This window comes from Parasaccharibacter apium (assembly GCF_002917995.1).
GTDB classification, from domain to species: Bacteria; Pseudomonadota; Alphaproteobacteria; order Acetobacterales; family Acetobacteraceae; genus Bombella; species Bombella apis.
Window position 1 is genome coordinate 1 of the sequence record NZ_LMYH01000003.1, and the last position, 57671, is coordinate 57671.

The following is a 57671-nucleotide window of genomic DNA, read 5'->3' on the forward strand; positions in this document are numbered from 1 at the left end:
ACTCAGCAGCGTCCCGCCTTGGTTGGAGAGCGTGCCTGCCGTCAGCGTCAGACCTTCGCTGGACTGGATCAGACCGTTGCTGTTGGAGATGTCACCGCCATGCAGCGTCAGGGACAGCGGACCATCGGCCGCGATCAGCTTCCCGCCATCATTCCTCAGCCCCGTCCCCTCAAGCGACACCGCCCCCTGTCGGCTCCCCAGCTCGCCGGAGTTCCGAACATCACTCCGTGCCTGTACGGTCAGGGGGCCAGCACTGGCCACGGCATGACCAGTGTTAGTGATGGTACCATCAGCTGCAAGCTGTATCTGACCGCCATACGCATACATGGTCCCGGCATTGGCAATGCCCTTGCCAGATGCCACACTCAGGGCCTGTCCTGCCTCCAGTACGCCCTGACTGGTAACCTGTACAGGACCGGCAGTATTTACGATCACCTGCCCCTGTGCCAACATGCGGCCGTTCAGAACCAGATTGCCCTGACTGTCCAAATGCATGTCCCCGGCATTGGAAGCCATCGTGCCATCCACCCGGACACCCGCCCCGGCCTCATTCACAATCAGATAGATGCTGTTGGCATACAGCCCGCCCATGGCGGCCGTATCCAGAGCCAGCTCGGGTTTCCGGCTTCCATCATCTACGAGAGGTTTAGCCTCATTTGTTCCATATACGACACGGTTTTTACCCAGTACGAGATTAGCCTTCTGCGCACCGACCGGACCAGCGATCCTGACATTTCGGGACAGAATGTCCAGTACCGGTACGGACGCAAAATCCGCCCCCTTCTCTCCAAACTGGACAGTCCCACCATGTATGGAGAAGGCCTGTACACCACCTCGTGCATTGAACTCCAGATGTCCGGTCGTCAGGGTGACACGTGATGTATTGATGAAACCGCAGCCATTACAGGTCAGACCATTGGGATTGGCGATGATGACGGCGGCCTGTTTTCCTGCAACTTCCGTATAACCAAGAATGTGACTGGGCAGTGGGCCCGTCACCTCGTTCAGGACCGTCTCGGCGGCCCGCCCGTGCAGGTTGGTGTTGCCCAGTATGACACCACCAATCTTTGTCTGGGCATTGCGTGTCGCATTGTTCAGGATCAGTCCTCGCTCCGAAACGTTGTAGCTCCGGAACATGTTATGAGAGACCCCTGCCCCGTTTGGTGACACGATGTTGATCTGATCTATGCCATTCTGGGTTCTGTCCAACTCGGGATGCAGACCATGCGCAGAATTGTCCACCACAATCTGGGGCGCAGCCTGCTGTGCCACAGCCTGTGTGATAGTGGAAGCCATCAGCAGGACCACGGCACAGAACAGGTTGACCATCTTCTGCACGAAAGAAAAAGTGAACTGCCTGTCGCACTGAATCACCGGCCGTTCCATACCACTCACATCCGTACCCCTGCATTGAAAAACGTGATCAGTCCCTCTGCTGGCAAAGCTCCCCGGGCAATGGCGTGTGTCAGGACCACATCCCAGAAAAGCAGGCCGTCCGTCTTGCGAACGCCCAACCCCACACCGGCCATCTCTCCCCCCTTCAGGACGGCTGGCGTGGCTCTGGACTGAAAACCGGCCCGGACCACGCCAAAATCCAGTGCGCCATAGATCTGCACACCTTTCAGAAGGCCCCTACACACGCCCGTATAGGCTCCACATTTCATGGCATTCGTCGGCGGTGACCAAGCGACATCATTACGCATATAGCCACCATTGTTACCGATGAACTCCTGCTCCAGAAAACCCCGGACGGTATAGGGGCCGCCTACCTGGAGCTCATTGGTCGGGTTCTGGTCATGGGAGCTGATTTCCGCATGCATGGTGGTGTGCCATAACCAGCGGGGCGCAAAAGGAACGTAGCCGTCGATATCCAGCGTGGGTTTTACGTAGGCCGTGTGTGGCTCATCCCGGGCAGGGTCAGGATAATAGTTCCATGTTCCCGCCCCATCAAGGCCGATTTTCACTCCACCCGTGATGTACCAGCTACTGGCCAGTATCTTGAGCGATTCACTTATGTTCGCATTCACATAAGCCTGCCGTCCGCTCTGACTGAATATGCTGGTATGATTGACCTGAGACCCGAACGTTTTCCGCTCGAACGAAACCTGTCCCGTTGTCACCCCCACGCTGTTGCGCCAGAGCGTACGGGAAAATCCGACCTGCCAGTCAGTCCGGGATCCATTCAGATGATAGAGTTCGGTCCCTGCCCGCAACGGATAGGCATCCTGCGACTGCCACCATGAACCAAACACCGTCCAGTATCCGAAGGGGACCGACCCATTGGCTGACAGGAAAGACGTGCCTCTGGCTCCATGATCCGGCCCACGCAGGGAATGGTCATATTCCACGGACCACATGTCGAGCAGTCCCAGCAGGTTTTCGGCTATCAGCAGAGCATGACCTACCGTGCGCCCCGTCACTTTCTGACCATTGTTATCTGCCCAGAACTGGCCATGCAGGATGCCTCTGGCCGGAGCGTTCACCACCACACGTGAGGCCCCGGCATCCGCACCGGGCGTGATTTTCATCTGGGCACCAAAATGCGGCAGACGATTCATCTGCTCCACGCCCTGCTCCAGATCCCTCAGGTTGAGGATGTGCCCCTTCAGTCCGGGGAAGGCCACGCCCGGCACCAGCCTGCGGCTGCGCCCCTGCATGTCCACACCCTCGAGCCTGCCTTCCACCACGACAACGGAAAGCTCACCGCTGCTCAGCTTCTGCTCTGGCAGATAGGCACGGGATGTGATGTAGCCCCTACTGACATATGCCTCGTTGATCCTGTTGATGAGGCCATTGAGGTCACTCACGCCAAGGCAGCGTCCCTCAAAATCGGATGCGACATGCCTCAGACTTCCAGCGGAAAGGTGCCTGGCTCCGGTAATGCTCACCCTGTGAATGAACATGCAGGCCCGTGACGCACCCTGTGGGGTCTCCTCGGGGTGCACCTTCACATTAGCGACAGGCGGTGGAAGAGAATCCAGCTGCTGCTGGTGCTGACGGAAACGCTGGAACTGGTCCTGCGAAGACCCTGGCCCCGCTCCTAGCCCCGGAATGATCGGAGGAGCTTCCGCCAGAGCCGGAGCGGCTCTCACGCTGCCCGCCTGCACTGCTCCCACGGCCAGCACCGCCCACAGACAGCCTGCCACAACCCAACGCCACGCCCTAGACACCTCGGGCATTAGCTCACACCACAGAAATCACGAGACCCGCCCACGACCAACCTGCTCCAATATCCGTTTTTCAGCGATAAAAAGGAGAATGTTGTATCCAGCCATCAATCTGCTGCATCGCCGCAGAAGCTCCATCCAGAGCGAAATTGATCGTCAGCGTCCCTTCTGAAACCTTGTCCACCATGATGTGGCCCGTCTGCCCTCTGGCAAACTGCTCCGCCTGCACTGCAGACAGGTCCGCCGAGGCCATGCAGCCTGTCGAGATGCAGGACTGCCACTGCAGACGGACGGGACTCTGCCCCTCCACGGCGATACGGGCATCCGTCTTCAAGGAAAGAGCAAGAGGAACCATGGCCGTTACACGCCACGGACGCCCTGCAATAGGCTTCCTGTCGACATCTTCAGTTGCCCGAGCCAGTATGACAGCCCCCAAGGGTTCTGCCTTGCCCCCATCTCCCCGCATCATGAGACTCTGCTGCATCAGACAGAACTGTGGCCCCTTGGCTGGACTGTTCGGCGGGAACACACAACGATAGCCCCACTCACCAACCGTTCCGGACATGACGACAGGTGACGGCTGTGCCGTATCAGCCGCACAGGCGACGGAAAGCCCTGCCACAGTCAACGCTGAAAGCACCATAATTTTCAATGACTGTTTCATTATCGACCCGACCACATCCATCCCCTGACTATTCTGCTCTTACATAGAATCCAAAATATCGCCGCCTTTATATACTGTTACTGTTGAAAAAAAATTAAGAAATATTTTTTTAACTTTTGCGACACTGCCTGCACATCGACGTGTCTCGGCATAACAGCAGCCTCTGCCCAGTCACTCCCATCCAGAATACGCTCCCGAAAGAACGGTACGATCTTTCCTCCCGACACACCCGGAGCAGAAACCCCTTGGCATGGTCTCCAGCAGGGCCTATATTATGCTCATAGTGAGTATAACCTTGGTAAGGACCTCTCCATGATGCAGGGCATTGCCCCCTCTCCGTCCCGCGCTGCGCTGTACAGCCCCGTGGCCTCCCTCATGGCCCGGCAGGACTGGGACCGGCTTTTTGCAGATGACATCGAGGCCATTCTCGAGCTGAAGCGCAAGCATAATGCCGTCATCCTCGCCCATAATTATCAGACGCCAGAAATCTTCCACTGCGTGTCCGACATCCGGGGGGACAGTCTGGCTCTGGCCCGTGAGGCCCAGAATCTGGAACAGGATGTCATCATCATGGCGGGCGTCCATTTCATGGCCGAAACGGTCAAGCTGCTGAACCCCACGAAGACCGTCCTCATCCCGGACGAACTGGCAGGCTGCTCCCTGGCCGAAGGTATCACGGCGGAAAATGTCCGCACCCTGCGGGAACGCCACCCCGGCGTGCCGGTCGTTACCTATGTGAACAGTTCCGCTGCCGTAAAGGCCGAGACAGACGTCTGCTGCACGTCCGGCAATGCACGCCGTGTCGTGGAAAGCCTTGGCGTACCGGAAGTCATCATGATCCCCGATGAATTCCTTGCCCGGAACATCGAGCGGGAAACCGGCATCAAGATGCACACATGGTCAGCCCGCTGCGAAGTCCATGAACGGTTCACCCCGCAGGAAATCCGCCAGTACCGGCGGATGCATGGCCCGCTCCATATCATTGCACATCCGGAATGTTCACCCGATGTCGTGGCGGAAGCCGACCATGCCGGGTCCACAGCCAGCATGATGGACTACATCGCCCAGCATAAACCTGAAAAGGTCATGCTCATCACCGAATGTTCCATGAGCGACAACCTCGCCGCCATGCACCCGCAGACCGACTTCATCCGTCCCTGCAATCTCTGCCCGCACATGAAGCGCATCACCCTGAAGAACATCCGTCAGGCTCTGGAAACCATGAGCACCGAAGTCACCATCCCGGCTGACCTTCAGGAACCGGCCCGCCGCTCCGTCGAGCGGATGCTGGCCATCAAGTGAAGGACCGTCCCATGCAGGGACATGCCCTTTCCCGCCACGCAGGCTGGCCAGTCATCATCGGGGCCGGGCTGGCTGGCCTCATGGCGGCTCTGGAGATGGACGGCCCCTGCGTGCTGCTTGCTCCCTCCTTCACAGGGGAAGGAACATCCAGCACCCTGGCCCAGGGCGGCATGGCAGCGGCGGTCGGTCCCGGGGACAGTCCGGCCAGCCACGCCGAGGATACACTCAGGGCCGGTGCCGGTCTGTGTGATCCGGCCATCGTGCAGCGCATCACCGAGGCAGGACCGGGTGCCGTGGAAACGCTCCTGCGGCTTGGCGTGCCCCTGGCCCATGATGGAAAGGGGCAGCTTTCCCTCCATCTGGAAGCTGCCCACAGCCATGAGCGGATTGTCTTTGCCGGTGGCGACCGGAGCGGGCAGGTCATCCTTCAGCATGTTCTCCAGCAGGCCCGGGAAAAGGACACCATCCACTGGCTACAGGCCACGCTGGAAGGGTTCCACGCCCCTGATGGGACAGTGCAGGGTGTATGGACATCCGCCGGGTTCATCCCCACACGGCACTGCATTCTGGCCAGCGGCGGCTGCGGCGGGCTGTATCAGCACACGACCAGCCCGCTCTCCAACCGGGGTACGACACTGGCTCTGGCCGCACGAGCAGGAGCCACTCTGCGGGACATGGAATTCACACAGTTTCACCCTACGGCCCTCGTCTCACCGGGCCAGACAGGCCGCCTCTCCCTCATCAGTGAGGCCGTGCGGGGAGCCGGAGCCGTACTGCGTCTGGATGACGGCCACCGTTTTACGGAAGAACTCGCCCCCCGTGATGTCGTCAGCCGGGCCATCGCTGCCCAGCTGCGGGAAGGACGCACCGTTTTTCTGGATGGACGCTCCCTGCCGGGTGCCCCCTTCAGCGCACGTTTCCCCGGCATCACGCAGGCCTGCCGAAAAGCCGGTCTTGATCCGGACACCCAGCTTCTCCCCGTCCAGCCCGCCATGCACTACCACATGGGCGGCCTGAAAGTGGACCAGACAGGCCGCACGACCCTGAAGGGATTGTGGGCCTGCGGAGAGGTCGCCTGTACCGGCCTTCATGGTGCCAACAGGCTGGCCAGCAACTCCCTGCTGGAGGCTCTGGTCTGCGGGCAATGGGCAGGGCGGGACGTCAACACCAGCCGGAACGATGGAACAGCTCCCCCTCCCGCCACGGTACCGGCACGCCCCACCTTCACGACGGACTGGCCTTTCCGGGCTGAAATGCAGCAGCATCTCGGCATTCTCCGCACCCGCACAGGACTGGAAAATTTTCTGGAACGTACCCTGCCACTGGCCCGCCAGAATCTCTGCGCCCTGACTGCCTCCTTCATCGGCTGGGCCGCCCTGAACCGCCCGGAACAGAGAGGGGCACACTGGCGGGAAGACACGCCCGGTCTTCAGCTGCCCCGTCACATCGACATGCAGCTGACCGACCTGCCCCTGTAACCTCCTTCCATCCAGCACCAGGAGACCTATCATCATGGCCCTTGAGACGCTTTTCCTGCCCGACCTGCTCTGGGAACCGGTCATCAGCAACGCCCTGCGGGAAGATTTCGGCACAGGTGGCGACGTCACCACGCAGGCTCTCATGCAGGGCCAGCCCACACTTCGGGCCTCCTTCGTCGCCCGGCAGGATGGACGGCTGGCCGGACTTCCCGGTGCCCGTCTGGCCTTCACGCTTCTGGATGGCCGGACCCGTTTCACACCCTTCAGACAGGAGGGCGACCGCATCACCCGTGGCGACGTTCTGGCCGAGGTGGAAGGCCCGGCCAGCGCCGTGCTGGGCGGGGAACGTGTGGCCCTCAACCTGCTGTCCCATCTCAGCGGAATCGCCACCACCACGGGCCAGATCGTGGATGCCGTGGAAGGTACGGGGGTCAGCATCTGCTGCACCCGCAAGACGCTCCCCGGCCTGCGTGCCCTACAGAAATATGCCGTCCGGGCTGGTGGTGGCAGCAATCACCGCCACAGGCTGGATGATGCCATCATGCTCAAGGACAATCATCTGGCTCTTTTCGGCAGCAACATCCCCGCCGCACTGGCCGCTGCCCGCCAGCGGGCCGGACACCTCATGAAGATCGAGCTGGAAGTGGACTCCCTCGCCCAGCTTGCCGAGGCGCTGGACTGCCCCGACGGGCCGGATGCCTACCTGCTGGACAACATGACCCCCGCCATGCTGCGTGAGGCCGTGAACATGATCGAAGGCCGGGCCATTGCCGAGGCCTCCGGCGGCATCACGCCCGACACGGCCCACAGCATTGCCGAAAGTGGCGTGGACATCCTCTCCCTCGGCTGGCTGACCCACAGCGTGAAAGCACTGGATATCGGGCTGGACATCCGCACGGCCTGACAACTCAGAACTGGTCTTTCTGCTTCCGCAGGCGGGCCAGTTCTTCCGGCGTCCGGGCCATGAGGAACGGGTTGGTCTGCCGCTCCACGCCCAGCGGAACAGGCACCGAGGGCCGCCCTTCCGCCCGGAGCTGCGCCACTTCTGCCCTGCGGGCCTCCAGCGCAGGGATGCTTCTGCCCAGTGAGGCAATGAATTTCAGGTTCCCCTGCGTGTATTCATGGCCGGGGCAGAGAAGTGTCCCGTCCGGCAGATCATCAAACTGGCGGAAGCTGGCAAAAAGCTGTTCCGCAGTCCCCTCGAACAGGCGGCCACTCCCACCACTGAACAGCGTATCCCCACTGAAGAGGGCCGGGGTTCCACCCTCCAGCGCATAGCAGAGGTGATCCAGCGTGTGACCCGGTGTGGCCATGACACGGAATGTCAGCCCGGCCACCTTCACCTCATCACCATCCTTCAGCGGGTGATCGACACCTGCCACATCCGCTGGACCATAAACCGGCACGTCGTGGCGCCGTGCCAGTTCTGCCGCCCCACCGACATGATCGCCATGATGATGGGTCAGCAGGATGGCAGCCGGAGCCTCTTCCCCCAGCACCGCCTCTGCTGGCCCGGCTTCACCGGGATCGATCACCACCCAGGGGTGCCCCTCCTTACGGACGAACCAGATGTAATTATCCTGAAAGGCGGGAACCGGCCTTATCTCCACACTCATGAAACCTCTCTCCAGACGAGGTTATCCCGCAGGAAACAGCGGGATAACGGAAGCCATGCCTCCAAGATGGCCCCTGCCACCTTTCCCTGCAAGCACACACCCAGCCCTGACCACGCCCTCCCCATCCCCGTCACGAAATACTTGACCCATCCAGCAGGTGACGTATGAGTAATCTCATGTCACTGATCAAATCTCTCAAACTCGTCCTTGCTCCGCCGCACCGTGCGGCAACACCCTTTCTGGGCATCGGCCTTCTGGCTGGTGTGTTCGGGCGGGCCACGCCATGGCGGCTGACACGGGCCCTGGGGACAGCAGGCTTTGCGTTCACAGGCTTCTGCCTCTATTTCTTCCGCAACCCACGGCGGACGTCTCCACAGGGTGAAGGGCTCGTCCTCGCCAGTGCGGATGGACGTGTGACAGGTGTTTCCATGGTCCCGCCGCCGGCTGCCCTGGAGATGGGCAGTGAGCCGGTCTGGCGTGTTTCGACCTTCCTCTCCGTACTGGATGTGCATGTAAACCGTATGCCCGTCAGTGGGACAGTCACGAAAATTGCCTATCATGCAGGCAAATTCCTCAATGCCAGCCTGGACAAGGCCTCCGAACATAATGAACGCAACGAACTGCGCGTAACTCTCCGGGATGGCCGCCAGGTGGCCGTCGTGCAGATCGCCGGGCTGGTCGCCCGCCGTATTCTCTGTGATGTGAAAGAAGGTGAACAGGTGCAGGCCGGGGAGCTGTTTGGCCTCATCCGCTTTGGCTCCCGCACGGACATCTACCTGCCACCGGGTATCACCCCCGATGTCCTGGAGGGACAGACGATGATCGGAGGCGAGACGGTCATAGCGAAGCTCTGAGGGCCAGACATATGCAGAAGCCATCTTCCGACACGGCCATGGTGCATAGATACCGGCGCAAGCGGCGCCGGGTCCGTGGGCTTTCCTTCAACCGGCTTGTCCCCAACATCCTGACGATGCTGGGCCTCTGTGCGGGGCTGAGCGCCATCAAATTTTCCATGACAGGCCATTTTACCCATGCAGCCGGGGCCCTGCTCATCGCTGCCTGCATGGATGGGCTGGACGGACGCATCGCCCGCCTGCTGAAGGGGACATCCCGTTTCGGAGCTGAATTTGACAGCCTGTCGGACTTTGTCTGCTTCGGCGTCGTGCCGCCCTTCATCCTCATGCTCTGGGCTCTGCCTGCCACGCAGCGGCTGGCCTTCATCCCGTTCATTCTTTTCACGGTCTGCATGGCCCTGCGGCTGGCCCGCTTCAACTCCGCACTGGACGACGATACGGCACCGGAATATGCCGCCAATTTCTTCTCCGGCGTGCCCGCACCGGCAGGGGCAGGGCTTGCACTGTTCCCGGTCTTTCTGGGGCTGGAAGCCAAGCGCAACAACCTGACAGGCATCGAGCATTTCGCCCACTCCCCATGGCTGGCCGCTGGCTGCCTGATCGTCACCGCCCTGCTGCTGGTCTCCACCCTGCCGATCTGGTCCTTCAAGAACTTCAAGGTGCCATCACGCTATATTCTGCCCATGCTGGTCGGCGTCGGTGCCTATGCCGCCATTCTGGTAACAGAACCATGGGGCGCTCTGGCCGCAGCTGGTGTCCTCTATCTCGTCATGATCCCGCTCTCCCGCCGGTCTTACTGGCGGCTGCGGCGTGAGGCAGAAGATGCGTGGGAGCCCGTGGGAGATGAACCACCCTCTGCCAGCTCCACCAACGCCTGAAGAATGGATGCGGGCGACGGCGGGCAGCCAGGAATGGACCCATAGACCCGGCTGAGCGCATGGAGGCCACCCAGCGTGGCGTATGTGTTCTTCCACAATCCACCATCATGGGCGCAGTCTCCCACAGCCACGAGGCTGCGTCCTGCGGGCATGGCCTCCCACGCACTGGCCAGATCGCCTGCGCAGGAGCGTGTCACAGAGCCGGTGACAAGGAGCCAGTCCGCATCCTCCGGATGCTGGACCCTCTGAAACCCGCTCCCTCCCAACGGGTAGGCGCTGCTTCCCAGAGACACCAGTTCCATCGCACAGCCTTCGCAGCTTCCCGCCTCAAGCGTGAACAGCCTGATGCGCCGCCCCTGCCGCCTCACGGAGCGGGGGCGCCATTTCTGTACATCCAGAAAAGCAAGCATCATGGTCAGGGGAGCTGACTGCATGGCAGATGTGATCCTCACAATGGGAACAAAACAGCAGAACCTGTAACAGAAGGTTCATGCCGGGCACTATATAGTGTCCCGGCCCAGAGTGAAGTACCCTCCCCCGCCATGCACCCACCATCCTCCTCACCGCACCCCCATCCCCGCAGAGCACTGCTCATCATCAACCCGACAGCGGGGCATCACTCTCCCCGGCGGCAGGCCGCCTTCGTGAAGCATCTGGAACAGGCCGGGCTGGACGTGCGTATCATGGAAACCCGCTACCGGGGCCATGCTGCGGAGATCGTGAAAATCCACCTGCCAGAAGCGGACCTCATCATTGCCGGTGGAGGGGATGGAACGATTGCCGAAATTGCCCACGCCATGCTGGGCCAGCCCTGCCCTCTGGCCCTCTGGCCCGTCGGATCAGCCAATGTGCTGGCATTGGAGCTGGGCGTCCCCTTCCATGACGCCCGCAACGCCACCCTGATCGCCAGCGGGCAGACCCGCACGCTCTGGCCGGGCTGGCTCACCACAGAAGGACAGGCCAGCCCAACCCTGTTCCTCCAGATGGTCGGGGTCGGCCCCGATGGCTGGGTGGTGCAGCAACTCTCCACGGCCCTCAAGAAACGGATCGGCCGGGCCGCCTATGCCGTCACCGCCCTGCGCCTGCTGTCCACCTATCCCTTCCCCGCATTCGAGACAGACGTGGATGGCCGATGCTACCAGTCCCGCCTCACCATCATCTCCAAAGGGCAGCTTTATGGCGGTCCGTTCCGGCTGTTCCGCCACAACCACCATGAAGAGGCCGCCTTCTCCGTCTTCATGCTGCACCGGCTGCACCCGCTCTGCCTGCTGAAGCAGGCATGGGCTTTCCTCTGCCGGAACGACTGCACCACCCCGGCCTTTTCCTTCATCCGGGGGCGGACCATCACCTGCCCCGGCAGCCAGCCCGTTCCTGCCCAGAGTGATGGGGACTTCAGAGGAACAACGCCGCTCCACATCACCAGCGCACCAGCTCCCCTGACGGTCATCTGCCCGGCTAGAAATCAGCCCCCATCTGGAGAAAGAAACTTCTTCCGGCAATGTAGCCTGAATATTGGGAAAAGGCGGTATTGAAGGCCCCATCCGGCACGAAGGGTGGCCGACGGTTGAACAGGTTGCTGATACCTCCCATCAGCTGGAACTGGTGCCACGTCCCTGACACCGTCACGTCATGCAGGATCGTTCCTCCCACGTGGGTTCGCCCGGATGTGGCCGGGTCAAGATCACGGTGCCCGTCATTCATCCTCATCCCGCTGATGAGGCGTGTCATCCAGATGAGGCTGACATGGTCATGCCGCCATGTCGTGCTGATGTAATGCTGCTCCCGTGGTCGGCCACTGCCATTCAGATAGAGCAGACGCCCCGTATAGTCCTGCCAGCTCCCGTTACGGGTCAGCTTCTGCCTGTAATTCAGAAGATACTGGGTGTTTTCATGAAGGCTCAGCTGGTCCCTGTCGCCCAGGGGCAAGCTGTAATGCAGGCTGAAATCCAGACCATCCGTCTTCAGGGCACCGACATTCTGCGGCAGGGCCTTGATGGCCGTGATCTGCCCGCTGCTGGAACGGGGCAGGATGGCACCACAGAAATCCGGCTCGCTGCCAGTGTAACATCCATCCAGAAGCGTCTGCGTGCTGAGGGTCGAGATCATGTCCCGCAGGCTGTAATGCCAGTAATCGACAGAGAGCCGCAACGCCCTGAGAGAGCGGGGCGTGATGTCCATACCGACCGTTGCCGTACGTCCATATTCCGGCCCCAGCCGAGGATTGCCACCGGAGAGGGTCGGCAGCTGCCCGACCAGTGAAGAGGTGAAGCTGGCCGGGTTGATTCCTTCCTTCTGGCACCGTGCCTGCACCGCTCCCGCACGGCTGCCATAGCTTCCCACATGGGCGCAGGGATCGGATGCAGAAGCATAGCTCAATGTCTGGCCGCCATAGACATCATACAGCCCCGGCTGCCGGAACGAGGTGCCCAGCGTCCCCCGGAAGGCCACATCCTGAACCGGTGCCCAGTGCAGGCCGGTCTTCCAGTTCAGCGGTGTTCCGTAATGACTGTATGAAGAGACACGGCCCTGAAGGTCAACCGTCAGGTCCCGGGCCAGTGGCGCACGCCGCAGCAGGGGAAGCTGGATTTCTCCATAACCCTCCGAAACGGTGAACCCACCGCCCGTATAGGCCCCCGCCGCCCCTGTGGACGCCCCCTGCGCCACGAGGGCATCAGGGTGATAGCTCAGCTGCTCCCCCCTATGTTCCATGCCTGCCGCCACCCCGACCGGCCCGCCATACATCCACGGCAGGGCAAAGAGATGCGGGTTCCGCAGGCGCAGCATCGTGTCCCGCAGCTGATAGGTGGCCCGGTCCTTCTGGGTGAACCGGACATGATCCTTCGCCTGCTGGCTGTAAGGCGCAAAAGGATTCTGCAGCACGCAGCCCTGCGCCGCCTGGCATATGCCCGGGTCATAGACCACGGGACTGCGGGAATCCATCACATCCAGCTGTCTCGTCCCTGTCGTTTCCAGCAGGTTGCGGTAATTGATCATGTCCTGCGTGTGAGAGGACAGATGGCTGCGCCCGTAGGTATAGGAGAGGTCATAATCCCACCCGGCTCCCAGCTGTCCTTTCAGGCCGGGCAGGAAGGTCCATGTATCAGTGTTGATGTGATTGCGCCGTGGCCCGACATCTTCCATCCGCTTGATGATGGACGCATCCCGCTCCCACGGATTGTACGGACTGGCCGCCGGCAGCAGCCATGAAGACGGCAGTGTGGATGGCGGGACACTCCCCTGCACCGGCGCTGGCGACTGGGTCCGTTCCACGAGCGTATGGCTGTATCGCATGGTGCCATAGAGCGTCACGAACCGGGAAAACCGCTCATGGGCATCAAGAGAGGCCGTGCCGTCATCATGGCGGTTCATGATCGTGGAATAGCGGGCAAAATTGTACAGATCGTCCCTGGTGAAGCGGCGGAAGCCGCCCTGCCCGTCCGGCACCATCTTCTGCCCCGTCTGCGGATTGATGAGCACGCCGGAAGGAATGATGGACGACCCGTAACTGGGGCTGCCCGTGGCCGGATTGTCATTCTGTGGCAGGGCTGACCAGCTGCGGTCCCGGTTATAGATGGGGCCGGTCGTGCTGTAGCTGCCCGCCAGCGTGACGTTGCCCCGCCCCTCATCAAAATTCATGCCGTGATAGGCGGAGACCTCGCCACCCCGGGCATCCCCGGCCTGCGCAATGCTCCCCCGCATGGTGATGTTGCTGCCCGTGAGGTCGTGCCGCAGATGGATGTTGATGACCCCCGCCACGGCATCCGCCCCATACAGGCCGGACCCGCCATCCTTGAGAATTTCCACCTTCTCGATCTGCTGCAACGGGATGGTGTTGAGGTCTACACATTCGGACCCGGCATTGAGGGTCGCCCTGTGCCCGTCAATCAGCACAAGCACCCGCCCCTGCCCCAGATTCCGAAGGTCCGTGCAGGATGCCCCCTTGCCCCCGTTGGTCAGGCTGTTCGGCGAACCGGATGAGCCGATGGAAGGCATCCTTTGCAGATAGTCCCCCAGAGACGTCACGGCACTGCGCTGTATCTCCTTCCCCGTGATGGTCTGCACGGGATTGGGGGATGTCTTCCGCCCACCCTGAAGGTAAGACCCTGTGACCGTCAACTGCTCGATTGACTGGAAACGGGCCTGTGCTGCCTGATGTGCTGGTCCGTTGCCCCTGTTTCGAGAATGTTCTGGTGCTGAGGGGGTTTTCACCGTCCCGGCCGTCTCAGGCTCCGCCACTGGCGGTTGGGCCTGCGCGGGCAGCACCGTCAGGACCGGGCAGACCAGCCCTCCACCCAGCATGAGGGCAACGCCCTGTCTGATAAACCGCACAGCCCCTCACACAACGCATGATGAATCTTAAATCATATTTTATATGTTATAATATAACATCATGACGGATGCCAGAGCTTTTCAGGCAGGCCATCTCACAAGGCAACTCCGGCGGGCGACAGGCCCAGAGATACCAGCGCAAGCCCCAGCTGTTCCGGCTCATGCCCTTCCAGCACGGAACCCAGCACGGCCAGAAGAGGCACAAGCGGATCCCGTATCTGCACACTGGCCAACCGTCCCTCCTTCAGCACGACATGGTACCAGACATCTCCTCGGGCTCCCTCGGCCACGCCCAACCCTTCATCAGTACGGGGCATGGCCTGGCGCTCACTCTCCGCACCATAATCGGCGACAATACACTCCATGATTTTCAGGGCTTCCTGACTTTCTGCCAGACGCTGCCGACTGCGTGCCCAGGCATCCCCTTCATGACGCCCAGCCCCACCCATCGCCCGCGTGCGGACACCCTCATCCATGTAGCGCATGTCCAGATACCGCCCACTGGCCCGGCCAATCACCCCACCCAGCGCATAATCCCACGCCAGTTCTGTCGGCACGGTGGCTATGGTCTTCAACCGTCCATCCGACAAACGGGCCAGCTGTCTGATCTGCTCCAGCCGTGGGGCCACCCCCTGCACCACGGCCTGAACAAACGGAATCATCGCATCAACGCCACTGCTTCCCTCCAGCCTGATGCTGTCTGTCAGACGGCGGGACAGACCATGCGCCGTACAGAGGCCCGCAAGATGCTCCCGGGCATGGTCGCACAGGCTCGCCATCAGGCCAGCACCAGCCTGATGGGCCGTCTGCGCCAGATCAAACAGATGCAGCCCCAGCCGCTCCACCTCCAGCAAAATGAGCCGTCTGTCCCGCTCCCGTGGGTCTATCTGGCGATTTTCTGCCTGCTCCAGCGCCCGGACGAACGCCAGAGGATGGGCCACAAACCCACCTGCTGAAATCCGGGCCACCAGCGGCATGGCCTCCTGCGGTGTCAACCCGACCAGACGGGACAGGACACCACGATGGCCAGCCGCAATCTGCACCTCCACCTGCTGCATCACACCGTCGGCCAGCACATAATCCACACCCAGCAGGCCCGGTATGGCCGTACGGAAGGGCGCAATCCTGCATCGTGGCAAAGGCTGCCCCGTCCCCTCGCTGACAGGCAGGGGACGGGCAGACAATGGCGCCGCAAGGGACCAGCTGCCATCATCCAAAGCCGGACTGTCATCCAACGCAGACCAGGCCTCCACACCCCAGAGGTCCCTGGCCATACGCTCCCCCCACTGGGCCGCCGGGAAATACTGCGAGGCTGCCTGATAACGCCCCTGCACCACCGCTGTACTGAGCAGCAAAGGCTGCTCACCCTGTAACAGGAACAGGGCCGTGGCCCATTCCTCATCCGCCCAGAAACCCAGCAGGGACATCAGCCGGACATTCTGCTGCAACAGATGCAGCCAGCCCTCCGCCGTCACACGGTAATGAAACAGCCCGACACGCTCCCCTTCGGGCAGGACGACTGATCCTTCCGTCATGTTCAATGTCCTTTCAGGTCAGGCAAGGGAGGAACCAGCATGCCTCCCCAGACCAGCAGCGCAACGGCCAGCAGGGCCAGAAGAACCAGCAGCAGAAGGAGCTCCCGCATCACCCAGCCACCACGCTGCCAAACGGCCAGAACACCCTGCGGCATGGTTTCCAGCTCCAGATGCCGGAATCCCAGCATCACACAGGCCAGCAGCCCAAGCAGGGCCGGCCAGCCCAGCAGCGGCGCCATGACAGCCAGTACGATCATGATGACGGGCAGGACCATCTGCACCGGCAGGGCAGCCACACCTCCCAGAAGCAGGCCATCACATCCCAGCCGCAGGGCCGTGGCGAGCAGGGCGCCCCCATAAAGCAGGAGAAGGCATGGCATCTGCCCTGTTCCCGCAGCCAGCACGCCCAAACCCGTCATCCATGAAAGAAGTGGAAAACTGCCCTGTCGCCCCAGAAACGTGCCTGCCAGAGCCAGCAGTCCAGCCACCACCATGAGGTGCCGCATGAAAGGGGTCACGGCCAGCAACGCCATAAGAAACAGCGGAACAAAACGCAGCCCCGCATCCAGCAGGACCAGCTCTGCCCGGCTGGACACGGCACTCCCCAACCCCGCCATCATGCACAACCCTGTCAGCGCCAGAACCTGCCCAACCTGGGCTGCACTCTCGCTGCTGGAAAACACACCCCCTCCCTGCATCACTGCAAAGCCAAGCCCCGCCAGTATCAGGCCACTCAGCCGCAGACGGACCACCTCCCAGGCAGGCATGGCCCGCCGGGTTGCCCGGCCATCCCACCAGGCCAGCAGGACAGTCCCGGCACCATCAAAAAACAGGGCTGCCAGAGGGGGGCGCAGCAGAAGCCCCATAAACACGCAACCTGTTACCAGAAAGGGCAGATAGACGCTCATCCCTTCCCTGAAGGACGCCGTCCCCGTGATCGGTTCAGTTCTGCCCCGCAGAACAAAGAGCAGCGCCGGTACACAGGCCTCCATGGCCAGACAGACCTCCTGTCCCCACGTCATGCCGGACGAACAGCCCAACAGGGCCAGGCCACTGAGACCCAATCCCAGCCGTGCCATGAAGCTGGCCTGATCGGGCCGGCGTGAAGCCCACAGGACCCAGACCACCAGAAACGGCCAGCACATCAGCCCGAACAGCACAGGAGACGCAAACAGTCCGGAAGAGAAAGACGCGGCAGCCAGCATCATCACCCTTCCTCCACCCGCAACCAGGCCAGCCGGGGCAGAAGCACAAGTGCCAGGAACACCATGACCGCCCAGAGTGCCACAGCCGTCACGAACAGCCCCCATGAAGGCAGGATGGCCGCCATCACCATGAGGCCATCCACAGCCATGATCAGCCCGCAGAACTGGGCCAGAGCCACACCACAGGCTGCTGCACACAAACCGGCCAGCACCAGACCGATGCCAAAAGTCGGCACCAGTCCGAGACCTGCCCCAAAGAAAGCCAGAACAACCTGAAGGAGCAATGTCATCACGACAGGCAGCAAACCCCGCCCACTGGCAAGGAGACGCCCTTGCTGGCCAACAGCAAAATGCCGCACGAGCCCCCACAGGATCAGATTGAAGACCGGCAGCAGCAGGGCACAGAGACCTGCCAGCCCTCCCGTACCGGATGTCCCCGCAATGATGGCGCAGAACCCGCCATAAAGCGGCAGCCAGCGACCATCCCGCCCCAGCCTCAGCAGAACGAATACCAGTGCGCAGGCAAACCCGGCCATCATACGGCAAACCTCCCGGCGAGCGCCATCAACCCGGCCAGCCCCAGCAGAAGGGCCACAAACCGTCCATGCCGTCTCATGCCTGTCATCTGCCCCAGAGCTACCAGAACACTCCCCCCCACGAACCTGACAGACAGCCCGAGAACTCCCCCCGGCCCCTCCAGACCAAACAGGACAGGCAGCAGAAGATCCCCCAGAAGCAGCGACCAGCCAGCATGATACACGCCCACGATCACCTGTCGCTGATCCCGTGCCAACCGGCCAACAGGCTGGCCCCTCGCCACCATGTCATCAGCCAGTGTCTGGCGATCCGGCAGGGAGGTCGTCAGGGCCAGCGCCACGGCACAGCAGAGGGCTGTCCCAGCCAGACTGGACCCCGGTGCCGCCAGCAAAAGCTGCTGCACACCCCGCAGGCCGGTCACACCCGGAGCCGCCAGCACGATGAAAGCTTCTGTCAGACAGAGGACCAGGCAGCAGCGTCCATGCATCCACCAGAGCGGCCCCGGGACAGCCCAGAAAGCGCCAGCCAGCAGAACACTCCCCATCAGCAACGGGTCCGCCAGCCATGCACCCATCACGGCACCGACATCCGGCATGACGATGGACAAACCGGCCAGACAGAGCAGCACCAGCAGCCCCAGAGCCAGCATCAGCCCATCCTCCAGCGGCAGGCCATGCCGCAGGGTCAGCCGCCAGAATGCAGCCATCCGGCCATATCTCTCCCGCAATGGTGCCACAGCCCTGCCAACCAGCAGGGCCGGAACATCCTCCCCCAGCCAGAACATTGCCGGCAGGAGAAGCAGGATCACGGCCAGCTGAAGGCTCAGCTCCAGCAGAACACGAAGGCCAGAAAGCAGAACCATGCCCATCATTGCGCCAGCCCCATGACAACCAGCACCCCCCCCAGAAAGACAAGCCAGAAAACTGCTTCCGGCTCCTGCACAGGGAGAAGGGACAGAATCTCCCTTGCGGAAAGACGAACACTGCGAACCTGCCGCTGCCCCCGCATCAACCACCGCCGCAGGCCCCGGGGACGGACAGGCTGTGCCTGCATGTAAGGCTGGAGACTACCCAGCATGGGGCTGCTCCCTCCATCCCGTTGCAGGCCAGCATCCGGCCCATCACGCCAGCGCCCACGGGACAGGCAGAACCAGAGAGGCAGCAGGCCCGCCCAGAACAGCGGCAGAGCCATCAGACTGCCATCACCACCGGACAGGCCATACAACCAGGCCGCCCAACCCGCACCATGGCCCGTCATCCAGCCTGCCACCATGCCACAGGCCGAAGGCAGCCCCATGGCCAGAAAGAGACCCCATATCCAGGACCGGCGGCGCTCCTCTGGCAGGACGGCCGCACCTTCACCCAGCAGCACCATGCCATCCCCACAGGCAAGCCCCATGATGGCCACCCCCAGCAAACAGCCCACCACGGTCCATCCTTCCGTACTGCTGCTCAACCCCAAAGCCGCATGAAGACCAACCCACCCTACGACAAATCCCGGCAACGGCGGAGCTGGCAACAGCAGCAGGGCCGCCCGGTGCCAGATCACAGCCAGAGACTGACAGACAAGGTCCAGCAGAAGCGCAAAAAGGGCACCCTCCACCCCAAGGTCCATGCCCTGTTGGCGTGAAATTTCCACAATGCCCAACAGAAGCACGGGCCGCACCAACCGACAGTGCCGATACAGGGAGAGCCGGTCCGGCCACGCCCCGGCCAGAAGACATACCCCCGCCAGACCGACAGCGGCCAGAACCCACCCCAGAGGATGCAGAGCAGCCAGCCCATGCCCCAGCCCCAGCAGCAGGAACAGGGCGACCAGACGGGCCGCCCCATCGCTGCCGGCCCGGCCCGCAGCCCAGAGACAGACGGCCATCAACCCCACGCCCCCTGCCCCATCAGGCAGCAGACCATACCCAACCAGCGCCGGAATCCCCCAGACGGGCTGAAAAACGGTCCCTCCTCCCATGAGGGTGAGCGACACGGCCACCAGACAGGCCGCCGCCCCCACATGGTGCGAGACTGCCAGCGCCAGCATGGCCACGACCATGCCTGCCATGTGGCAGCCGCCCCGCCGCCAGAGAGCCAGTGGCACGGAACGCCAGAGCCCGCTGACAAAAATGCGGACATGCCTCTCCCCACAGAGCAGCACGGCCATAAAAACCAGCAGACAGACCATGAAAGGGTCATGAAACGACATGTCCGGCTTTACCCTGCCCTTCTCCAACCTCTGGCGTCCTGCTGCCAGTATGTCAGGCGGTATCCGGCCTGTTTCATCTCTTTCCAGCGCAGACGGGCCTGCTGGACGGCGTCCCCGTCATGCCCGTTGAACAGGTCGAAAATCCTCCTGAACCCCGTCAGCGCCCCATCCCAGGCCCCATTCATGCGGAACAGGAAGGCGCCGCCATTGGGTAATTCATCACACGCTGTCAGCCAGACAGGCTGGCGGTCCGCATGGCCCATCGCACGGCTGCCATGTGGCAGCCAGACACCGGCAGGCGTGGCCCACAGGGCCTCGTCCAGCATCTTGACCTGCCCGGCATCCTGACAGCGGATCACGGCACGCTCGCCAGCCTCAAGCGTCCGGTTCAGCAGGGCAGGCAGGGCGGCTTCAAAAGACGTCCGTGTCAGATGATAGAACCCCACCTGCACGTCCTGCGGCGGATACACCCTGTGCGTGACCAGCCCATCAGACGGCTCCTGCATGTCATGCCTCTTTCATGAAAAGCCCTTGCCGGTTTCCTTTCCCACAGGGGGGAAACCAGCAAGGGCCAGCCCGGACATGCCCCCCTGCGGGGACTGCCCGTCTCTCCATCCCTCAGTGCCGGGACGTTCTCTCCTGATGCAACCGGACAAACCGGTCCAGCAGCCGTACACCAAACCCACTGGCACCTTTAGGGGTAATGGCAGAAGCCTGCTCTGCCCACGCTGTGCCGGCGATATCCAGATGAGCCCAGGGTGTATCCCCGACAAAACGCTTCAGGAATTCGGCTGCCAGAATGGAACTGCCCGGCCGTCCCCCGATGTTCTTCATGTCGGCAATATCGGAATCAATCCGGCGATTGTAAGAAGCCCCCATCGGCATGCGCCACAGGGTCTCACCGCTTTCCTCACCAGCCTGGGCCAACGCACTGGCAAGCTGGTCATCATTGCTGAACAGCCCAGCATGATCGCTGCCCAAAGCCACGACAATGGCCCCTGTCAGCGTGGCCAGATTGACCATCAGGGCCGGTTCAAAAGTCTGCCGTGTGTAGGACAGGAGATCCGCCAGAACGAGACGCCCTTCCGCATCAGTATTCAGCACCTCGATGGTCTGCCCGCTATGGCTTTTCACGATGTCACCCGGACGTTGGGCCGCCCCGGAAACCATGTTTTCCACAAGGCCGACAACCCCCACGGCATTGACCGGTGCCTTCCGGCGGGCCAGAGCGCTCATCACGCCCACAACAGCGGCAGCACCGCCCATGTCCATCTTCATTTCATCCATGCCAGCAGCGGGCTTGATGGAAATGCCACCGGAATCAAAGGTCACACCCTTGCCGATGAAGGCCAGCGGCGCACTGTCAGTCCCGGCAGCCCCCCTATGCCGCATGATGACGGTGAAAGGCGGCTTCTCGCTGCCCTGCGCCACGCCCAGCAGGGCCCCAAAGCCAAGCTCTTCCATCCGGGCACGGTCCAGCACCTCGACCTCCAGCCCCAGAGATTCCAGCTCTTTGATGCGCTGTGCAAATTCCTCCGGGAAAAGGACATTGGCGGGCTCGTTGACGAGGTCTCGCGTCAGGAAAACACTTCTGCCAAGCCCTTCCAGCTCCTTCCAGCCTGCCCGGGCCTCTGCCAGCTGTCCAGCATCAGGCAGGACCACATGCAGTGCCTGAAGGGCCGGTGTCCTGCTGCTTACCGTTCTGTAACGGTCAAACCGATAGCTGCCCAGCTGGGCACCCAGGGCGATTTCCGCCGCCAGCGGCGCCTGCCCGGCTTCCAGCAGCAAGGCAGCGTCCTGCGCCTCGACACCGCTGGCCTTCAGCAGTTTCACAGCCTCACCCCCGGCACTCCGGGCCGCCGTCCCAACACTCTGCGGCTCATCATCCGCCGGGGCGCAGCCCAGAAGGTGGAACTGCGCCACAGCCGCTGATGGAGCTGTCAGGCTGAGAGTCTGTCCGGCCTTGCCAGAGAAGTCCCGCAAGGAAACAGCACGGGACAGGGCACCGCCCAGGGCCTCATCATGCTGGCGGAACACGGCACCCTGTGCAAACTCCGCTCCATGACAGAGCAGAACAGCGGAAAGGCCATTACCATCTTCCGGGCGGGCTGCTGCTGTAAAAGAAATATCGATCATGATCATCCTGTTTCATTCTTCTGGCAGGCCCCACCTTCTGCAGGAACAGCATGGACCCTGCCCTCATCTGCAAAGAAAGCCACAGCCCCGGCCAGGACTGGCGGACCAGCCTCACATGAGCGTGACGGGATGGGACTTCCTCTTTTCAGTCCGCCCATCATAGCAGAGAAGAGGAGAAGTGACGAATGATCCATAATACGGTAACCTGTTGCCATGACTGTTTCCCCCGAGACCCTCCCACACGACCATGAGCTGCTGACGCTGGCTCTGGAAATTGCCACCGAAGCCGCCGGGATCGTAAGAGAGATCCGTGACCGTGGGTTCCAGACCGAGATCAAGGCCGATTCCTCGCCTGTCACGGAAGCAGACAAGGCATCGGAGCGCCACATCCTCGCCCGCCTGCGGGACGCCTGCCCGGCCATCCCCGCCATTGCGGAAGAGGAACATGCCGCGGGCATCCATGTCCCGGCGGGCAACAGCTACTGGCTGATTGATCCCCTTGATGGCACACGGGGGTTCGCCGCCGGAGGGGAAGATTTCACCATCAATATCGGGCTGATCCGCAACAACAGGCCCGTGCTGGGTGCCGTGGCCCTGCCCGCCAGACAGGGCGTGTATGGCGGGGGTATCGGGCAGGGAGCCTTCCAGCTGATCGGCACGCAGCGCCACCCCATCAGGACGACAGAGCCGGGACCGGATGGGCTGCGGGTTCTGACATCATCTCACCACACATCCGAGGCCCTGCTGAAAAAATGGCTGGCCGGGCGGCATGTCCAGTCCGTCACGCACATGGGGTCTGCCGCCAAGATCATCCTCATTGCCGAGGGCAAGGCTGATTTCTACCCCCGCTTCGGTCCGACCATGGAATGGGACACCGCTGCCCCGCAGGCCATCCTGGAAGCCGCAGGCGGGCACCTGCTGGACGATGCAGGCCAGACACTGCGCTACGGCAAAAAGGGCTGGCTCAACTCCCCCTTCTTCTGCACCGGCTATTCGCAGGACTGACCTTTCCCTCCCAACTCTCTCCCCCTCCCCGCTTCATCACCCGGTATCATCACCATGCCCCATACTGCCTCCTCCCATCACCGCACAGAACGGCTCGACCAGGACCATGATGGTATCCGGCGTGCAGCCCGGCTGCTCCGGCAGGGGGCTCTGGTCGCCTTCGGGACGGAAACGGTCTACGGGCTGGGAGGGCTGGCCACCTCACAGCGGACAGTGGAGCGTATCTTCAAGGCAAAGGGACGCCCATCCTTCAATCCCCTCATCAGTCATTTCGCTTCAGCTGATGCCGCCTTTGCCGAGGCCGACATGGCCATTCCCCTGCATGACATGGCCCGACGTCTGGCCCAGCGTTTCTGGCCCGGGCCGCTGACACTCATCCTGCCCCGCCATGCGAAGAGCCGTATTGCACAGGCGGTCACCGCAGGGTTGGAAACGCTGGCGGTCCGTGTTCCCAAAGGCCGTGCGGTGGAAGACCTGCTCCGCCTGGCCGGGGCTCCCATTGCGGCTCCTTCCGCCAATCGTTCCGGCAGGGTCAGCCCTTCCACCGCACGTCACGTTCTGGACGAGCTGGAAGGCCGGATTGATGCCGTGCTGGACACGGGGCCCTGTGCCGTCGGGCTGGAAAGCACCGTGCTGGACCTCTCCGGGTCCCACCCCATACTCCGCCGCCCTGGAGGCGTGACGCTGGAAGAGTTGCAGGAAATCTGCGGTCCCATCATTGTGGCCGACCATGCTGGCGCAGCTGATGGCACCAGCCACCCCAACGCCCCGGGGCAGCTGTCATCCCATTATGCACCGTCCCTGCCTGTCAGGCTGGATGCTACCCACGCCCAACCCGATGAGGCCTTCCTGACCTTTGGGGACACACAGGCTGAGACAGTTTCCTCCAGCCTCACCCTCAATCTCAGCCCCGATGGCAATGTGGAAGAAGCTGCCCGCCGCCTGTTTGCCAGCCTGCGCCAGCTGGACCAGTCTGCCAGCCGGCAGGGACTGGCCGGCATAGCCGTGGCTCCCCTGCCGGATGCCGGGCTGGGCCGTGCCCTGAAAGACAGGCTGAAACGGGCGGCCGCTCCCCGCCCGACGGATTCTGCCGCTCCCCCAACCTGACATGGCCCGGCTCCATGCAGGCAGGGGCGGGCGCCTCATAAAACCCGAAAGGCTCCTCCCCCTGCGGGAACGTTACATCCTCCAGCACCTGCTTCTGGGACTGGCCGCCCTGACGGGCGGAGCCACTGCCCTGATATGGCTGACCCAGTCGCTGCATTTCATCGGCATGATCGTCCAGCACGGTCTCTCCCTGCCAGCCTTCCTGCATCTGACCCTGCTGATGCTCCCCTCCTTCATCACCGTCATTCTGCCGGTGACCTGCTTCCTCGTCATTCTCTGGGTCTATCAGCGGCTGGACAGTGACCGGGAACTGACCATCCTCCAGGCTACCGGTCTGTCCCCTCTACGACTGGCCTGCCCCGGCCTGCTCTGCGCCGGTTTTGCCACTCTGACAGCTTATGGATTGAGCCTGTGGGGGGCACCTCTCGCCTATCATCACTTCCACCGGTATGAGCTGGAAATCCGCAACCGGGCGGCCGCCTTCCTGCTGGAAGAAGGGGTCTTCACCCCCATCTCGAAAGCCATGACCGTTTATGTCCGCGAACGCCGCAGCGATGACAGTTTTGGTGGTATCATGATTGAGGACAACCGGGTTCCGGCCAATCCCGTGACCATCCTTGCCGAGGATGGGCTGGCAGAGCCGCACGGCAATACGCTGCGCCTGATCCTGCATAACGGCTCCCGCCAGACACTCAACCGCCGGACCGGGGAACTGAGTACCCTGCTCTTCCAGCTTGAAACGCTGGATTTCGGCTCCCCACATGACCAGGCCCTCAGCCCGGACGTGGCGGAACTGACCATGTCCCAGCTTTTCCACCCACAGGGCGATCTGTCCCCCCATGCACGCAACAAGCTGCTCATCGAAGGCTGGACACGCCTGACCGGCCCGCTGGCCTGCCTGTCCTACGGCATGATCGGACTGCTCTGCGTGCTGCGGGGGCGTTTCAGCCGCCATGGCAACATCATCCGGCCAACAGTGGCCATCCTGAGCGTCGTGGGGCTGATGATCCTGTCCCTGATGCTCAAGAATCTGGCGGAAAGAGACCCATCACTCGTGCCCCTGCTATGGACGGAGGTTCTGCTGCCCATTACCCTCGGGGGAGGGCTTCTGCTGTGGGATGCCACCCGCCGTTACAGGCTGTCCGCCGCCCCTGTTCCCTCCCCGGCCTCCCGCTAGCCCGACACGACAGAGAGCGCTGCGCCCCCATGGTCCATTCCGGTTTCTCTTTCACTCTTGCCCGTTATGTCGGCCGCCGGTTCGTCATGACAACGTGCCTGACCCTATTGGCCCTGACCGGACTGATCTCCCTGTTTGACTTCATCGACCTCCTCCGTCGGGCTGCCGCCCATCCAGAGGCTGGCCTCATGCGCGTGCTGGAAATCACCGCCCTGCACGTGCCGTATTATGTGATCTATATCCTGCCCTTTGCCATATTGCTGGGGGGTGTGATCTGCTTCTCCCGTCTGGCCCGGTCTTCCGAACTTGTCGTAACACGGGCGGCGGGAATATCCGCCTGGCAGGTTCTCACCAGCCCTGCGCTCTGTGCCGCGCTGATGGGACTTGCCGTCAGTGCCGGGCTGTCGCCCCTTTCCTCCTTCAGCTACGGGCTGGCGGCCCAGCTGGACAAGACATGGCTGCGGGGCCAGCACGACCATGACGGAACCCGTTTTTCCGATCTATGGATACGGGACCCCGGCAATCCGGCTGCCCATGGTGATGTCATTTTTCATATCGGCACACTCCAGCAGCAGGGCCGGACCCTGCGCGGGCAGGCCATCACCATCTTCCGGCTGGGTCATGACATGACACTCCAGCAGCGGATGGAAGTCTCCGAAGGTCTGCTTGCGGATGGCTTGTGGAGACTCCATGGCGTTCTTGTCCTTTCGGATGGCCATCCCCCACAATGGAAAAATGACAGCCTGTTCCCCTCCGGAATCACTGCGGAAACCTTAAAACAGCGCACCCTTCCGGCTGATGCCCTGTCCCTCTGGGCATTGCCCGGAGTGATTAAACTGTTGCGTCATTCCGGTTTTTCCACGATACCTTATCGTCTCCACTTTCAAGGGCTACTGGCCCTTCCTATGCTGGCCGTCACCATGACGCTTGTTTCCGCCGGTTTTTCCATGCGCCCAGCCGGGCGGGGCGGGATCATGCGCATGCTGGGCGTTGGTGTCACCGCTGGCTTTGCCCTTTTTGCTGTCTCCAAAATAGCCGAGCAGCTGGGAAAGTCTGGAGCTCTACCCCCGTTCCCTGCTGCATGGGGTCCGGCGGGTGCCGGTTTGTGTCTTGCCGCAGCCCTGCTGCTGCACTTGGAGGATGGCTGATGCCACTGTCTGATGACTTTCCATTCCGCGCTGGAAAGCCCCGGTCACTGCTTAGCCAGGCCCTTGCAGGAACAGCCCTGGGGGCCCTGCTTCAGGTCATTCCTGCCTCTGCCCAGCCCGCCCCGCAGACCACTCCCGACAGCACGGCAGCCATGGCGGGCACAGCTCCCCGGGCAAAAGCCCCGAAGAATGCCCGCACTCTGCCCTCCAGCCCGACGACGGACAGTTCAGCAGATGGGCGTGTTTCCAGCTCAGACCCGGTGACGTATCTGGCCGACCATGAAAGCTACGATAAAACCGGGCTGCTCATTCTGGAGGGGAATGTCCGCCTCTGGCAGGGCGAGCAGACCCTCCGGGCTGATACGGTCACCTACGACCGGGCAGCAGGCATCATCAGGGCCATCCATCATGTAGCCCTGACACAGCCTGACGGGACCATCGCCTACGCTGACCATGTCGAGCTGGCCCACGGCATGAAAGATGCTGTCAGCTCCTCCATGTATGTCCGCATGCCAGATGAGGCCAAACTCTCCAGCAGCGGCATGCGCCGGAGCAACAGCCGCGTGACGGATTTCGCCAACCCCGTCTATACGGCCTGTCCCGTCTGTGCGGCTCACCCCGAGCGCTCACCCGTCTGGGACATCAAGGCCCATGGCATGACGCAGGACAAGGACAACCAGAACATAGAGTTCGACCGGGCCTGGCTGCATGTCCTTGGTGTGCCGGTCTTCTATTTTCCTTATCTGCCTGTCACGGATCCCAGCTCACAACGCCACAGTGGCCTGCTGAATTTCAATGTCAAACCCCATGACCATTATCTGGGTACGGTCTTCAGCCTGCCCTATTACTGGGTCATTGACGGACATCAGGACGCCACCTTCACACCGCTGGTCTCCACCAAATCCGGCCCGCAGCTTTCCACCATCTACCGCAACCGCCTGAACAACGGTTATATCCGTTTTGAGGGAGGGGTGGCTGATGACACCCTGCGGGGACGGCCCTTCTACAACGCCTTTGGTGAGCTCAGCAACGGCGGGAAAGAACACGGCGCACAGGCCTATATCGCCAGCCGTGGCGAGTTCAATCTCTCTCCGCACTGGCGGGTTGGCTTCAATGCCAATCGTGCCACCTCAGCCAACTACATGCGCGACTACAGCCTGCCAGGCTATGGCAACGACACGCTCAATTCCAACGCCTATCTGGAAGGCTTCGGGGTCGGCTCCTATCTCCGGCTGGATACGCAGGTCTATCAGGGGCTGAACCAGGGGCTCATCAACAACAGGGACCTGCCCTATTCCCTGCCCCGCTTCACCTATGAGTTCCAGGGAGAGCCGGACCGGCTCGGCGGGCGGCTGAGCATCCACACGACCGATTTCGTGGTCCTGCGCGAGCGTGGTGCCAACGACCAGCGTGGCGAGCTTGCCCTCCAATGGGATCGCCCATGGACCAACCGTTGGGGACAGCAATGGGTGCTGACCGCCCGTGTTGACTCCATGCTCTACCACGCCACCCGCATGCATGAGCAGCCGCTCTATGAAAATGCAGGCTCCCATGTCCGGGGGCAGGCCCAGCCGACGGTGGCTGTCAAGGTCAGCTGGCCCTTTCTCCGCTCCTTTGCCAAAGGGCATGGCACGCAGGTTCTTGAGCCCATCGTGCAGCTGATCGCCGCCCCCAATACCGGTAATGCCCTGCACAGACAGCTCCCCAATGAAGACAGCTTCGCCTACGAGTTCAACGATACGACGCTGTTCGCGCTGAACCGGTACATGGGCACCGACCGGCTTGATGGTGGCCTGCGGGCCAATGTCGGCCTGCATCAGAACTGGAGCTGGAATGGCCGCTCCATCGACATGCTGATCGGGGAGAGCTTCATCGAGCACCCCACCCGTGGTGGTCCGGCCTATCTTGCCTATTCTGGTGTCCAGCACACCTTCTCCGACCCTGTCGGACGGATCCAGATGACACCGTCGCGCTTTTTCGACCTGACAGCCCGCGGGCGCTTCAATCCCTACAGCCGGAGCTTCGATTACGGGGAAGGGCTCGTTTCTGCCGGGCTGCCTTTCCTGCGTGTGTCGGCCGGGTATGTCTATGAGCCGATAACATCATATTACTATTACTACACCCCGCATTTCAGACATCTGAACCCCACAATCCTGAACAATCCCTATCTCAGCAAGACAAGCGAGATCAGCGGGGGCGTCACGGGCCGGTGGAAACATGTCCATTTCGCCTACTACACACGGCGCAGTATTTCCCGTAAGGAATTTGTGGCGAATGGTGGGGTAATCGGCTACTCTAACGACTGTCTCACAACAAATTTCTATGTCTCCCGTCAGAACACCCGCATTGGGGGACGGCGCCCCAGACTGTCTGTCGGCTTCAGCATTTCACTCAGATCTCTCGGTACGTTCGGAAAATGATCTTGACCACGTCCTTCTGCTCCCGTCTCTCCCGCTCCACCCTTCTGCCCCTGACAGCCTGCGCCGCCCTGATGGTCGGCGGTGGCGCCGTGGCCGCCCGCCATGGGCAGGCCCCAACCCAGAAGCAGGGAGCTGCGCCCCCATCAGACCAGGCAGGTTCTCCCTCTGCCCTGACAGAAGACCAGATCATTGCGATCGTGAACGGGCAGATCCTCACACAGCGTGATGTGGAAGACCGGGCCCGGCTGTTTGCCGTTTCCACCGGGCTGCCCCTCACCCCCGAAATCATGGCACGGATGCGCAGCCAGCTCATCAACCAGCTGATTGATGAACGGCTGAAAATGCAGGAAATCCTTGGCCGGCACATCAATGTCGAGCCTGAGCAGATTGCCGAGGCCATCCACACCATTGAGGCCCGCAATGGCATGCCGGAAAATGCCTTGCGGAACCGCCTGAAAGCGGATGGCATCTCCCTGACGACCCTGATCGACCAGCTGCGTGTCCAGATCGGCTGGATGCAGGTTCTCCGGGAAGACCTCGGCGTTCGCAGCCGTGTGACCCCCCTCCAGATCACCCAGCGTGAGCAGGCCCTTCAAAATGAAGCAGGCCGCCCGCAATATTTCATCAGTGAAATCTTCATCCCTGTCATTGATCCCCGTCATGATGAGACGGAACTCTCCTTTGTGAAGACCATCATCACACAGCTGCGCAACGGAGCTCCCTTTCCCATCGTGGCAGCCCAGTTCTCACAGGACCAGTCCGCCCTTCAGGGGGGCTCCCGCGGATGGATGCAGGAAGACAACATCGAGCCGGAAGTGCTTTCCGTCATCAGAAAAATGCCGGAAAATGCCATCTCCAACCCCATCAAGGTTCCTGGCGGTTATGCCATTGTCACTGTTCATGCCCGCCGGACCATCGGCAAGCAGATGGGGACACTCCTCAGCATGAGACAGGCTTTCTTCCCCTTCAGCTCTGCCCTGAATCCAGCTGAACCGACAGACCAGCAGAAGCTCTCCCTCCAGAAAGCTCTTCATGCGTCCCAGACCATCAAAAGCTGCAATGAGATGGAGAGCCTGAACACCTCCCTGGGCAATACCCGCCCCAGCAATCCTGGCCTTCAGGTCATGGAGCGTCTTGCGCCGCAGATGCGGCAGGTCGTGGAGAAAATCCCCACGGGGCATGTCTCCCGCCCACTTGTGGCACCGGATGGAATTGCGCTCATCATGGTCTGCTCCCGTGAAGAACGCAATCTGGCACAGCAGACACCCGGCCAGATTGCCGACCAGCTGATGAATGAACGTGTTGAGCAGGCCTCCCAGCAGCTCCAGCGTTCCCTGCGCCGCCACGCCATCATCAAGCTCCGTCCGGCCGCCAAAACCGTATTGTCCCACGGATGACACCCGAGACTGCCCTGCCCCCCCTTCCTTCCCTGCGGGAGAGCATCCGGGCGCATGGGCTGGACGCCCTCAAGACACTCGGCCAGCACTTCCTGCTGGACCCCACGCTCTGCATGCGCATTGCCGCTCTGGGCGGCAATCTGACCGACAGTCACGTCGTGGAGATCGGTCCCGGGCCGGGGGGGCTGACCCGGGCCCTGCTGCAATCCAATGCCAGAAGCGTTCATGCTGTTGAAATTGACCGACGGGCCTGGCCTCTCCTTGAAGAGCTTCAGACCCATTATCCAGACCAGCTGCACATCGTCCGCCAGGATGCGCTGAAGCTGGATGCGGCCCAGCTCGCCCCCGCCCCCCGACAGATCATCGCCAATCTGCCCTATAATGTCGCCACCCCTCTTCTTGTAGGCTGGCTACGACAGGCCGACCAATGGTCCCGCATGGCTCTGATGTTCCAGAAAGAGGTGGCTGAACGGGTCTGCGCCGCCCCCGGCACCTCCGCTTACGGGCGGCTGGCCGTTCTTTCACAATGGTGCGCTGACTGCTCCATCGCCTTGACCCTGCCACCGGGGGCCTTCTCACCACCACCCAAGGTCCACTCAGCTGTGGCGCTCATCATCCCTCATGCTGAGCAGCCTTCTCCGGCCTTGTTCAAGGCCATGGAACAGGTCACGGCAGCCGCCTTCGGGCAGCGCCGCAAGATGCTGCGGGCTGCGCTAAAACCCATCAAGGGGGCCATACTGCTGGAAGAAACCGGCATCGACCCGACCAGACGGGCAGAGACGCTCTCCATTGCCGAATTTGACAGCCTCGCCCGCTGTCATCTCCAACAAAAGCAGAACGATACATAAACAGAAAGCCCCCCATCATTTATCTGGGGGGCTTTCTTCTTCACGGACCTATCGACAGGCTCAACCTCCCGTCTTCGCTCTGTCTTTTTCCCGCTGGGCATTTTCAGCCTCAAACATGTAATCACGAGTCAGCGGTACCGCTTCAATGCCCCGGGTGATCTGAAGCTGGAAGTTCATATGCCCCTGAATACGGAAGGCCAGCTCACTGGCCAGCAGATAAAGCTCGAACATCCGCACGAAACGGTCATCATACAGGGCCCGTATCTTTTCCCTGTTCCCATCAAAACGCTTCCGCCAGTGTGCCAGTGTCTTGGCGTAATGCAGGCGCCAGACCTCGCAATCCGTCAACCACAGACCTGTCTGCTCCAGTGCAGCCAGTGTCTCGCTCAGGGCCGGAGAATAACCGCCGGGGAAAATATATTTCGAAATCCACGGATTGGTCATGCCCGGCCCATCCATCCGCCCGATGGAATGAATGACCGCCACGCCATCCGGTTTCAGAAGCCGCTTGATGTGGTTGAAGAAGGTCTCATACTGCCGCACCCCGACATGCTCGAACATGCCGACAGACACGATACGGTCGAACTGCTTTTTCAGCGTCCGGTAATCCAGCAGCTCAAATGACACAAGATGATCCAGCTTCTCATCCTGTGCCCTCTTACGGGCCACCTGAAGCTGTTCAACGGACAGGGTAATACCCGTCACCTTTGCACCGTAATCCCGGGCAAGCGTCAGGGCCATGCCGCCCCAGCCACAACCAATATCCAGAACCTCCAGCCCCGGCTGATTCAGGTTCAGCTTGGCAGCAATGTGCCGCTTCTTGGCACGCTGAGCATCATCAAGCGACATGCCATCATGCTCGAAATAGGCGCAGGAATACTGTCTGTCCTTATCGAGAAACAGCTCATACAGGCTGCCATTGAGGTCATAATGATGAGCGACATTGCTGCGGGAACGCTTGAGCGAGTTCAGAGGGCGCAGCACACGGCTGACATAACGCAGCCTGCCGCTGATATCCTCACTCAACAGCCCCCCACGCTCCACATTGGGTATGATGACCCACAGGACGTCCTCCAGCGAACAGCCATCAGGCACGACCGTGCCGTTCATATATTCTTCACCAAAGGCAAGCGCCGGTTTGAGAGCCAGTGCCCTCTCCGCTGCGGCTGTAAGGATCCGGACAGCAGCCCTGCGCCCCGGCCTTTCTCCCTGATACTGTCGCACCGTGCCGTCGCTATAGGTCACGGACAGGCTACCAAAATAAATGAAGCGCTTCAGCAGAGCATCAAGAACCGATTTCATGCGTTATTCCATCCTGATTCGGAACGAAACAGGTCTGTTGCTACCAACCCCCTGCTTCAACTGCTTTTTCAGACTTTGGCATAGTCCAGCAATATGGCAAGCCCCCCAGCATACTGGAAAAACGTCATCAGCTGAAAGGCGTCACTTTCTTCCCGCCCCCAAAAAGAAAAAACCCGGCAGGCGCCTTGCCTGCCGGGTTCTTCTGGACGATGTCCGAAAGGAATGATCGAAGATCAGCCCTCGTGACCAGCGCCTTCAGCAACTTCGCCTTCAGCTGCCAGAGCAGCGGACTCAGCCGCAGCCTCTTCAGCAGCCTGCTCGGCATGAAGCTCACCGAGGATGTTGTCCTCTTCCTCTTCATGACCGACGGCCTCACCACGGGCCTGACGCTCGGCCTCTTCCTCAGAACGGGCCACATTGACCGTGATCTGGATGGAAACTTCCGGGTGCAGGATGATGCGGGCTTCCACAAGGCCAAGAACCTTGATCGGCTCATCCAGCACAACCTGCTGGCGGGCCACTGTCAGGCCAGCAGCCGTAGCGGCAGCAGCGATGTCACGCGGTGTCACGGAGCCATAGAGGCTGCCGCTGTCACCAGCCTGACGGATCAGCGTCACGCTCAGGCCATGCATACGCTCGGAAAGACGCTCAGCCTCTTCACGCTTGCGGATGTTCTGGGCTTCCAGCTGGGCGCGCTCGTTATCAAAACGGGCACGGTTTGCAGCCGTGGCACGCAGGGCCTTGCCCTTGGGCAGGAGGAAGTTGCGGGCATAACCCGGCTTCACACGGACGACGTCGCCCATCTGGCCGAGATTTTCCACACGCTGAAGCAGAATCAGTGATGTCTGGGACATGTCGTGCTCCTCAGTTTACAACGTAAGGGAGCAGGGCGAGGAAGCGGGCGCGCTTGATCGCCTGCGCCAGTTCACGCTGCTTTTTGGCCGACACTGCCGTGATGCGGCTGGGAACGATCTTGCCACGCTCGGACAGGAAACGGCTCAGAAGACGCACGTCCTTGTAGTCGATCTTCGGAGCGTTCGCACCGGAGAACGGGCAGGATTTCCGACGGCGGTAGAAGGGACGACGTGCCCCAACAGCCAGACGGCGGGAGGCAGGGTTGACTGCCGGTGTCGTATTTGTGTCTGACATGGTTTCTTACTCCGCTGCAGCCGCGTTGTGATCGCGCGTCTCTGAGGAATCGTTATGACGACGGCCACCACGACCGCTCTCATAACGCCCACCGCTGCGAGCCCCACCACGGGACCCACGGTCACCACGATCATCCTTGCGGGACAGGATCGGGGACGGTGTCTCATCGATCTCATCAACACGGAGTGTCAGCAGACGCAGGACATCGTCATGCAGGCCCATCTGACGGCTCATCTCGTTCATGGCCTCGACCGGGGCTTCAATCCCCAGCAGGACATAATGGCCCTTGCGGTTCTTCTTGATGCGGTAAGCAAGGGTACGCAGACCCCAGAACTCACGCTTGCGGATGGTCCCGCCGTGCTCGCCAAGAATACCGGAGATGTTCTCGACCAGGGTTTCAACCTGAGCCTGAGAGACATCGTTACGTGCAATCAGCACGGTCTCATAAAGTGGCATGAAAACTCCCTTCGGATAAGGTCAACCCGGACCAGCCCAGTGCTGGCCTGACCGCACTCCCCCAACGAAGGAATGCCGGGTATAGCCGTTGCGCCGCCATAGCGCACGGCAGGGAAAGCGGCCTTTAAGCACGAAAACGGCCCAAAGGCAAGGAAAACCGGCAGGGCCCGAGGCCCTTACCGGCAAACCGGATCAATCATCAAGGAAGGAGCGCAGCTTGCGGCTGCGGCTCGGATGCTTGAGCTTGCGGAGCGCCTTGGCCTCAATCTGGCGGATACGCTCACGGGTCACATTGAACTGCTGGCCCACTTCCTCCAGCGTGTGATCGGTGTTCATGCCGATACCAAAGCGCATACGCAGCACCCGCTCCTCACGAGGCGTCAGAGAGGCCAGAACACGGGTCGTTGCCTCACGCAGGTTCGTCTGGATGGCGGCATCCAGCGGAATGACGGCGGTCTTGTCCTCAATGAAGTCACCAAGGTGGCTGTCTTCCTCATCACCGATCGGTGTCTCAAGGGAAATCGGTTCCTTGGCGATCTTGAGGACCTTGCGGACTTTCTCCAGCGGCATACCCAGCTTTTCAGCAAGTTCTTCCGGGGCGGGCTCACGGCCAATTTCATGCAGCATCTGCCGGGATGTCCGCACCAGCTTGTTGATCGTCTCGATCATGTGCACGGGGATACGGATTGTCTTGGCCTGATCGGCAATGGAGCGGGTAATCGCCTGACGGATCCACCATGTCGCATAGGTGGAGAACTTGTAGCCACGGCGATATTCAAACTTGTCTACCGCCTTCATCAGGCCGATGTTCCCTTCCTGGATCAGGTCAAGGAACTGAAGGCCACGATTGGTGTATTTCTTGGCAATGGAGATCACCAGCCGCAGATTGGCCTCAATCATCTCCTTCTTTGCCCGGGTGGAATCACGTTCCCCACGGGAAATGGTCTGATAGACCAGACGGAACTCATCCACCGGCAGGCCAGTTTCCTTGGCCAGGGCAGCCACTTCGTCCCGCATTTTCTCAAGGGCGGGGAGGTGCTTGCTTGTCAGGGTCTTCCAGCCTTTGCCGGGAAGCTGGCAGATGCCTTCGATCCAGTCCGGCGCCAGCTCCTGATGACGATACCGGTCCATGAAATCTTCACGGGGAATCTTGCATGTTTCTGCCAGACGCAGCATCCGCCCCTCAACGGCATTCAGCTTCTGCACATGAGCCTTCAGGGACTGGACCAGCTCCTCAATACGATTGTTGTGCAGGCGCATCCGCTCCACAAGAGCGACAAGCTCCGTCCGCAGCTTGTTATATTTCTTCTCGTCCGTATCGGACGGGGACCGCCCTTCCAGCAGGACCTTGAGACGCTGGCTCTGCATCTTTATCAGCTTCTGATAAAGCGGCTCGAAGGCTTCAAACAGCAGCATGATGTCCGGGCGGAGTTTTTCCTCCAGCGCAGAGAGTGACAGGCCACTCCCCTCGCTGCCACTGCCATCCCCATCACTGTCCTCAGACTCGTCATCCGGTTCGTTCTCTTCCTCGGATGTCAGGTCTTCCATATCCTCTGGCGATTCAGGGTCGCTCTGGCTGGCCTCAAGATCGATCACCTCACGCAGGAGCAGCGTCTCGTTCTTGAGCTGCTCATACCAGCCCAGGATGGACTGGAAGGTCAGCGGGCTGCGGCACAGCCCTCCGATCATCTCTCCACGCCCGGCCTCAATACGCTTGGCAATGGCGATCTCACCCTCACGGGAAAGGAGCTCCACCGCTCCCATCTCACGGAGATACATGCGGACAGGGTCATCCGTCCGGCTGGCCGCAACAGCATCGACATTACCACCATTCGCCTCGTCATCCGAGGCGTCGTCATTGCCAGAACGGTCTTCGCTACTGCCCTCTTCTTCCTCCTTGTCCACGCTTTCGACCACCTGTATCCCCATTTCGGAGAGGGCAGCCATGACGTCCTCGATCTGCTCGGAAGACATCTTGTCCTGCGGGAGGATGGCATTCAGTTCATCAAACGTGATGTGACCGGCAGACCGCCCCTTGGCAATCAGCTTCTTGACGGCCGAGGACTGCACATCAAGCGGAGAACTGTCCTGCTCTGGTGCATTCCTGTCTGATCCAGAGGCTGATTTTGTGGCCATGCGTCTCTCCGTCAACTTTACTCGAAAGCCAGTAATGGGGCAGCTTGGAATTGGTTAATCCAGCCCTCCAAGTCAAGGACCGGGGCACCAGAAAGTTGCGATTGCGTGCTTTATCCCGGGCATCGGGCTCAACGTCCATCCGCTACTTCAGCCGTCTTCCGGCTCCAGCTGCGGGCTTTCTCCCCGGCGGAGGGCAAACAGCACGTTCTGCTTGGCCTGCATCGCCGCCAGTAATGTCCGCTTCGTTGCCTCATCCGATTCGGAGGAAGAATTCAGAAGCTGCTCCACTGTCCGGCGCACCTCTTCTTCCACTGTTTCCTGAAGTGTCCTGAGATTTTCCAGCGCATAGAAATGCCACCAGAGCTTCATGACCGCCTGCATGCGGTCCTCATCATCCTCCACCCGCACCTGCCGGGGCATGGAACTGCTGCACAGTGCTGCCACCACATCTGCCAGCCCCTGCCCGGCCATCCACTCCCGGCAGCTTTCCACCGTTAGGGCACCGGTACATTCATCAGCCCAGCTCAACAGGGCCGTACGGATGTCGGCGAGAGAGCCCGACAGGGCCAGCGCATTATACTCCCGGTCAATACCCGGCAATATGTCCGGATGCTGGAGCAGGATGGCCGTGAGAATGTTCAGCCGTTCACCACTGCCCTCCTCTACGGTGCGCTCCGCTGAGACCGGAATGACAGAGGCGGTCATGCTGTCCTGCTGCCCACGCCTCCCCCATCCCGGCTTCTGACGGCGATAGCGGGCGAAGAACATATCGTTCAACGTGCTGCGATATTCACCAGCCAGCACCTTGTCCGGAATCATCCGGGCCAGGGCATTGAGTTTCTCCCGCAAGGCCGCCCGCCGCTCGGGCGTCGGGTCACGCTCCTGCGCTGTCAGCAGGCCGAACAGCTCTTCTTCCATCGGGCGGGCAGCCGCAAGACGGCGCTCCATGCCCTGTACGCCCTCCCGCCGGAGAAGGGAATCAGGGTCATCTCCACCATCCAGACGACAGAACCGCAGGCTGCGCCCGACCTTCAGCAATGGCAGGGCAACCTCACAGGACCGCAGGGCCGCACGCTGCCCGGCGCCATCACCATCAAAACAGATGATGGGCGTGTCCGTCATCCGCCAGAGCAGTTCCAGCTGCTCATCGCCCAGAGCCGTACCCAATGGCGCCACAGCCCCGGCAAAACCTGCCTGAGCCATGGCAATGACATCCATGTACCCTTCCACCACCACGGCCTTTGCGCCCTTGTGGATGGCCTGCCGTGCCAGATCGATATTGAAGAGTGTCCGTCTTTTGGAAAAGATTTCTGTCTCTGGCCCATTCAGATATTTGGGCTGGCCATCCCCCAGAACACGCCCGCCGAAAGAGATGATCCGCCCCTTCCTGTCCCGGATCGGAAACATGACCCGGTTGAAGAACAGCTCGCCCTTGGGATGCCCATTTTCATCGGTCCGCATCAGCCCGACCTGAACCAGCGTCGCCGCTGTAATGTTTTTCCCTTCCAGCGCCTTCAGCAGGGAGCGCCCGTCACCAGACCAGCCGAGCCCGAAACGCTCCAGCGTCTCTTCACTCAGGCCACGCTTCTGCAGGTAATCCAGCCCGGCACGACCTTCCGGCTGGTAGAGCCTGCTGCGATAGATGGCCTGGACCTCATCCATGACATCATGCAGGGTCTGCCGGACACGGGCCTTCTCGACCTGCCGCGGGTCATCAGCCGGAACCTCCATCCCGGCTTCCGACGCCAACCGCTCGACAGCCTCACGGAACCCGGCCCCCTCACTCTGCATGATGTAGCTGATCGCATCACCATGTGCGCCACAGCCAAAGCAGTGATAGTGATCATCATAGATGTAAAGCGAAGGCGTCTTTTCCCCATGAAAGGGGCAGCAGACTTTCCAGTTCCGGCCGGACCGGACCAGCTTGTTCCGCCGGCCGAACAGGGATGTAAGGGATGTCCGCTGGCGCAGTTCATCAAGAAACGCAGTGTCTATGGCCATGCACACACTGTGACACTCTCCCCCCCAAAAAGGAAGATGCTCCCGATTCCCCCTTGACGAAAGAACCCCAAACTTCAACACACGACAGGTCACACCCTCCATTCCAGAGCAGAGAGCGGGCCTTTTCATGACACGTTCCACCTTCACCGGCATTGCCTGCGGCGCCGCAGCAGGAGCATTGTGGGGACTGTCCCTCCTCGCTCCGGAGCTGATCGGCCCCTTCGCACCATTGCAGCTCGCATCTGTCCGGTTCGTCACCTATGGGGTCATCGCCCTGCTGCTGCTCGCCCCGAAGCTGAAGACACTCCTTCCCCATCTGGGTGCTGCCGAATGGTGGGGCCTGCTGGGGCTCAGCCTGATGGGCAACATCATCTATTACAGCCTGCTCAGCACGGCCGTGCAGCTCTGTGGCGTAGCCATGCCCTCGCTGATCGTCGGTTTCATCCCTGTCACGGTGACCCTCGTGGGAGCACTGCGGCATGATTCCACCCTGCATGTCCGCCAGCTTGTCCCTTCCATGCTGCTCAGTGCAGGCGGCATTGTCTGCATCGCCTGGCAGAATTTTCACAATGCCTCTCCCCAGCATCAGGGCGGCCTCTGGGTCCAGCTGGCCGGGCTGCTCATGGCGGCCTGTGCCCTGCTCAGCTGGACAGGCTTTGTCGTCAAGAACGCCAACTGGCTGCGGCGGCTTGACCACATCACCCACAATGACTGGAACCTGCTGACGGGTCTCGTCACCGGGGCTCTCGCCCTGCTCATGCTGCCTCTGGCCTTCCTGCTGCCGCAGCATCTGCCCGCCACGGGCTGGGCGCATTTCCTCATGGTTGCCTGCGGGATGGGCCTGCTGGCCTCGGTCGTGGCCAATGCGTTCTGGAACAGCATGACACGCCTGCTGCCCCTGACGATGGTCGGGCAGATGATCCTGTTCGAGACGCTCTTCTCCCTGTTCTACGGCTTCCTCTGGGAGCAGCGTTTTCCCCGGCCTCTGGAGGCCTGCGCCATCGTTCTGGCCATCAGTGGGGTCATCTCCTGCGTCCGTGCCCACGGTCCGGCGAAGCACGGCTGAACATTCTTCCCTCTTGACGCAGGCACCATTACCTACAACACAGGCCCATATCGCATAATTAACAATTCAAGAATGAGCCTGCATGACACGTTCCATCCTCATGGGCACCGCTTATGGTGCCATGGCGGGAGCATTCTGGGGGATAACATTTCTCGCCCCGGAGCTTGTCGCCCCGTTCACGCCTTTTCAGCTGGCAACGCTGCGCTATCTGACCTTCGGGATCGTCTCCCTTCTCATCCTTCTCCCACGCCTGAAAACGCTGCTGCCACACCTTACCTTCAAGGCATTCCGGGCGCTCGTACTTCTCGCCATACTGGGCAGCGTGGGCTATTACAGCATGATGGGCGTGGCCATCCAGCTGAGCGGCGTAGCCATGCCATCCCTCATCATCGGCTTCATCCCCGTCACGGTGACACTGGCTGGCATCTGTCGCCATAATGCCGTTGTCACATTCCGCCAGCTCATCCCATCCATCCTGCTCAGCACGGCGGGCATCCTCTGCATCTCCTGGCAGAATTTCTTTGTCGGCTCCGCCCTGCATCATACCGGCCCGCTGCTACAGGCCGTCGGCCTGCTGATGGCCATCGGGTCCCTGCTGGGCTGGACACTGTTCAATGTCATCAACTCTGACTGGCTGAAAAAGCTGGATCACATCACGAGCGATGAATGGAACCTGCTGACGGGCGTCATGGCCGGTATCCTGTCGCTGGTCATTCTCCTGCCAGCCGCCTTCTTCTGGCCGGCGCACCTGCCCACGACCGGCTGGACACGCTTCATCCTCATTTCCTGCGGTGTGGGGCTGTTCTCCTCCACCATCGCCAATGCGTTCTGGAACCGCATGACCCATCTTCTGCCCCTGACGATGGTCGGGCAGATGATCCTGTTCGAAACGCTCTTCTCGCTGATCTACGGCTTCCTCTGGGAGCAGCGCCTGCCCACCATATGGGAAGCTGCTGCCTTCCTGCTCTCCGTCAGCGGCGTTCTGGCCTGTGTCCGGGCCCACAAGAACAACGAAGCCTCCCACTCCTACCACTGACACGAAAAACCCCGCCTGATGCAACAGGCGGGGTTTTCACACTCCGGTCCGCAAAGCGGAAAAACCGTCAGCCGAGATGGGCCTTGACGAGACCGCTGGCCCGTCCGGCATCCAGTGCCGCACCGAAGCGACCTTTCAGCACACCCATCACCTTGCCCATGTCCTTCATGCCCTCGGCACCTGTTTCCTTCACGGCCTCGGCAATGGCTTCTTTCAGGGCATCTTCGGACAGTTCCGCCGGGAGATAGTTGCGGATGGTCTCGATTTCCGCCTCTTCCTTGGCGGCCAGTTCGGGCCGGTTGCCCTGATGGTACATGGCCGCAGACTCCGTGCGTGTCTTGATCATGGAACGCAGGGCCAGAAGGATATCATCCTCACTCACCTCCCCACTCTTGGCCCGGGCAGCGACATCAAGGTCCTTGATCTTTGCGGAAATGGCACGGATCTGCGCCACACGGTCAGACTGACCGGCCTTCATGGCTGCCTTGAGATCATCCATGATACGGGTACGGAGTGACATGATGGTTCTCTCTCTTAATGATGAGTTTATAAGTTCCATAAAGGAGCGTAAGAGGTACCAGCCCTGCACTATCCTGTCGATATTGCAGGAGTCCACAGGGAGCAGTCACAGATGCGGGAAAAAACTTCCCACCATTGCTTGTATTCCGGCACCCTCCCTCCATATGGGAAAAAACTTCCCATCACGCTCTGGCTGCCCTATGAAGGGACAGGCCCATCCGGGTTCAGAACAGACAGGGCACGAGGCAGAGCAGCAGACAGATGAACGTCGATTCACTCATCAAGAAAGCAGGCGGTGCGGCTGAAATCGCCCAGCTTACCGGTGTCAGCACCGAGGCCGTGCGCAAGTGGCGGCAGGCTGGTATGATACCCACAAAACACTGGCCTGCCCTGCTTCATGTGCCGGGGATCACCCTGGCCGACCTGAACGAGACGTCAGAGGAGACATCCGCCATGACCCACCCTACCGATGACATGCCCCCCAGAGGCGCAACGGCCGTCCTCGTGCTGGCGGATGGCTCCCATTTCTGGGGCCGTGGTTTCGGGGCCTTCAATGACGGTGCCGCAGGCGAGCTCTGCTTCTCCACCGGCATGACGGGCTATCAGGAAACACTGACAGACCCTTCCTTCGCCGGACAGATCATCACCTTCACCTTCCCCCATATCGGCAATGTCGGCACCAACGGGGATGATGACGAGGCCCCCACCATGGCGGCCCTCGGCCTCGTGGTGAAAGAAGATGTCACCGCCCCGGCCAGCTGGCGGTCCATCCAGCCACTGCAGGACTGGCTGAAAGCCCACGGGCGGGCCGGCATCAGCGGTGTGGACACACGGGGCATCACCCGCCTGCTGCGGGACAAGGGGCCGCAGAACGCCCTGCTTTTCTACCCGAAAGATGGCCGCTTCGACCTCGCCGCCCTGCGCCAGAAGGCTGCAGAATGGCCCGGTCTGGAAGGGATGGACCTCGTGAAGGAGGTTGCCCAGCCCGCCCGCAGCTGGACGAAAACCACATGGCACAACACCCGCCCCGAGCGGGCCGTAAAACGCCGTGTCGTGGCTCTGGATTACGGAGCAAAAGACAACATCCTCCGCAGCCTCGTTGCCGCTGGCTGTGAGGTGCATGTCCTCCCCGGCACCGCCACGGGTGAGGAGATCCTCGCCCTGAAGCCGGAAGGCGTCTTCCTCTCCAACGGTCCGGCCGACCCCGCCGCCACGGCCGTCTATGCTGTCCCGGCCATCCAGGCCGTCATGGAGGCGGACATTCCGGTCTTCGGCATCTGCCTCGGCCACCAGCTTCTGGCCCGGGCACTGGGCGGCACAACCTACAAGCTGGACCGTGGCCACCGTGGGGCCAACCAGCCGGTGAAGGACCTCACGACGGGCCGGGTGGAAATCACCAGCCAGAATCACGGCTTCGCCGTGGATGAGAAGTCCCTGCCCGATACCGTCAGGGTGACGCATGTCAGCCTGTTTGACGGCTCGAACGAAGGACTGGCTTCCACCGTGAAGGAAGCCTTCTCCGTCCAGTACCATCCGGAAGCCAGCCCCGGCCCGACCGACAGTTTCTACCTCTTCGAGCGGTTTGTCGCCGTGATGGACCGCCGCGCCGCAGCCCGCACAACCAGCAAGGCAGGAGCCTGACCCATGCCCAAACGCACAGACATCCGCTCCATCCTCATCATCGGTGCTGGCCCCATCGTCATCGGGCAGGCCTGCGAGTTCGACTATTCCGGCGCACAGGCCTGCAAGGCCCTGAAGGAGGAAGGCTACCGTGTCATCCTCCTGAACTCCAACCCGGCCACCATCATGACCGACCCCGGTCTGGCTGATGCCACCTACATCGAGCCCATCACGCCGGAATTTGTCGAGCGCATCATCCTCAAGGAGAAGCCCGACGCCGTCCTGCCGACCATGGGTGGCCAGACGGCCCTGAATGCCGCCATGGCACTGGACAAGTCCGGCTTCCTCACCAGGCACGGCGTGGAGCTGATCGGCGCACGGGCTGACGTGATCGACCGTGCCGAGGACCGCCTGAAGTTCCGTGAGGCCATGGATGCCATCGGCGTGGAAAGCCCCCGCAGTGCCATCGCCCACACGCTGGACGAGGCCCGCACGGCCCTGGAGCATATCGGCCTGCCCGCCATCATCCGTCCGTCCTTCACCATGGGCGGCTCCGGCGGTGGTATCGCCTATAACCGGGAGGAATTCTCCCAGATCGTGGCCAGCGGGCTGGATGCCTCCCCCACCACCGAGGTGCTGATCGAAGAATCCGTCATCGGCTGGAAAGAGTACGAGATGGAAGTGGTCCGTGACGTGGCGGACAACTGCATCATCGTCTGCTCCATCGAGAACATCGACCCGATGGGCGTCCATACCGGGGATTCCATCACCGTGGCCCCGGCCATGACGCTGACGGACAAGGAATACCAGCGGATGCGTGATGTCTCCATCGCCTGCCTGCGGGCCATCGGCGTGGAGACGGGTGGTTCCAACGTGCAGTTCGGCGTGAATCCGAAGGATGGCCGCATGGTCGTCATCGAGATGAACCCCCGCGTGTCCCGCTCCTCCGCCCTGGCCTCCAAGGCTACCGGCTTCCCGATCGCCAAGATCGCCGCCAAGCTGGCCGTGGGCTACACTCTGGATGAGCTGACGAACGACATCACCGGCACCATCCCGGCCAGCTTCGAGCCGACAATCGACTATGTCGTCACGAAGATTCCCCGCTTCACCTTCGAGAAATTCCCCAGCACGCCGGCCCTGCTCTCCACCTCCATGAAATCCGTCGGTGAGGCGATGGCCGTGGGCCGCAGCTTCGCCGAATCCCTTCAGAAGGGCCTGCGCTCCATGGAGACGGGCCTGACAGGTCTGGACCCTGTGGAAGCCCCCGGCGATGGCTCCCCGGATGCCTACCGTGCCGCCCTCTCCGAGCCACGGCCGGAGCGCATCCTCATGGCCGCCCAGGCCTTCCGGGCCGGTCTCTCACTGGAGGACATTCAGGAAGCCTGCCATTTCGAGCCGTGGTTCCTCCGCCAGCTGGAAGGCATCATTGCGACGGAACGTGAGATCGAAGCGAACGGCCTGCCGGATGACGCCATCAGCCTGCGCCAGATCAAGGCCCAGGGCTTCTCCGACCAGCAGCTTGCCCGCCTGAGCGGCAAAAGCGTGAAGGACGTCGTCGCCCTGCGCACAAAGCTGGACGTGCTGCCCGTCTATCGCCGGATCGACACCTGTGCAGCCGAGTTCTCTTCTGACACGCCGTATCTGTATTCCACCTATGAAGGGGGCTTCGGCATCCCGGACTGTGAGAGCCGCCCGACGGACAAACAGAAAATCGTCATCCTCGGCGGTGGCCCCAACCGGATCGGTCAGGGCATCGAGTTCGACTACTGCTGCGTCCATGCCGCCTACGCCCTGCGTGAGGCCGGTTTCGAGACGATCATGGTCAACTGCAACCCGGAAACCGTCTCCACGGACTATGACACGTCCGACCGCCTCTATTTCGAGCCGCTGACGGCCGAGGACGTCATCAGCCTCGTGAAGAAGGAGATGACGAACGGCACCGTTCTGGGCTGCATCGTGCAGTATGGTGGGCAGACCCCGCTGAAGCTCTCCCGTGCGCTGGAGGAAGCGGGCATCACCCTGCTGGGCACCCCGGCCGATGCCATCGACCGTGCCGAGGACCGGGAACGCTTCCAGGCCATGCTGCGCAAGCTGGGCCTGCGCCAGCCCCGCAACGGCATCGCCCGCACCCCCGACGAGGCCCTGAAGATCGCCGAGGAAGTCGGCTATCCGGTCGTGGCCCGTCCCTCCTACGTGCTGGGTGGCCGTGCAATGGAGATCGTCTATGACAGGGCCGGTCTTTCCCATTACCTCAACACCGTCCTGCGTGCCGCCGGTGAGGATGTCTCCACCGGGCCGGTCCTGCTGGATCACTACCTGAATGAGGCCATCGAGGCCGACGTGGACTGCATTGCCGATGGTCATGATGTCTATGTCGCCGGGGTGATGGAGCATATCGAGGAAGCCGGAATCCACTCTGGCGACTCTGCCTGCTCCCTGCCGCCCTACACGCTCTCCCCGGCTCTGGTGACGGAGCTGAAGGCCCAGACCGAAGCCATGGCCCGTGAGCTGGGCATCCGTGGACTGATGAACGTGCAGTTCGCCATCAAGGATGACGAGGTGTTCGTTCTGGAGGTCAATCCCCGTGCCTCCCGCACGGTGCCTTTCGTGGCCAAGGCCACGGGTGTGCCGGTCGCCAAGATCGGGGCCCGGATCATGGCCGGAGCCAGACTGTCCGAGTTCCCGCTGGAAGGCCGGTCCGTCGCCCCACATGTGGCCGTCAAGGAAGCGGTCTTCCCCTTCAACCGCTTCTCCGGCGTTGATACGATCCTCGGGCCGGAAATGCGCTCCACTGGTGAGGTAATGGGGCTGGATGCCAACTTCGAGATGGCCTTTGCCAAATCCCAGCTGGCCGCAGGCGTGAAACTCCCCCGGACAGGCACCGTCTTCCTCTCCGTCCGGGAGAGCGACAAGGCCCATGTGCAGCCACTGGCCCGCAAGCTGGTGGAGATGGGCTTCACCATTCTTGCCACCCGTGGCACGGCGGACCGGCTCAAGGAAGCCGGTATTCCGGTCACCCGTGTCAACAAGGTGCTGGAAGGTCGCCCACACTGTGTGGATGCCATCCACTCCAACGAGGTGCAAATGGTCATCAACACCGCCCAGGGTGGCCAGTCCGCCCGGGACAGCTTTGACATCCGCCGCTCCGCCCTGACAATGAACGTGCCCCATTACACGACCATCGCCGGTGCCCGGGCAGCAACCTATGCCATCTCTGTCCTGAAGCAGAAGGAGCCGGATGTGGCGCCGCTGCAATCCTATTTCCACGGCGCCTTCTAAGAGAAGGCTTGCAGCACGCATGGCGTGCTGGTTATCCTGTCCGCCACAGCGTATGCCGCCCCGCCCTTTTCCGCTCCATGTGGAAGGGGGCGGGGCGGTGTGCCATTCATCTCTTTGTACCAGTGCGAGGATTCCCTCCATGCAGAAAAGCCCCATGACCGCCCAAGGACTGAAACGCCTTGAGGATGAGCTGCGCCAGCTCAAATCAGAGGAACGCCCCGCCGTCATCCGGGCCATTGCAGAAGCCCGCTCCCACGGGGACCTCTCCGAGAATGCGGAATACCACGCCGCCCGGGAGCGTCAGTCCTTCATCGAGGGGCGGGTGCTGGAGCTGGAGAGCCTGATCTCCACAGCCGAGGTGATTGACCCCACGACCCTCTCCGGCAGCCGCATCCAGTTCGGTGCCACGGTCGAGCTGGTGGATGAGGAAACCGACAAGGAAAGCACCTACCAGATTGTCGGCGCTCACGAAGCTGACATCAAGCAGCACCGCATTTCCATCTCCTCCCCCCTTGCCAAAGCCCTCATCGGGAAGGAAGCTGGGGACAGCGTTTCCGTCCCGGCACCGGGCGGGGACCGTACCTATGAAGTTCTGAAAGTGATCTACAAATAATGCCGGACTCTGCTTCCAAGACCAGCCTGACCTTCAACGACGTCAAAGACGCCCAGAAGCGCATTGCCGCCACCATTGCCCGTACGCCCACGATCAGCAATGTGGCCCTTTCCCGGCTGACGGAAGCAGAGATTATCATCAAGCTGGAAAATCTTCAGGCCATTGGCTCCTTCAAGGAGCGTGGAGCGGCCAACCGCATGGCCCTGCTCACGCCCGAGGAACGCAAACGGGGTGTCATCACCGTCTCGGCAGGCAACCATGCCCAGGGCGTAGGGCGGCAGGCCAGCCTGCTGGGCGTGGAAGCCACCATCGTCATGCCCCGTTTCACCCCCGCCACCAAGGTGGCCGCCACCCAGAGCTGGGGAGCCAGAGTCGTTCTGGCGGGCGAGAATTTCGACGAGGCCGTGAAAACGGCCGAAAAAATCCGTCAGGAAGAAGGCCAGACCCTCATCCACCCCTTCAATGATCCTGCCGTCATCGCCGGACAGGGCACCTGCGCTCTGGAAATGATTGAGGATGCGCCCGATCTGGACGCCATCGTGGTGCCGATCGGTGGAGGTGGCCTCATGGCCGGTTTCGTCACGGTACTGAAAGAACTCAGCCCGAAGACGAAGCTCTATGGCGTGCAGGTGGAAGGCTATTCCCCACTGGGAGCCTATCCTGAACCGCTCCGCTCCGTTCCCGGCGGGTCAACCATTGCCGAGGGCATCGCCGTCGTCCAGCCGGGCCATCACTGCCTGGATGTCATTGGCAGGAACCTTGATGGCGTGTTCGTCGTCAACGAACTCCAGGTCGAAAGCGCCATCACGACGCTGGCCGAGAAGGCCCGTCAGGTGGGCGAAGGGGCCGGAGCCACGCCACTGGCCGCCATTCTGGCCAATCATGACCTCTTCAGAGGCAAGAAGGTGGGCTTTCCCATCTCCGGCGGCAACATCAATGCCCGCATCCTTGCCCATGTCATCCTCCGCTCCCTGCTGCGGGAAGGACGCATCCTGCGGCTGATCTTCCAGATTCCCGACCGCCCCGGCCTGCTGGCCGCCATCTCCGAGAAGATTGGCAGCTATGGTGGCAACATCATCGAGGTCTCCCATCACCGCCTCTTCGCCGCTCCTTCCGTGCAGACGGCAGAGCTGGTGGTGATGATCGAAGCCCGTGACACGGAACATGCCCTGGAAATCGAGCGGGAACTCTCCCGCCATTACCACGTCGAACGGGACTGACCCCCCGGAACGTCCTCTGAAGCAGAAGGGAGTGGTCCCGCCCGTGTGAGACGGGGCCACTCCCTTTTTTGCGTTCAGGCTCCCTCTTCGTCCGGGACGAAATGAAGGGCCAGACCATTGGTGCAGTAACGCAGCCCCGTGGGCGGGGGGCCATCAGGGAAGACATGCCCCAGATGACCGTGACAGCCTGCGCAATGTATCTCCACCCGCACCATGCCGAGACTGCGGTCCTCACGCTCGCCCACCGCCCCGGGCACGGCCCGGAAGAAAGACGGCCAGCCTGATCCGCTCTCATATTTCGCCGTCGAGCTGAACAGCCTCTTCCCGCAGGCGGCACAGTCGTAATGACCGGGCCGTTTCTCACCATTCAGCGGGCTGGAACCCGGCGGCTCGGTTCCATGACCATGCAGGACATGCTTCTGCGCTTCACTGAGCGGCCCACAGCCACAGACGGGTGCTTTTTCAGATGTCTGGTCTTTCATCTCCACTCCTCTCCGGGGCACCATCCCGCCCCTCCGGCTGGACAGACAGCCCATTCTCCGCCACAAAAGACATACGAAAACCGATCATCGCATCTGTCCCGCATGTCCCTGTCACTCATTCCTGCCTGACTGATCTCATGCTGTCAGATGTGTTTTTCAAGCCCCATACCATCCCACCCGGAAAGGGATTCCCAGGCAGGCTCATGCTCCCGAAACGCACCAGCACATCCCTCGCCCTCTGCTGGCTGCTGCCTTGCCTGATGCTGACCTGCCTTGCCGACCAGCATCAGGCCCATGCCGCCCCGGACCAGGCCGGTACTCTGTGGGGATCAAACACGCCCATTCCCACCACGGAGGCTGGCATCCGCAAGGCACGGGCTGCACGGCGGAATCTTCAGCAGCTTCTGGCCCAGAAAGCCCAGCTGCTCCAGCAGAAGGAAGAAGAAACCCGCAAGGCTGAAGCCCAGGCGCATCTCAGTGCCCGTCAGCTGGCCCGCCTGCGCCAGAAGCAGGCCAGACTGGCCCGGCAGCACATGCTCGTGGAACGTCACCTCACAAAGGTTTCAGCTCAGCTGGACCAGCTCAGTACGGGCAATGACCAGCTGAAAGCCGAAGAAAACACCATTCTTCTGGATGAAGCCACACGTCTTCCTGCCCTCCAGCAGATGAACACCACGCCAGAACTCGCCCTTCTTATGCCACCAGACAATCCAGCCATCAGCCCTGCAGTTCCTTTTGCCCTTCTCGCCCTGCGCCACCAGCAGAACCGGGACGCCATGGCAGACAACATCCAGCGGCAGACCCATCTCCAGAGAGAGCAGATGCGGCTGACAGACCAGAGCCGTACCATCACAGCACAGGAAACCCGCCTCCAGACCAGCCAGAACGAGGCAGAAAGCCGGGCCGAGCAGGCGGCCATAAAATCGGAACAAGCCCAGCAGACCCTGCTGAAGCAGCAGGCTCTACTGACACAGGCCCGCCAGAGCACGGAGGCCCTGACAGCCATCATCACCGTCCTGGCCCGGCAGGAAGCTGAAACACGCCGCCGCCTGCGGGCCCAGAAGGCCCGGTTCCACAAGCTGCACCAGCGCCACAGGGAACAGGAAGTGGAGCAGCAGGACCGCAGCTTCAACCCCGGCAAAGGGCTGATGCGGGGCTCTGCACGGGCCCCTGTGCAGGGGCGCATCGTCACACGCTGGGCACAGCCTACCGAGGCTGGCCCCGCCACGGGGCTGACCTACCAGACGGCTCCTTCCGCCCCTGTGACCGCCCCCTGCACGGGCCGCCTGCTCTTCAGCGGGGCCTTCCGCTCCTTCGGCCCCATGGTGATTCTGGACTGCGGGCAGAAACAGCGACTTGTTCTGGCCGGTCTTGGCACGCTCCAGCTACAGAGCGGCCAGTCCGTCCAGCAGGGGGGCGTGATCGGCCAGATGCCCACCCGGGACCCTCTCCTCTTCGTACAGCTGCGGCAGGGAACAAAGCTCATGGATCCAGCCCATTTCTTCTGAGGCCATGCTGAGTCCTGCCGGGAGTTTCACCCGTGCCGAAAACACTGTAAGCTGCCTCCATCATGTCTCCGGGCCAGGGCCCTCTCATATTGATCGCAGCGAACCGCCTGTCTTCTAAATGTTAAGGAATAGACCGACCATGAACTTCCGCACTGGCCTTATGCTGGGTCTTGCCTGTTCAGCCATGGGTGTTGCCTCTGGTGCCTTTTTTGCCAGTCGCCCGTCACTCGTCCCCCCCGCCTGGGCGCAGGAGATCACACACAAGGACAGCAACACGCCGGCCAACAGCAGCGACAGCAACAATGCTGAAACCGTCCGTATGCTGACACTGCTGGGCACGGTGATGGACATTGCCCATTCGGAATATGTCTCTCCCCTTCCCAACAAGAAGCTCATCCGCAATGCCATTGACGGAATGATCAGCAATCTGGACCCTCACTCCTCCTTCATGGATGCCCAGCAGCTCAAGGACATGCAGGATGAGATGTCCGGCCAGTTTGGTGGGCTTGGGCTACAGGTGCAGGGCGATGCCGGGCATGTACGGGTCGTCTCCCCCATTGATGGCACACCGGCCGCCAAAGCGGGCATCCAGTCCGGCGATGTCATCACCATGGTGGACAACAAGAGCATCGCCAACCTCACGCTGGATCAGGCCGTCCGCAAGATGCGGGGCAAGCCGGGAACGCAGATCACCCTGACCATCCTGCGCCCAAAAACTGGCAAGCAGCAGAACCTGACCCTGACACGGGAGATCATCCATGTGCAGATCGTCCGTTCCGCCCTCTATGGGCAGACGGGCTATATCCGCCTGAGTGAATTTGATGATTCGCTGGAAAAGGAGATGCGCAAGGCTTACGGCAAGCTGGTCCAGTCCGTCGCCAAGACGCCCGGCAAGACACTGAACGGCCTCGTGCTGGACCTCCGCTCCGACCCCGGCGGGAAGCTGGACCAGGCCATCGCCGTGGCCCGTGACTTCATCAAGGATGGAGAGATCGTCTCCATCCGTGGCCGCCACCCCGAGGGCAACCAGCATTGGGATGGTGTCGGCAAGGACATCACCCACGGCCTGCCCATCATTGTCCTGACCAACGCCGGCTCGGCCTCTGCCAGCGAGATCGTGGCCGGTGCGCTGAAGGACCATCGCCGGGCCATCATCATGGGAGACCGGACCTTCGGCAAGGGGTCCGTCCAGACGATCATCCCCATTGCCGACCAGGGGGCCATCCGGCTGACAACCGCCCGTTATTACACGCCGTCGGGCCGGTCCATCCAGGGGCTGGGCATCACGCCGGATGTGCCCGTTCTGGCCAGCCGGGATGATGACAGCCTCTTTACATACCATGAGGCCGACCTCGCCCACACCATCACCAACACGGATAGCAAACTGCCCAAGGAGGCCCCACGGACGGACCTGCCCGCTTTCGCCAAGACCGTGGAACGTCTGCCCCCTGCCAAATGGCCTGCCTTCGACCCCACGAAGCCGGAAACGGACTTCCAGCTCCAGCAGGCCCTGCATTTCATCAATGCCCAGACTGGCGGGGCTGATGCAACCCATGAGGCCGCCCTGCTCGCCCATCCACAACTGCCGCCACAGTCCCACGACACGGCCCCTGATGAGGCCAAGGACGACAGTGCAGCAAAGACGAAGAAATAAGCCCATGTCCCTGCGTGAAACACTGGCCTACCGCCCCAATGTCGGCATCGTCCTCTTCAATGGGAAAGGCGAAATCTTCATGGCCCGCCGTGCGGACCTGCCGGGGGACATCTGGCAGTTTCCGCAGGGCGGCATTGATGAGGGCGAAGAGCCTGAACAGGCCGTCTGGCGGGAAATGAAAGAAGAGATTGGCACAAACAACGCCACCATGATCGGTAAGCGGGATGGCTGGTTTCTCTACGACCTGCCGGACCACCTTATCGGCAAGGCCCTGCACGGGAAGTATCGGGGGCAGAAACAGCAGTGGTTCCTCTTCCGCTTCACCGGCCAGGACAGCGACATCAGGCTCGACACGTTTGAGGAAATCGAGTTCACCACATGGCGCTGGGTGCCGCCGGAGGATGTCCTGAGCGGCAGGTACAATCTGGGCTTCAAGAAGGACGTCTACGAACGGCTCCTGCCCGACATCCTTGCCATCTATCGGGCTGCGTCCAGAGCCTGAGCCTTCACCAGCCGGGCGTAAAGTCCGGCCCTGGCCATGAGCTGGGCATGGGTGCCCGTCTCGACAATCTGGCCCTGATCCAGCACCACGATGTGATCGGCACTCTGCACGGTGGAGAGCCGATGCGCCACGATGAGCGTCGTCCGTCCCTGCCGAAGCTGGGCCAGAGCCTCCTGCACACGGGCCTCGTTTTCTGAGTCCAGCGCACTGGTGGCCTCATCCAGCAGCAGCAGGCGGGGGTTACGCAGCAGGGCACGGGCCAGCATGATGCGCTGCCTCTGTCCACCCGAGAGCCTCTGCCCACCGGGACCGATGATGGTTTCCAGCCCTTCCGGCAGATCATGCACGAAATCCAGTGCCGCCATCCGGCAGAGTGCCTCCACCTCCTCCCGTGTCGCAGAGGGGCGGCCAAGATGGATGTTCTCCCGCACGCTCATGTCGAACAGGGCCGTTTCCTGACTGACATAGGCCAGATGATCCCGCAGGCTGGCCAGCGTGAGGGACCGTATGTCCACCCCCTCCAGCGTGATCGTCCCTTCCGTCACGTCAAAAAGACGGGGGATCAGGGCCAGCATGGTAGATTTCCCCGCCCCGCTCGGCCCGACCAGAGCCACGCTCTGCCCCGGCCTCACATCCAGAGATATATTTTTCAGGGCATGATGCCCATCCTGAAAACGATAGGATACATCCCTGAACACAAGGTGCCCCGGCCCTTCCGGCAGGGGCCGGGCCTCCGGCTGTTCCTGCACGCTGGCCGGTTCATCAATCACGGCAAAGATACGTCCCAGCCCGGCCAGTCCTTCCTGCATGGAGGTGTTGAGCGACCCCAGGGCACGCAGAGGACGTGAGGCCGCAAACAGGGCGGCAATGAAGGCCGTGAAGTCCCCCAGCGTGGCCCCGCCCGTGGCGGCACGCCAGCCCGCAAACCCCAGCACGAAAGCGATCGCCACACCACCGATGACCTCCAGCATCGGGTCCAGACGGGCACGGTTGCTGGCAATACGGAAGAACATGTCATGCAGCCTGTCGAGAGCCGAACCGATGCGGTGATGCTCATGCTCCTCCATCCGGTAGATGCGTATCTGCCGGGACAGGGAGAAGCTTTCCGTCAGCAGGGCCGAGGCTTCCCCGACCTGCTCCTGCATCCCGCCGGAGGCCCGGCGCACCCGCCGCCCGAGCTTCTGCACGGGAATGATGGCCAGAGGATACAGCACGACCGCAATCAGGCTCAGTTCCCAGTCCGTCCAGATCATGGAGGCGACAAGCCCGATGATGGTGATGACGTCTCCCAGCGCATTGACCGAACGTGTCAGGGCTTCCCTCATGGCGAGGGCATCCGTGGTGAAGCGTGCCGCCCAGCGGGCGGGAGCCTCTCTTTCAATCCGGGCCACATCCGCCTTCAGGGCATGGGTGAACATGCGTTCCTGAAGACGCCGCACGACCTGAAGGACCAGTGCCTGCACGCAGACATTCTGCCCATACTGGGCCAGAGCCTTGGCCCCCGTCACGACCACAACCAGCAGGGGAATCTGATACAGGATGCGGGGATCATGTGCCGTGAACATGTCGATCGCCCGCTTGATGACAAGCGGATAGGCCGCCGTCAGCAGGGCCATGACGACCGTCAGCACGAACACGGCCAACAGCATGAGCCGGTGCCGGGCAATGTCCTCCCGCCAGAGCCTCCGCATCAGGGGGAAGGTTGCCTCATACGCTGCCCTGTCCGCAGGGTGCCTGCCTGTCTGCTGTGTCATGCAGACCTTCTAGCAGCCCCCTCAGGAAGGGGAAAGCTGGTGGCTCACCCAGTCCCGACATGCCCCGGCATCGGGACGGCAACCCTGTGTGAGCCACCAGTGCTGCGTCTGTTTCAACCACCGCCCCATTTCCGGCCCCGGTTTCACACCCAGAGCAATCAGGTCCCGCCCCGCCAGAGGAAAAACGGGCTGCTCCACGGTTTCCAGCCGGTGCCGCAACTCATTCCAGCTCCCATCAGGCCGTCCCAGCTCCTGCGCCTGCACCAGCCAGCTTCGCAGCAGCAGGATGGACCTGTCCTGCTGGAAAAGAACCCGCCGGATGTCGTCATCATCCAGCGTGACCGCCAGTTCCGGCCCGTATCTGGCAAAAGCGGCCAGCATGTCCCGGCTCTCATTGGAGAGTTTCAGATGGGCACCAACATCCGCCATGCCCTGCCCGTCCCCTCCGCCGGGTGGATACAGGACGGCAAGACGATGCAGCGGCTCGGCAGGATCACCACAGGCCAGAAGACGCTCCAGACCAGACAGGGGCGCATGATGCGGCAGCAGCACGGCAAGGGTGCCCGTTTCCTCCATCAGCTCCAGAGTCCGCAGAAGCTGCGGGCCTGACAGGATTTTCAGAAGCTCCATCGCCACACGCTCGACTGAAAGACGGGTCATCGTCTCCCGCAGGCGGATGATGGCCTGACAGGCCTCGCCATCCGGTTCGCCACGGCCATAACGGGCAAAAAAGCGGAAAAACCGCAGGCACCGCAGGGCATCCTCCTCGATGCGCCGTGCCGCCTGCCCGACAAACCGTACCTTCCCGGCCCGGAGATCATCCAGTCCGCCGAAATAATCATGCAGCTGCCCATCCTGATCCAGCGACATGGCGTTGATCGTGAAGTCCCGCCGCTGCGCATCTTCCTCCCAGTCATCCGTCCAGGCGACGACAGCATGGCGGCCATCGGTACTGACATCACGCCGCAGGGTGGTGACTTCATAAGGGTGATGGTCAATCACCGCCGTGATGGTTCCATGCTCAAGGCCGGTCGGTATCACCCTGGCACCGACCTCTTCCAGCCGCCGCTGGGCTTCTCCCGGTGGAACCGGGCTGGCCAGGTCAAGATCATGCACGTCGCGACCACAGAGCAGGTCCCGCACACAGCCTCCCACCAGCCGGGCCTCCGGCAGGGCCTGCCAGATACGGTCCAGCCCGGCGTGACCGGACACATCGGACAGGGCTGCCAGAAGGGCGGCCGGAGATGGTGTCCTGATGGTCACACGCACAGCTCCTCAAGGTCGTCCACGGTCTCATCCGGCAGGCGGGAAAGCGGGAAGAACATCCCGTGGCTCCAGACTCCCATGCAGGGTTCACCCCCCACGCAGCCCGGAACGGCCAGAGCCGCCAGCTCGAAAAGGACCGCCCGGCTGATGCGGGCCAGAATGGGCTGCCCGCCTGCTCCGGTCCTCATGTGGATGTAGGGCACGGTCGCTCCATCAGCCGGGCGGTCCCAGTCACACAGAAGGGGATGCTCCGCATCCACACAGAAGACCTCATCCAGATTGGTCCGCAGGCACAATGTCTGCGTCTTTTCCGAGCACCCTCTGAAATCCAGCTCCACCGCCAGAAAGGGAACGTCATCCACCTGTATGACGCCAGCCTCGGTCGGCGTCCGCAGCCAGTAACGTCCCTGGCGGTCCCGGTCGAGGCAGGAGGCGAACAGGCAGAGCATGGCCTTGCGCCGGATGGGCGTCCCCCGGTACAGCCATGTCCCGTCCCGCCGGATATGGAAAGGCAGGTGCAGGACCATCTCGTCCTCGGACATCACGGCCTCATCCGGTCCCTCCAGCGGGGGCACCGGTCTCTCATAAGGCTTGATGCTCATGATCTCCTCCCTTTCCGTCCTTCCATCACGATGGACCTGCATGATGGTGTGCCACTTTCCTGCGACCCTCTCTTTTTAAAAGGGCCTCTTACATGGTAGCTTACCGCCTGCCCCAGAGTTGGGAATGATCCCGGCCTGTTAAAACCCCCCTACCCTCTGTTTCCGAATCTGTAATGACCCAGCATCCTTCTGCCTCCGGCCCGACATCCTCCCCCCAGGACAGGGCGTTCCACCATGATGACACGGTCCGTGCCTTTGATGGGCTGGCCCCCAGGCTGAAAACGCTCGTACAGGAAATTGGCCGAATCGTCCTCGGGCAGGAAACGGTCATCGAGCATGTCCTCACAACCCTGCTGGGGGGGGGGCATGCGCTGCTGCTCGGGGCGCCGGGGCTGGGGAAGACGCTGCTGGTCAATACCTGCGCCCATGTTCTGGGGTTGGAAGACAGCCGCATCCAGTTCACGCCAGACCTCATGCCCTCCGACATCACCGGGGCGGAAATCCTGGAGCAGGATGAACAGGGCAGGCGCCATTTCCGCTTCCTGCCCGGCCCCCTCTTCGGGCAGCTGGTGCTGGCGGACGAGATCAACCGCGCCAGCCCCCGCACCCAGTCCGCCCTGCTTCAGGCCATGGCGGAGGGGCACGTCACGCAGGGTGGCAAAACATGGCCCCTGCCCAAGCCATTTCATGTTCTGGCCACCCAGAACCCCATCGAGCAGGAAGGAACCTACCCCCTGCCAGAAGCCCAGCTTGACCGTTTCATGATGCGTATTCCGCTGGATTTTCCGGCACGGGAGGCCGAGCGCCGGATGCTGCTCCAGACCACAGGGGCCACGAAACGGAAGGCCGAACGCATCTTTTCCACCGCAGAGCTTCTGGCCACCCAGAAACTCGTCCGCACGCTGCCGGTCGGGGAAACGGTCGTGGAAGCCATCCTGACCATTGTCCGGGGCCTGCGGCCACAGGATGAAACAGCCAGTGCCGAGGTCCGTCAGTCACTGGATTACGGCCCCGGCCCTCGTGCTGCCCAGGCCCTGATGATTGCCAGCCGGGCACGGGCCATGCTGCATGGCCGTCTCTCCCCCTCGATGGAAGATGTCCGTGTGCTGGCCGAGCCTGTTCTGGCTCACCGCCTGGGCATCAGCTTCGCCGCCCAGACGCAGGGTGTGGATGCCCGACAGCTCATTGCCGCCCAACTGAAGCGCCTCGGCTAGGCCGGGCTCCCAGGGCGGTTCCCAGAGTACGGACATGGCCAGCACATCCTCCTTCTTCCAGCGGTTTTTTGGCACTCGCAAAGGGCGTGATGCCGCCCCGCAGCCTGTCTCCCTGCCGGAGCTGGTTCTCTCAGCCCGAGGGCTGGCAAAGCAGCTGCGCAGTGGCCCTCACGGCAACCGCAGAGCCGGGGACGGACATGAATTCTGGCAGTTCCGTCCCCATCAGCCAACAGAACCAGCCTCCCTGATCGACTGGAAACAGTCTGCCCGCTCGCCGGAACCAAACCTGCTCTGGGTTCGGGAGCGGGAGCAGCATGCCCCCCGGCCACTTTTCATCTGGGTTGACCCCTCTGCCTCCATGCGCTGGCGGTCTGCCAACAGCCTGCCCAGCAAACATGACACCGCTCTGGCTGATGCCCTGGCCCTTGGGCAGGCAGCCCTGCTGGGCGGTGAGGATGTGGGCATTCCTGGCTTCCGGTCCCGTTTTTCCGGTCATCAGGCCTTGCCCCGTCTCGCCCATGCTCTCATGCAGCTTCCTCCCCGTGACGATACTGGCAGGGATGCGGTCCTGCCCAGCCTGACAGCTGTTCCCCCTCATGCAGCTCTGCTGCTCGTCAGTGACTTCCTTTGGAAAGAGGCCACCATGCAGCATTGCCTGGCGCCGCTGGCCACCCATCCCGGCCGCATCGCCCTGCTGGCCGTGCTGGACCCACAGGAGCATCGCCTGCCCTTCAGCGGGTCTGTCCAGTTTACCAGCTGCGAGGCTGAACCGGACCTGACACTCCCGGCCACGGAGAACCTGCATGAGGCCTATCAGGCCCGATTGACCGAACATTTCAGCCAGCTTGAAAAGATCGGAAAGGGACAGGCGCCCTTCTTCCGCCTCCATGTCACCGACCATCCTGCCCTGCCTGTCCTGGCGGACTGCCACACCTTCCTGCGGGGGCGGGCATGATCCTTCTCTCCCCTTACCTGCTGCTGTTCCTGCTCCTCCTGCCTGCCCTGTGGTGGCTGGTCCGGGCCATTCCTCCCCACCCCCGGCAACAGCGTTTCCCCTCTCTCATCCTGCTCCGCAGGCTCTCGCCTGTCCGGCAGGATGCCGCACGCACGCCGCTCTGGCTCCTGCTCCTGCGCATGGTTGCCTTGGCCCTGCTCGTTCTGGCCTTTGCCCGGCCACTCCATCTCCCCGGACAGGACCAGCAGACCCCGCAGAAACTGGTTCTCATTCTGGATGATGACTGGGCGGCCACCCCACACTGGGATGACCGCAGGAAAAATGCCCTCGCTCTGGGA

The 57671-nt window shown here is 61.9% G+C and carries 49 protein-coding genes (1 of these 49 running past the window's edge); 25 read left to right on the plus strand and 24 right to left on the minus strand.

Features of this window, described 5'->3' with window-relative positions:
• The 3 genes from ASO19_RS00690 to ASO19_RS00700 form a co-directional block, all read right to left on the minus strand.
• The coding region (locus ASO19_RS00690) for a filamentous hemagglutinin N-terminal domain-containing protein (RefSeq protein WP_146046897.1) at window positions 1-1386 on the minus strand (1386 nt) is incomplete at its 3' end.
• Between the two features lie 5 nt (window positions 1387-1391).
• Window positions 1392-3179, minus strand: coding sequence for a ShlB/FhaC/HecB family hemolysin secretion/activation protein (locus ASO19_RS00695; protein WP_103765198.1), 1788 nt, complete (start codon window positions 3177-3179; stop codon window positions 1392-1394).
• Between the two features lie 61 nt (window positions 3180-3240).
• Window positions 3241-3810, minus strand: coding sequence for an invasion associated locus B family protein (locus ASO19_RS00700; RefSeq protein WP_258036056.1), 570 nt, complete (start codon window positions 3808-3810; stop codon window positions 3241-3243).
• Window positions 3811-4146: 336 nt separating this feature from the next.
• Between ASO19_RS00700 and nadA the strand changes: the two genes are divergently transcribed.
• The 3 genes from nadA to nadC are packed head-to-tail and all read left to right on the plus strand — an operon-like array spanning window position 4147 to window position 7515.
• Window positions 4147-5133 (plus strand): quinolinate synthase NadA, encoded by a 987-nt coding sequence (gene nadA / locus ASO19_RS00705; protein ID WP_081563426.1) that lies wholly within the window; start codon window positions 4147-4149, stop codon window positions 5131-5133.
• Window positions 5134-5144: 11 nt separating this feature from the next.
• Window positions 5145-6611, plus strand: coding sequence for an L-aspartate oxidase (locus ASO19_RS00710; RefSeq protein WP_103765200.1), 1467 nt, complete (start codon window positions 5145-5147; stop codon window positions 6609-6611).
• Between the two features lie 34 nt (window positions 6612-6645).
• Window positions 6646-7515 (plus strand): carboxylating nicotinate-nucleotide diphosphorylase, encoded by an 870-nt coding sequence (gene nadC, locus ASO19_RS00715; protein WP_103765201.1) that lies wholly within the window; start codon window positions 6646-6648, stop codon window positions 7513-7515.
• A gap of 4 nt (window positions 7516-7519) precedes the next feature.
• On the opposite strand, the gene gloB is transcribed toward nadC, so the two are convergent.
• Entirely contained in the window at window positions 7520-8227 is a 708-nt protein-coding gene (gene gloB / locus ASO19_RS00720) for a hydroxyacylglutathione hydrolase (RefSeq protein WP_219811866.1), read from the minus strand.
• A gap of 176 nt (window positions 8228-8403) precedes the next feature.
• Here gloB and ASO19_RS00725 point away from each other — a divergent pair, with 176 nt between their 5' ends.
• Window positions 8404-9081, plus strand: coding sequence for a phosphatidylserine decarboxylase (locus ASO19_RS00725; RefSeq protein ID WP_043558376.1), 678 nt, complete (start codon window positions 8404-8406; stop codon window positions 9079-9081).
• Window positions 9082-9092: 11 nt separating this feature from the next.
• On the plus strand, window positions 9093-9959 hold the full coding sequence (locus ASO19_RS00730) for a CDP-alcohol phosphatidyltransferase family protein (RefSeq protein WP_081562888.1): 867 nt from the start codon (window positions 9093-9095) through the stop codon (window positions 9957-9959).
• On the opposite strand, the gene ASO19_RS00735 is transcribed toward ASO19_RS00730, so the two are convergent.
• A complete protein-coding gene (locus ASO19_RS00735) occupies window positions 9875-10393 on the minus strand; it encodes an NADH-quinone oxidoreductase subunit B family protein (protein ID WP_103765202.1) in 519 nt (172 codons plus the stop codon). The two genes, ASO19_RS00730 and ASO19_RS00735, sit on opposite strands and share 85 nt — an antisense overlap.
• A gap of 108 nt (window positions 10394-10501) precedes the next feature.
• Between ASO19_RS00735 and ASO19_RS00740 the strand changes: the two genes are divergently transcribed.
• Entirely contained in the window at window positions 10502-11491 is a 990-nt protein-coding gene (locus tag ASO19_RS00740; protein ID WP_103765203.1) for a diacylglycerol/lipid kinase family protein, read from the plus strand.
• Here the strand turns inward: ASO19_RS00740 and ASO19_RS00745 are convergent.
• The 8 genes from ASO19_RS00745 to ASO19_RS00780 all read right to left on the minus strand — a co-directional run bounded on the left by ASO19_RS00745 (window position 11415) and on the right by ASO19_RS00780 (window position 21897).
• Window positions 11415-14288, minus strand: coding sequence for a TonB-dependent receptor domain-containing protein (locus tag ASO19_RS00745; RefSeq protein ID WP_248630608.1), 2874 nt, complete (start codon window positions 14286-14288; stop codon window positions 11415-11417). The two genes, ASO19_RS00740 and ASO19_RS00745, sit on opposite strands and share 77 nt — an antisense overlap.
• Before the next feature lie 95 nt (window positions 14289-14383).
• Window positions 14384-15823 carry an NADH-quinone oxidoreductase subunit D-related protein gene (locus tag ASO19_RS00750; RefSeq protein ID WP_086431244.1) on the minus strand — a complete coding sequence of 480 codons (1440 nt, stop codon included), beginning with the start codon at window positions 15821-15823 and terminating at the stop codon, window positions 14384-14386.
• A gap of 2 nt (window positions 15824-15825) precedes the next feature.
• Entirely contained in the window at window positions 15826-17031 is a 1206-nt protein-coding gene (locus ASO19_RS00755) for a hypothetical protein (protein WP_103765205.1), read from the minus strand.
• Window positions 17031-17567, minus strand: a complete 537-nt coding sequence (locus ASO19_RS00760) for a hypothetical protein (RefSeq protein ID WP_043557906.1) — start codon at window positions 17565-17567, stop codon at window positions 17031-17033. The genes ASO19_RS00755 and ASO19_RS00760 overlap by 1 nt, the downstream gene beginning before the upstream one ends.
• Window positions 17564-18427 (minus strand): hypothetical protein, encoded by an 864-nt coding sequence (locus ASO19_RS00765; protein ID WP_146046898.1) that lies wholly within the window; start codon window positions 18425-18427, stop codon window positions 17564-17566. Before ASO19_RS00765 ends, ASO19_RS00760 begins: the two co-directional genes overlap by 4 nt.
• Before the next feature lie 5 nt (window positions 18428-18432).
• Entirely contained in the window at window positions 18433-19761 is a 1329-nt protein-coding gene (locus ASO19_RS00770) for a hypothetical protein (protein ID WP_103791287.1), read from the minus strand.
• A gap of 8 nt (window positions 19762-19769) precedes the next feature.
• On the minus strand, window positions 19770-20267 hold the full coding sequence (locus ASO19_RS00775; RefSeq protein WP_086442027.1) for a DNA polymerase III subunit chi: 498 nt from the start codon (window positions 20265-20267) through the stop codon (window positions 19770-19772).
• 112 nt (window positions 20268-20379) lie between these two features.
• Window positions 20380-21897, minus strand: a complete 1518-nt coding sequence (locus tag ASO19_RS00780; protein WP_103765278.1) for a leucyl aminopeptidase — start codon at window positions 21895-21897, stop codon at window positions 20380-20382.
• 213 nt (window positions 21898-22110) lie between these two features.
• Between ASO19_RS00780 and ASO19_RS00785 the strand changes: the two genes are divergently transcribed.
• Genes ASO19_RS00785 through rsmA form a run of 7 tightly spaced genes read left to right on the plus strand, consistent with a single transcriptional unit; the run spans window position 22111 to window position 30999 of the window.
• Window positions 22111-22902: a 3'(2'),5'-bisphosphate nucleotidase CysQ family protein gene (locus ASO19_RS00785; protein ID WP_043557903.1), complete on the plus strand. Its 792-nt coding sequence runs from the start codon at window positions 22111-22113 to the stop codon at window positions 22900-22902.
• 54 nt (window positions 22903-22956) lie between these two features.
• Window positions 22957-24009, plus strand: coding sequence for an L-threonylcarbamoyladenylate synthase (locus tag ASO19_RS00790; RefSeq protein WP_043557902.1), 1053 nt, complete (start codon window positions 22957-22959; stop codon window positions 24007-24009).
• Between the two features lies 1 nt (window position 24010).
• Window positions 24011-25186: an LptF/LptG family permease gene (locus ASO19_RS00795; protein WP_081562878.1), complete on the plus strand. Its 1176-nt coding sequence runs from the start codon at window positions 24011-24013 to the stop codon at window positions 25184-25186.
• Window positions 25187-25215: 29 nt separating this feature from the next.
• Complete coding sequence (lptG, locus tag ASO19_RS00800) at window positions 25216-26334, plus strand: LPS export ABC transporter permease LptG (RefSeq protein WP_081562877.1); 1119 nt, start codon at window positions 25216-25218, stop codon at window positions 26332-26334.
• Window positions 26334-28754 (plus strand): LPS-assembly protein LptD, encoded by a 2421-nt coding sequence (locus ASO19_RS00805; RefSeq protein ID WP_103765207.1) that lies wholly within the window; start codon window positions 26334-26336, stop codon window positions 28752-28754. The genes lptG and ASO19_RS00805 overlap by 1 nt, the downstream gene beginning before the upstream one ends.
• Window positions 28751-30151 carry a peptidylprolyl isomerase gene (locus ASO19_RS00810; protein ID WP_373364565.1) on the plus strand — a complete coding sequence of 467 codons (1401 nt, stop codon included), beginning with the start codon at window positions 28751-28753 and terminating at the stop codon, window positions 30149-30151. Before ASO19_RS00805 ends, ASO19_RS00810 begins: the two co-directional genes overlap by 4 nt.
• Complete coding sequence (gene rsmA / locus ASO19_RS00815; RefSeq protein WP_103765208.1) at window positions 30148-30999, plus strand: 16S rRNA (adenine(1518)-N(6)/adenine(1519)-N(6))-dimethyltransferase RsmA; 852 nt, start codon at window positions 30148-30150, stop codon at window positions 30997-30999. The genes ASO19_RS00810 and rsmA overlap by 4 nt, the downstream gene beginning before the upstream one ends.
• A gap of 60 nt (window positions 31000-31059) precedes the next feature.
• Here rsmA and ASO19_RS00820 read toward each other — a convergent pair whose 3' ends face one another.
• The 6 genes from ASO19_RS00820 to dnaG form a co-directional block, all read right to left on the minus strand.
• A complete protein-coding gene (locus ASO19_RS00820) occupies window positions 31060-32301 on the minus strand; it encodes an SAM-dependent methyltransferase (RefSeq protein ID WP_043557898.1) in 1242 nt (413 codons plus the stop codon).
• A 233-nt stretch (window positions 32302-32534) separates the two neighbouring features.
• On the minus strand, window positions 32535-33155 hold the full coding sequence (gene rplI / locus ASO19_RS00825; protein WP_043557897.1) for a 50S ribosomal protein L9: 621 nt from the start codon (window positions 33153-33155) through the stop codon (window positions 32535-32537).
• A 10-nt stretch (window positions 33156-33165) separates the two neighbouring features.
• Entirely contained in the window at window positions 33166-33450 is a 285-nt protein-coding gene (rpsR, locus tag ASO19_RS00830; protein WP_043557896.1) for a 30S ribosomal protein S18, read from the minus strand.
• Between the two features lie 6 nt (window positions 33451-33456).
• A complete protein-coding gene (rpsF, locus tag ASO19_RS00835; protein WP_043557894.1) occupies window positions 33457-33906 on the minus strand; it encodes a 30S ribosomal protein S6 in 450 nt (149 codons plus the stop codon).
• Between the two features lie 192 nt (window positions 33907-34098).
• Complete coding sequence (rpoD, locus tag ASO19_RS00840; protein ID WP_043557893.1) at window positions 34099-36042, minus strand: RNA polymerase sigma factor RpoD; 1944 nt, start codon at window positions 36040-36042, stop codon at window positions 34099-34101.
• Window positions 36043-36189: 147 nt separating this feature from the next.
• Complete coding sequence (gene dnaG, locus ASO19_RS00845; protein WP_103765209.1) at window positions 36190-38043, minus strand: DNA primase; 1854 nt, start codon at window positions 38041-38043, stop codon at window positions 36190-36192.
• A 127-nt stretch (window positions 38044-38170) separates the two neighbouring features.
• Here dnaG and ASO19_RS00850 point away from each other — a divergent pair, with 127 nt between their 5' ends.
• Both ASO19_RS00850 and ASO19_RS00855 read left to right on the plus strand, forming a co-directional pair.
• Window positions 38171-39109 carry a DMT family transporter gene (locus ASO19_RS00850; RefSeq protein ID WP_043557891.1) on the plus strand — a complete coding sequence of 313 codons (939 nt, stop codon included), beginning with the start codon at window positions 38171-38173 and terminating at the stop codon, window positions 39107-39109.
• Window positions 39110-39191: 82 nt separating this feature from the next.
• Window positions 39192-40145 carry a DMT family transporter gene (locus ASO19_RS00855; protein ID WP_081562871.1) on the plus strand — a complete coding sequence of 318 codons (954 nt, stop codon included), beginning with the start codon at window positions 39192-39194 and terminating at the stop codon, window positions 40143-40145.
• 67 nt (window positions 40146-40212) lie between these two features.
• Here ASO19_RS00855 and ASO19_RS00860 read toward each other — a convergent pair whose 3' ends face one another.
• Window positions 40213-40665 (minus strand): GatB/YqeY domain-containing protein, encoded by a 453-nt coding sequence (locus tag ASO19_RS00860; protein ID WP_043557888.1) that lies wholly within the window; start codon window positions 40663-40665, stop codon window positions 40213-40215.
• A 260-nt stretch (window positions 40666-40925) separates the two neighbouring features.
• On the opposite strand from ASO19_RS00860, the gene carA reads away from it, so the two are divergent.
• The 4 genes from carA to ASO19_RS00880 all read left to right on the plus strand — a co-directional run bounded on the left by carA (window position 40926) and on the right by ASO19_RS00880 (window position 47396).
• Window positions 40926-42305, plus strand: a complete 1380-nt coding sequence (carA, locus tag ASO19_RS00865) for a glutamine-hydrolyzing carbamoyl-phosphate synthase small subunit (RefSeq protein ID WP_043557887.1) — start codon at window positions 40926-40928, stop codon at window positions 42303-42305.
• Between the two features lie 3 nt (window positions 42306-42308).
• Complete coding sequence (gene carB / locus ASO19_RS00870; protein WP_081562870.1) at window positions 42309-45563, plus strand: carbamoyl-phosphate synthase large subunit; 3255 nt, start codon at window positions 42309-42311, stop codon at window positions 45561-45563.
• Between the two features lie 139 nt (window positions 45564-45702).
• Entirely contained in the window at window positions 45703-46176 is a 474-nt protein-coding gene (gene greA, locus ASO19_RS00875) for a transcription elongation factor GreA (RefSeq protein ID WP_043557883.1), read from the plus strand.
• Entirely contained in the window at window positions 46176-47396 is a 1221-nt protein-coding gene (locus ASO19_RS00880) for a threonine ammonia-lyase (RefSeq protein WP_043557881.1), read from the plus strand. Before greA ends, ASO19_RS00880 begins: the two co-directional genes overlap by 1 nt.
• 74 nt (window positions 47397-47470) lie before the next feature.
• On the opposite strand, the gene msrB is transcribed toward ASO19_RS00880, so the two are convergent.
• Window positions 47471-47878: a peptide-methionine (R)-S-oxide reductase MsrB gene (gene msrB, locus ASO19_RS00885; RefSeq protein ID WP_081562869.1), complete on the minus strand. Its 408-nt coding sequence runs from the start codon at window positions 47876-47878 to the stop codon at window positions 47471-47473.
• A 203-nt stretch (window positions 47879-48081) separates the two neighbouring features.
• Here msrB and ASO19_RS00890 point away from each other — a divergent pair, with 203 nt between their 5' ends.
• The 3 genes from ASO19_RS00890 (at window position 48082) to ASO19_RS00900 (ending at window position 51542) form a co-directional block, all read left to right on the plus strand.
• Complete coding sequence (locus tag ASO19_RS00890) at window positions 48082-49386, plus strand: murein hydrolase activator EnvC family protein (protein WP_181005174.1); 1305 nt, start codon at window positions 48082-48084, stop codon at window positions 49384-49386.
• 139 nt (window positions 49387-49525) lie between these two features.
• Window positions 49526-51040, plus strand: coding sequence for a S41 family peptidase (locus ASO19_RS00895; protein WP_103765211.1), 1515 nt, complete (start codon window positions 49526-49528; stop codon window positions 51038-51040).
• Window positions 51041-51044: 4 nt separating this feature from the next.
• The gene (locus ASO19_RS00900) at window positions 51045-51542 is read left to right on the plus strand and encodes an RNA pyrophosphohydrolase (RefSeq protein ID WP_043557878.1); all 498 of its coding nucleotides are present in this window, start codon (window positions 51045-51047) and stop codon (window positions 51540-51542) included.
• Here the strand turns inward: ASO19_RS00900 and ASO19_RS00905 are convergent.
• The 3 genes from ASO19_RS00905 to ASO19_RS00915 are packed head-to-tail and all read right to left on the minus strand — an operon-like array spanning window position 51518 to window position 55104.
• On the minus strand, window positions 51518-53296 hold the full coding sequence (locus ASO19_RS00905) for an ABC transporter ATP-binding protein (protein ID WP_081562866.1): 1779 nt from the start codon (window positions 53294-53296) through the stop codon (window positions 51518-51520). The two genes, ASO19_RS00900 and ASO19_RS00905, sit on opposite strands and share 25 nt — an antisense overlap.
• Window positions 53297-53317: 21 nt before the next feature.
• Window positions 53318-54559 carry a CCA tRNA nucleotidyltransferase gene (locus ASO19_RS00910; RefSeq protein WP_258036054.1) on the minus strand — a complete coding sequence of 414 codons (1242 nt, stop codon included), beginning with the start codon at window positions 54557-54559 and terminating at the stop codon, window positions 53318-53320.
• On the minus strand, window positions 54556-55104 hold the full coding sequence (locus ASO19_RS00915; protein ID WP_086442113.1) for a DUF1285 domain-containing protein: 549 nt from the start codon (window positions 55102-55104) through the stop codon (window positions 54556-54558). Before ASO19_RS00915 ends, ASO19_RS00910 begins: the two co-directional genes overlap by 4 nt.
• 233 nt (window positions 55105-55337) lie before the next feature.
• Here ASO19_RS00915 and ASO19_RS00920 point away from each other — a divergent pair, with 233 nt between their 5' ends.
• The 3 genes in view from ASO19_RS00920 to ASO19_RS00930 are tightly spaced (at most 34 nt apart) and all read left to right on the plus strand, a layout consistent with a single transcriptional unit that may run on beyond the window.
• Window positions 55338-56378, plus strand: a complete 1041-nt coding sequence (locus ASO19_RS00920; protein ID WP_052348866.1) for an AAA family ATPase — start codon at window positions 55338-55340, stop codon at window positions 56376-56378.
• A 34-nt stretch (window positions 56379-56412) separates the two neighbouring features.
• Complete coding sequence (locus ASO19_RS00925) at window positions 56413-57333, plus strand: DUF58 domain-containing protein (RefSeq protein ID WP_103765212.1); 921 nt, start codon at window positions 56413-56415, stop codon at window positions 57331-57333.
• Window positions 57330-57671, plus strand: partial view of a DUF4159 domain-containing protein gene (locus ASO19_RS00930; RefSeq protein ID WP_103765213.1) — the 5' portion only. Its footprint extends 2415 nt past the window's final position; the window shows 342 of its 2757 coding nt (coding positions 1-342); it begins with the start codon at window positions 57330-57332; the stop codon falls past the right edge of the window. The genes ASO19_RS00925 and ASO19_RS00930 overlap by 4 nt, the downstream gene beginning before the upstream one ends.

Excerpts from the sequence above, each read along its gene's own strand:
- ASO19_RS00695 (WP_103765198.1), bottom strand. The coding sequence starts at position 3,179 with ATGCCCGAGGTGTCTAGGGCGTGGCGTTGGGTTGTGGCAGGCTGTCTG.
- ASO19_RS00700 (WP_258036056.1), bottom strand. The coding sequence starts at position 3,810 with ATGGTGCTTTCAGCGTTGACTGTGGCAGGGCTTTCCGTCGCCTGTGCG.
- nadA (WP_081563426.1), top strand. The coding sequence starts at position 4,147 with ATGCAGGGCATTGCCCCCTCTCCGTCCCGCGCTGCGCTGTACAGCCCC.
- ASO19_RS00710 (WP_103765200.1), top strand. The coding sequence starts at position 5,145 with ATGCAGGGACATGCCCTTTCCCGCCACGCAGGCTGGCCAGTCATCATC.
- nadC (WP_103765201.1), top strand. The coding sequence starts at position 6,646 with ATGGCCCTTGAGACGCTTTTCCTGCCCGACCTGCTCTGGGAACCGGTC.
- gloB (WP_219811866.1), bottom strand. The coding sequence starts at position 8,227 with ATGAGTGTGGAGATAAGGCCGGTTCCCGCCTTTCAGGATAATTACATC.
- ASO19_RS00725 (WP_043558376.1), top strand. The coding sequence starts at position 8,404 with ATGTCACTGATCAAATCTCTCAAACTCGTCCTTGCTCCGCCGCACCGT.
- ASO19_RS00730 (WP_081562888.1), top strand. The coding sequence starts at position 9,093 with ATGCAGAAGCCATCTTCCGACACGGCCATGGTGCATAGATACCGGCGC.
- ASO19_RS00735 (WP_103765202.1), bottom strand. The coding sequence starts at position 10,393 with ATGCAGTCAGCTCCCCTGACCATGATGCTTGCTTTTCTGGATGTACAG.
- ASO19_RS00740 (WP_103765203.1), top strand. The coding sequence starts at position 10,502 with ATGCACCCACCATCCTCCTCACCGCACCCCCATCCCCGCAGAGCACTG.
- ASO19_RS00750 (WP_086431244.1), bottom strand. The coding sequence starts at position 15,823 with ATGACGGAAGGATCAGTCGTCCTGCCCGAAGGGGAGCGTGTCGGGCTG.
- ASO19_RS00755 (WP_103765205.1), bottom strand. The coding sequence starts at position 17,031 with ATGATGCTGGCTGCCGCGTCTTTCTCTTCCGGACTGTTTGCGTCTCCT.
- ASO19_RS00760 (WP_043557906.1), bottom strand. The coding sequence starts at position 17,567 with ATGATGGCCGGGTTTGCCTGCGCACTGGTATTCGTTCTGCTGAGGCTG.
- ASO19_RS00765 (WP_146046898.1), bottom strand. The coding sequence starts at position 18,427 with ATGGTTCTGCTTTCTGGCCTTCGTGTTCTGCTGGAGCTGAGCCTTCAG.
- ASO19_RS00770 (WP_103791287.1), bottom strand. The coding sequence starts at position 19,761 with ATGTCGTTTCATGACCCTTTCATGGTCTGTCTGCTGGTTTTTATGGCC.
- ASO19_RS00775 (WP_086442027.1), bottom strand. The coding sequence starts at position 20,267 with ATGCAGGAGCCGTCTGATGGGCTGGTCACGCACAGGGTGTATCCGCCG.
- ASO19_RS00780 (WP_103765278.1), bottom strand. The coding sequence starts at position 21,897 with ATGATCGATATTTCTTTTACAGCAGCAGCCCGCCCGGAAGATGGTAAT.
- ASO19_RS00785 (WP_043557903.1), top strand. The coding sequence starts at position 22,111 with ATGACTGTTTCCCCCGAGACCCTCCCACACGACCATGAGCTGCTGACG.
- ASO19_RS00790 (WP_043557902.1), top strand. The coding sequence starts at position 22,957 with ATGCCCCATACTGCCTCCTCCCATCACCGCACAGAACGGCTCGACCAG.
- ASO19_RS00795 (WP_081562878.1), top strand. The coding sequence starts at position 24,011 with ATGGCCCGGCTCCATGCAGGCAGGGGCGGGCGCCTCATAAAACCCGAA.
- lptG (WP_081562877.1), top strand. The coding sequence starts at position 25,216 with ATGGTCCATTCCGGTTTCTCTTTCACTCTTGCCCGTTATGTCGGCCGC.
- ASO19_RS00805 (WP_103765207.1), top strand. The coding sequence starts at position 26,334 with ATGCCACTGTCTGATGACTTTCCATTCCGCGCTGGAAAGCCCCGGTCA.
- ASO19_RS00810 (WP_373364565.1), top strand. The coding sequence starts at position 28,751 with ATGATCTTGACCACGTCCTTCTGCTCCCGTCTCTCCCGCTCCACCCTT.
- rsmA (WP_103765208.1), top strand. The coding sequence starts at position 30,148 with ATGACACCCGAGACTGCCCTGCCCCCCCTTCCTTCCCTGCGGGAGAGC.
- ASO19_RS00820 (WP_043557898.1), bottom strand. The coding sequence starts at position 32,301 with ATGAAATCGGTTCTTGATGCTCTGCTGAAGCGCTTCATTTATTTTGGT.
- rplI (WP_043557897.1), bottom strand. The coding sequence starts at position 33,155 with ATGTCCCAGACATCACTGATTCTGCTTCAGCGTGTGGAAAATCTCGGC.
- rpsR (WP_043557896.1), bottom strand. The coding sequence starts at position 33,450 with ATGTCAGACACAAATACGACACCGGCAGTCAACCCTGCCTCCCGCCGT.
- rpsF (WP_043557894.1), bottom strand. The coding sequence starts at position 33,906 with ATGCCACTTTATGAGACCGTGCTGATTGCACGTAACGATGTCTCTCAG.
- rpoD (WP_043557893.1), bottom strand. The coding sequence starts at position 36,042 with ATGGCCACAAAATCAGCCTCTGGATCAGACAGGAATGCACCAGAGCAG.
- dnaG (WP_103765209.1), bottom strand. The coding sequence starts at position 38,043 with ATGGCCATAGACACTGCGTTTCTTGATGAACTGCGCCAGCGGACATCC.
- ASO19_RS00850 (WP_043557891.1), top strand. The coding sequence starts at position 38,171 with ATGACACGTTCCACCTTCACCGGCATTGCCTGCGGCGCCGCAGCAGGA.
- ASO19_RS00855 (WP_081562871.1), top strand. The coding sequence starts at position 39,192 with ATGACACGTTCCATCCTCATGGGCACCGCTTATGGTGCCATGGCGGGA.
- ASO19_RS00860 (WP_043557888.1), bottom strand. The coding sequence starts at position 40,665 with ATGTCACTCCGTACCCGTATCATGGATGATCTCAAGGCAGCCATGAAG.
- carA (WP_043557887.1), top strand. The coding sequence starts at position 40,926 with ATGAACGTCGATTCACTCATCAAGAAAGCAGGCGGTGCGGCTGAAATC.
- carB (WP_081562870.1), top strand. The coding sequence starts at position 42,309 with ATGCCCAAACGCACAGACATCCGCTCCATCCTCATCATCGGTGCTGGC.
- greA (WP_043557883.1), top strand. The coding sequence starts at position 45,703 with ATGCAGAAAAGCCCCATGACCGCCCAAGGACTGAAACGCCTTGAGGAT.
- ASO19_RS00880 (WP_043557881.1), top strand. The coding sequence starts at position 46,176 with ATGCCGGACTCTGCTTCCAAGACCAGCCTGACCTTCAACGACGTCAAA.
- msrB (WP_081562869.1), bottom strand. The coding sequence starts at position 47,878 with ATGAAAGACCAGACATCTGAAAAAGCACCCGTCTGTGGCTGTGGGCCG.
- ASO19_RS00890 (WP_181005174.1), top strand. The coding sequence starts at position 48,082 with ATGCTCCCGAAACGCACCAGCACATCCCTCGCCCTCTGCTGGCTGCTG.
- ASO19_RS00895 (WP_103765211.1), top strand. The coding sequence starts at position 49,526 with ATGAACTTCCGCACTGGCCTTATGCTGGGTCTTGCCTGTTCAGCCATG.
- ASO19_RS00900 (WP_043557878.1), top strand. The coding sequence starts at position 51,045 with ATGTCCCTGCGTGAAACACTGGCCTACCGCCCCAATGTCGGCATCGTC.
- ASO19_RS00905 (WP_081562866.1), bottom strand. The coding sequence starts at position 53,296 with ATGACACAGCAGACAGGCAGGCACCCTGCGGACAGGGCAGCGTATGAG.
- ASO19_RS00915 (WP_086442113.1), bottom strand. The coding sequence starts at position 55,104 with ATGTCCGAGGACGAGATGGTCCTGCACCTGCCTTTCCATATCCGGCGG.
- ASO19_RS00920 (WP_052348866.1), top strand. The coding sequence starts at position 55,338 with ATGACCCAGCATCCTTCTGCCTCCGGCCCGACATCCTCCCCCCAGGAC.
- ASO19_RS00925 (WP_103765212.1), top strand. The coding sequence starts at position 56,413 with ATGGCCAGCACATCCTCCTTCTTCCAGCGGTTTTTTGGCACTCGCAAA.